Source organism: Ralstonia sp. 25mfcol4.1 (assembly GCF_900104095.1).
Taxonomy (GTDB): Bacteria; Pseudomonadota; Gammaproteobacteria; order Burkholderiales; family Burkholderiaceae; genus Cupriavidus.
On the sequence record NZ_FNJO01000001.1, the window covers coordinates 288,358 to 345,389 of the forward strand.

The following is a 57,032-nucleotide window of genomic DNA, read 5'->3' on the forward strand; positions in this document are numbered from 1 at the left end:
AAGACGGCACTGCTGCCCACGCCCTTCTTTGCACCCCCGCAGGCGCTGATCGAGGTCTACATCGACGACTGGCGCCGGCTGGGCGACAGCGCGCTGAACACGCTGAAGCTGCTGGGCTTCGGCGTGGCCTACGGCGGTGTGGCGGGCTTCCTGATCGGCGTGTCGATCGGATGGTCGCGCCGCATTGGCTACTGGGTGCATCCGGTGCTGCGCGTGCTGGGCCCGCTGCCCTCCACCGCGCTGCTGCCGCTGACGTTCTACTTCTTCCCGTCGAGCTATTCGGCGGCCGTCTTCCTGATCGCGCTGGCCACGGCCTTTCCGGTGGCGGTGCTGACCTGGTCCGGCGTGGCCAGCGTCAACAAGAGCTACTACGACGTGGCCCGCACGATGGGCGCGTCAGAGGCATTCCTGGTGCTGCGCGTGGCCATCCCGGCGGCGCTGCCCCAGGTCTTCGTGGGGCTGTTCATGGGGCTCGGCGCGTCGTTCTCGGTGCTGGTCACGGCCGAGATGATGGGCGTGAAGTCGGGGCTCGGCTGGTATCTGACCTGGGCGCAGGGCTGGGCCTCCTACGTGAACATGTACGCGGCGCTGATCGTCATGGCCCTGCTGTTCTCGGGCGTCATCACATTGCTGTTTGCGGTGCGCGACCGCGCGCTGTCGTGGCAGAAAGGAACCGTCAAATGGTAGTGGCCGCATCCGATCCCTCGCGTGGCGCCCGCATCGATATCCGCGCCGTCAGCCATGCCTTTGGCGATGGCGACCAGCAGCTGCCGGTGCTCGACAGCGTCAACCTGAAGGTGGCCCCGGGCGAGTTCGTCGCGCTGCTGGGCCCCAGCGGCTGCGGCAAGTCCACGCTGCTGCGGCTGGTGGCCGGGCTCGACAGCCCGTCGCAGGGGCAGATCCTGCAGGACGACACGCCGATCGACCGCCCCGACCCATCGCGCATCGTCGTCTTCCAGGACCCCACGCTCTACCCGTGGCGCCGCGTGCGCGACAACGTGGCGCTGGGCCTGCAGGCCCGCGGCCTGCTGCGCCGGGAAGGCCATCGCGTCGATGCGGCGCTCAGGCGCGTGGGGCTCGAAGCCTTCGCCCGCGCGTTTCCGCATCAGCTGTCGGGCGGCATGGCCCAGCGCGTGGCACTGGCGCGTGCGCTGGTCAACGATCCCCGGCTGCTCGTGCTCGACGAGCCGCTCGGCAAGCTCGATTCGCTGACGCGACTGGCCATGCAGAGTGACCTGGTCGAACTGTGGCAGCGCGCGGGCTTTTCCGCCCTGCTGGTCACGCACGATGTGGAAGAGGCGCTGTTCCTGGCGCAACGCGTGATCGTGTTCAGCCAGCGGCCGGCGCGCATCACGGCCGAGATCCACGTCGACCTGCCCTATCCCCGCCATCGCGGCGATCCGCGGCTGACCGAGCTTCGGCACGAAGCACTGCGCCACCTGGGTCTCGATGCCAGCTGGTAAGACCGTCGCCCGGGGCGCCGCATGAGCGCCCCGCCACCGCAGGCATGGCTCGCGGCGCTGCTGCGCCTGGTGCAGGAAGTCCAGCTTGCCCTGTGGCAGCTCTGGCACGTGCTGGGCTGGTCTGGCGATGTGCACGGCCAGCCTGCCTGGCCGTGGTCGCACCGCATTGCCGGAGAAACCCTGCTGATCGACCTGGGACTGGCGCGCCAGCTGGGCCTGTCGGTGCTGGCCGTCGTGCTGGCGCTGGCCTGCCTGGTCGTGGCGCTGTGCTGGCGCCGGCGGCGCATGGTGTGGCTGGGCATCGGCGCGCTGGCGCTGGTGGCGGCGCCCTGGCCTTCGCCGGCGCTGCTCGTCACGCCCGCGGCTCCGACGAGCTTTCACCAGAGCCCCACCCGTTTCGCCGTGGATGCCATCGCCACGGGCGCGCAGGTCTACGCGCAGCATTGCGTGGCGTGCCATGGCATAGACGGCCGGGGCGAAGGTCCGCAGGCGGCCACGCTGTCACGCTGGCCGCCGACCTTCCTGAGTCCGCTGCTGGGCCGGCGCGCCGAAGGCGAACTGTTCTGGCACATCGTGGCCGGCATGCGCGACCGCGACGGGCACACGACGATGCCGGCCTTCGGCGATCGGCTTGACGATGCCCGGGCATGGGCCGTGATCGATTACCTGAAGACGCTGGCCGCCGGCACCGGCGGCGCTACCCAAGGCAGTTGGCCGGTGCCGCTGCGACTGCCCGATGTGATGGTGCGCTGCGGCGCGGCGCCGCCACGCGCGCTGGACGACTGGCGCGGGCACCAGCGCGTGCGCGTCGTGGCATTCGATGGCGCGCCTGTGACATTGCCCGTCGACGATCCACGCTTCCTCACGCTGCTGGTCACGCCTGACGGCCGCCCGCCAGCCACGATTCCGGATTTCCGCGCCGGTTGCGCGGCCGCGTCCGCGCAGGCCTGGCCAGTGTTCGCGCGGATCGCGGGGGTCGATCCTGCCCGGTTGCCCGGCACCACGTGGCTGACCGATCGCGACGGCTGGCTGCGCGCGCAGGCAGCTACCGGAGACAAGGGCTGGAGCGACGCCAGCCTGGTTTGCACGGCGGGGCAGCCGGCTCCGGACGTGCCGAGCGGCCGGGGAGCCGGCCAGCGCCTGCCACCCGATGGCCTGACCGCACTGCTGTTGCGCATCGACGCGGAGCCCGTGCGCTTTGTGCAAGGGGGATTCATTCACTGAGGGCCATCGCCATGGGGGCATTTGCGTTGGGTCAATTCGCCGCCAGGACGAGAAAATTCCGCACCAACAATTAGAAATGTCCTAACGACGTCGAGCGGCACAGCAAGTAGCGTTGAGAGCTTCCCCCCAACGCCAAGCCTTGAAGACGATGTCGCTGGAACTGACACCTGCCAATGCCGAGACCGGCGCCGGAACCGGCGCTACCGCGCTGAAGACCTGGACGGGACGCTATGCCGTATCGGCCGGCCTGTTCGAGGTCAGGCCTCGCTATCTGCCACGTGACGCGCGTCCCATCCTCGACGATGACCTCGACTGCATCATCGGCTACTACCGCCGTTTTGGGCTGCGCAGCCATCTCTACGATCTCAACGGCGACATGTTCTCGGTGTCGGAAGACCTGTCGAACCTGCCGCCGCCCGAAAAGCGCGACCCGCTGATGGTGGTGGGCGGGCTCTGGCGCGCAAACGTGCGCGGTATAACCGCCGTGGGCCTGACCGGCACGGGCGCGACAATGGCGACAGCCACGGTGGCCCAGCTACGCACCCGTTTTGCCCGCCTGGCGCAGTCATCGCTGCTTTACCGGAGCGCGGCCCTGGCGCGCATGGACGATCCGCAGCGGTTCGTACCCGTGCATATCCTGCGGCTGGCGATGCGTCACGGCGAATCCGTGGCCCCGCCACCGGGACTCTCCCGGGCGTCGCGCTACCTGACTTCCATGCTGATCCGCCGCCAGCCGTTCATGCTGGACGTGGTGACCGCTAACGGCAATACGACGATCGTGGATTTCGAGTACTGGCGTTACGCGGATGCGCTGCCGGCCGCGTGAACCGGCACGCTCGCCGGCGCCGGGCTTGCATGGGTGACGTGATCGATGGCTCGCAGCACCTCGTCGACCGATGGCGGTGCGCCGTTATCGCCAACCGACACCGACTGTCCGGGCTTGTTCACGCCAAAATGCGGACTCGACGTCGCGGTGAACAGCATGACGGTCGGCTTGCCCAAAGCATCGGCCAGATGCACGAAGCCCGTGTCCATGCCGACGACCAGAGCGGCCGCATCGACGCGCTGCGCGCACTCGGTGATCGACATGCGCGGCAGCACCTCGGCACCGGGGATGGCTGCGGCCAGTGCCTGGGCTTCCTGCTGCTCCTTCTGCGAGCCCCATGGCAGTTGCACACGGTAGCCGCGCCGGGCCAGCTGGTGCCCGATTTCGACCCAATTGGCCTGCGGCCATTTCTTGATGTCGAGCGACGTCGCGTGGAACAGCAACGCGCGTGGCACGCCATCGGCGTTCAGCGGCGTGGCCGGTGGCGGCACCCGAAGTTCGGCCGTCTCGTGCGGCTCGATGTCGTAACCGAGCGCGTTGGCCACCACCATGCGCATCTTCTGGCGGCAGTTGGCGTCGCCGTGCGGACCAAAAATCTCGGTGTAGGCGAACACGGCCTTTGCTTCGCCGAGAAATTCGGCGGCATAGCCGAGTCGCCGCTTTGTCCGTGCCAGCCTGGCGGCGATGGCACTCTTGTAAACGCCGTGAACGTCGATGGCCACGTCGTAGCGTTCGCGGCGCAGCGACATCAGGGCGCCGATGATGCCGCGCAGGTCGCGCCATTTGCGGCCATTTTTCTTGAACTGGCGCAGGGGCGGCGCGATGACACGGTCGACACCGACCGCCCAACTGGGAATATCCGCGCACGACGCGTCGGCAATCCAGTCGATTTTGGCGTCCGGATAGGCACGGCGCAGGTCGTACAGCAGCGGCAGGGTATGCACCATGTCGCCAAGCGACGTGATCTTGATAAGCAGGATGCGCTTCATGCGGGGGGCGGCTTGATTATGCGAACGCGGCCGGATTTGCCGCGTTGGAAAGGCGCTAGTATGCCCCAGACCGGAAGCACCAGCGCGTGACGCATATGTAACGGATTGCACACATCACAATTCCTCAGCCGCCCCCGCACGCCGGCCGCGGTTGATCGACGTCAGTGCGACCACGCCGAAGCATCCGCCACCACCGTCGCAAACCTGTCGTTCAGCGCGGCCAGCGTCACCCGGTGCAGTTCGGCGGCGTTCAACGGGTCGCCGCCAAGCGGATCGGGCAGATCGCGCGTGGCGCAGCCCGCTGCGACGAGCGTGACGCGATAGCCATGGTCAAGCGCCGACCGCACGGTCGCGCTGATGCACATATGGGTCTGAAAGCCCGCCACGATCAATTCCTTGCGGCCGAGCGCGCCAAGCAACGCGGCCAGATCGGTGCCCGCGAAGCTGTTTGGCCGGTTTTTGATGACCGTCCGCTCACCTTCTGCGGGGGTGAGGCCCTCGATGATGGCCGCGAACGGGCCCGACGGGTCGAACGCACCGCCGGGCTTGCCGTGGTGAACCACGTGGATCACAGGCGTGCCATGCTTGCGGGCCAGCGAAAGCAGCGCGGCGCACTCGGCCACGGCCGCCGGCATGCCGGTCAACGGCAGCTTGCCATCGACGTATTCGCGCTGGTGATCCACCAGCACCAGCACGGCATCCGACCAGGCGGACGGCTGGCGGCTGGCACCGGCGGCATCGAGCAGGGTAAATGGCTTGGCGGCAGGCGATGCGGTCATCTCGGTCTCCGTACAGTGAAAAGTGGCTATGCAGGCATCGTAGAGGCCGGTAAGCTGTACGCCAATTAGCCACGAGATCACACATACTGTGCAAAAAAGCACAATCACCTGGGATGACCTGCTGACCTTGTCCACGCTGATGCGGGTCGGCAGCTATTCGGCCTGCGCCCGTGAACTCGATATCACGCACGCCACCGCCATCCGTCGCATCCGGCGGCTCGAAACCGCGCTGGGCAAACCCGTGGCCACGCGCACGGACGGAACGTTCGTGCTGACTGCCGCCGGACGCAATGCCCTGGCCGCCGCGCGGGAGATGGAACAATCCGCCGACCGGCTGCTGCGCGAGATCGAGGGCGCCAGCCCGGGCGTGTCGGGCGTGGTGCGGGTCGCCGCGACGGCCTCTCTGGGCAGCCATTTCCTGACTCCGCGGCTGCCCGCCTTCTACGCGAGCAATCCCGACGTGGAAGTGCGGCTCGAAGTGGATAACCGCGTCACCAGCCTGGCTCGGCGCCGCGCCCATATTGCGGTACGCCTGGCGCGGCCCCAGGAAGACTCGCTGGTGGCGCAGCGCGCCGGGACAATCCAGTTCGGACTCTATGCGCCCACCGTCATGTCGGCTGCCGTGGCAGAGTCGCGCGATACACCGCTGTGCGGGCTGCTCGACGAAGGCTTCTCGCTGCCCGAAGTCCAGTGGCCGCTTGAGCTGGGACGGCGCTTCTCGTTCCAGTCCAACAGTTTCGTGGCCGTGCGCGAAGGCGTGCGTGCAGCGCTCGGCGTGGCACTACTGCCCCACTACCTGGCGGCCGGCGAGCCCGGCCTGACGCTCGTACGCAATGTCCCCGAAGTGCTCCGCGAAATCTGGCTCGCCTACCCACCAGAGTTTCGGGGGGCATCGCGATTCCGACCCGTCATCGACTGGCTGGCCGAAGCCCTGTCGAATTGCCCGTGAGCCTTTATCGACCCACCGCGCTGTCGCGCCGTCGCCACGACGCGGCGCATACGCCACCCCATGTGGGAAGCCGCACGTGTTTCCCTCGCTACTCTCGCCGAAAAAAATAGCCGTTCTGCTACGCTTTGAACCGGCTGCCAACGTTGCATCCTCAAGGTGCTTTCAAGAAATGGGCAGGGTCGTTGCATTGAAGCCCAGGCAACCGGAAAACGGGTCAGTGCGCAGAACAAGAAGAGATTCATGCGGCACTCATTGAAGTATCGAATGGCAATCGCGGCCGCGACGGTTGTCACGCTGGTATTCGTGGTACGGGTCGGGTTTTCCCAGGTCTACGCATACGCGCGCCTGAAAGAAGTCGTTCAGGCCCAGCAGGACACCCTGGTCAAGCTGGTCGCCGATCAACTCGACGAGAAGCTCGAGTCGCGCGCTCTCGTACTGCGACGGCTCGCGCGCACGCTCGCGCCTGTCCTCGATCGTCCAGCCGGGCAACTGCGCCAGGTGGCCATCGACACGGTCGACATGCCCGAGAACTTCAATGCCACCTTCCTGGCCACGCCCGATGGCACGCTTGTCTTCAGCACCGCCGTGCCCGATGGCGTGAAGATGACCGTAGGCGATCGGGACTACTTCAAGGCCATCGTCAACGGCGCGGACTTTGCCGTTTCCGACCTTCTGCAAGGCAAGCACACGAGCGCACCCGGCGTGATCCTGGCCGTGCCTTTGCACGACAGCCATGGCCAGTTGCGGGGGGTGGTGGGCGGCGTGCTCAACCTGTCGGCGGAGAATTTTCTGCGGGAACTGGCGCAGCACCGTGTGGGTGTCACCGGCTTCTATTGCCTGGTGTCGGCCGGGCCGAATCCGCGCTATGCGATGCACCCCGACGCGGCAAAGGTCCTCACCCCTGCGCAGGCAATTGGCGAATCCTGCGGCGCCGAAGCCCCCGAATCGGATCTGGAGTCGATCTGGCCGGAGCAGCCCGTGGTGGCCCGCTTCCTGCTGGAGTCGAATGGCTGGGAAGTGATCTCGGTCCTGCCCGCCGCCGAAGCCTACGCACCGCTGGTCGAAGTGCGCCAGCGGGCCGTCATCCTGGGCATCGTGACCCTGCTCGCCGCCGCGATACTGATGTGGGCCGTGATCCGGCACCTGCTGGCGCCGCTGGAGCACCTGCATCGGACTGTGCGTCGCCTTTGCGAGCAGCCCGCCGCCATGGCAGAACTGCCCCTGCGCCGCGACGACGAAATCGGCGAACTGGCCGACGCGTTCTCGGAAGTCATGGCCCAGCTGATCGAGCGGGAAGCCGCGCTCAAGGCCGCCAACAGCAATGCAGCGGCCAGTGAGAAGCGCCTGGAGGCCATCGCCAACCATGTTCCGGACCTGGTGGCCTTCGTCGACGCCGGCGAGCGATTCGTGTTCGTCAACCAGGCCTACGCACGCCATTTCGGCCTGCCGGCCAACCAGATCACGGGTCTCACGCTGCGCGAGCTCTGGGGCACGCCCGAGTACGTCGCCAACAAGCCGTACCTGGAACAGGCATGCGCGGGAGAATCGGTCACCTACAGCCGCGAGAACGCCGAGGGCCGGTCCTGGGAAATGACCTTCCAGCCTGCCTGGAACGATACGAAGGACGCCGTTACCGGGCTGCACATGTTCGCGCGCGACATTACCGGCGAACGCCAGAAACTGCGCTCGCTGGAAGCCCAGACGCTGTCCGATCACCTGACTGGCCTGCTCAACCGCAAGGGCTTCGACCGCCGCCTGCAGGAAAACATGGCCCGCGCCGATGCAGGCGGCTACCGCACCGCGCTGCTGCTCGTGGACCTCGACGACTTCAAGGCGGTCAACGACACCTACGGGCACCCGATCGGCGACCAGTTGCTGATTGCCTTCGCGGAACGCCTGCGCGCCTGCGTGCGGGCCGGCGACGCCGTGGCGCGGATCGGCGGCGACGAATTCGCGATCGTGCTCGACAACGTGAGCAACCCGAATACGGTCCAGCGGATTGCCCACGCGGTGGTGCATGCGGCAATGCGGCCGTTCGATATCGACGGGCGCCGGCTGGTGTCCACGGCCAGCGTGGGCAGCGCGATGCATCGACCGGACCAGGGCACGTCGGTGAGCGAGCTGTTCATGCGCGCCGACATGGCGCTGTACGATGCCAAGCGGCATGGCAAGGCCCGCTATGCGTCGACGGGGACCAGGTGGCCGGAGGACGCGTCCTCGGAAGTCTGAGGCCCGGCCCCGCACGGGGAACCGATGAACGCGTCCAGGTCCTCGTCACTGTCCGGCCATCGTCCGCCCGGGATCTCGGGCACGATATCCAGCAGCCCCGCCCGCCGCATGGCACCTGCCAGCGTCGGATCGGCGAGCATATGGATGCCCAGCACCGAGCCCCACATCAGTTTCAGGGCGGTCAGCCGCTTCAGGGACTGTTCGATATCGCGCCGCTTCGGCGCCCGGTTCCAGTCGGGGTCCAGTTCCCGGACGACCGTCCCGTACAGCGCCATCGTCCGGCTGTCGAACCCGGCAATCGTGGACGGGGTGGCGGCCACCACGCGCAGCACCGCATCGTCGATCGGGTCCAGGGGATCCATTGCTTTCAGGAAAGGCTGGTGAACTTTGGCCAACCGGCGGTCAACGGCCCGTTCGAATGCGTGCCTGAGGCTCACTCCCTCGAACTGGCCGTAAAGCGCTACCCGCAACGCGGCATCCATCAGTACTTCGGGACGACTTTCGGCACGCTGGAACATCCGTTCGAGCAGCGCATCGTCGACCGAAGGCGGCAGTTCATACTTGCGCCGTACCCAATGCAGGAAGTCCTCGCCAAGTTCCGGAAACGCAAATTGCGACGCGCTGTACATCGTGTGCCGACCGCCCAGCATCATCAGCAGCTTCGTGCGGTCGGAGCCCGTGAATACGGTCCGTACGCCATACAGTCCCCGGTCGTTGTTGAGCAGGTCCCGGGTGGCTTTCAGCGTGTACAGCATGCTGTCCCCACGCTCGGTTGCCAGCATCTGCTGCGCTTCGTCGATGATCAGGATGATCGGACGACGCATCCTGGCCGACAACGCCTCCATTGAGCGGTAGACCCACAGCCCCCCGCGCTTCTCGTGCGCCCCGCCGTGATCGAAGGCCAGCGACAGGCTGCCGAATCCCACCCCTTTCAGACCCACCGCATGCGCGAATCTGGCGACGATGGTTTCATTGGCATCCAGTGCCTTCTGTACCGCACCGACCACCACGTCGGCAGGGTCCTTGTCCGTCTCGCCCCACAGGTCCGCCATCACCACCAGCGCGCCAAGCCTGCGGATGGCAGGCGCCACCTCCTGCCGCAGGAACGTGCTCTTGCCGATGCCACGCGATCCGATCAGCGCGATGACCTTGCTGGCCGGCCCATGCACCAGCTTCTGCGCGATGTCCGCAGCAAGCCTGGGGCGTCCGAAATGATCCGACAAATCCATATCGCTCCTCGTTCATGAAGACCCGCGAGCGATTCTAGGCAGCCCACCTCGGCAGTCCACCCCTCAACCCCGACTGCAACAGCAATGTTCCAATCCTTAACAGATCCACAAAAAAATGAAGCGGTGACGCAACACGCGCCACCGCTTCACACTGCAGGCCGAACACCCCGTTCAGGGAAGGATCAGCGGACTCGCCCTTCCTTCCACGCCTGCAGCAGCTTGTCGTAGGCGATGGTCTCGCCCTTCGGCTTTTCGTTATCGAGCTTCTTCCACGGCGCGTGCTCCGACGACAGCCACTTCGACGGATCGCTCTTCGGGTTCAGCTTCGGCGCGCACTGGGCCATGCCCGCGCGCTGCAGCCGGCCCATCACCTGGTCCATTTCCTCGGCCAGGTTGTCCATGGCGGCTTGCGGCGTCTTCTCGCCCGTCACCGCCGTGGCCACGTTCTTCCACCAGAGCTGCGCGAGCTTCGGATAGTCGGGCACGTTGTTGCCGGTCGGCGTCCATGCCACGCGGGCCGGGCTGCGGTAGAACTCGATCAGGCCACCGTACTTGGCGGCGTTCTTGGTCAGGTACTCGTGGTGGATGTCGCTGTCGCGGATGAAGGTCAGGCCCGTCAGCGACTTCTTCAGCGACACCGTCTTCGAGGTCACGAACTGGGCGTAGAGCCACGCCGCGGCCAGGCGGTTCGGGTCGGTGTTCTTGAAGAACGTCCACGAGCCCACGTCCTGGTAGCCGTTCTGCATGCCCTGCTTCCAGTACGGGCCGTACGGCGACGGCGCCATGCGCCACTTCGGCGACCCGTCGGCGTTGACCACCGGCAGGCCCTTCTTGGTCATGTCGGCCGTGAAGGCCGTGTACCAGAAGATCTGCTGGGCCACCTGGCCCTGGGCCGGCACGGGGCCGGCCTCGGAGAACGTCATGCCCATGGCCTGCGGCGGCGCGTACTTCTTCATCCAATCGATGTACTTGGTCAGCGCGTAGACGGCCGCCGGGCTGTTGGTGGCACCGCCCCGCGACACCGACGCGCCCACCGGCGTGCACTTGTCGTCGGCCACGCGGATGCCCCACTCGTCCACGGGCATGCCGTTGGGCAGGCCCTTGTCGGCCGAACCGGCCATCGACAGCCAGGCATCGGTAAAACGCCAGCCCAGCGAGGGGTCCTTCTTGCCGTAGTCCATGTGGCCGAAGACCTTCTTGCCGTCCAGCTCCTTCACGTCGTTGGTGAAGAAGTTGGCGATGTCCTCGTAGGCCGACCAGTTGGTCGGCACCCCCAGGTCATAGCCGTACTTGGCCTTGAACTTGTCCTGCAGGTCCTTGCGCGCGAACCAGTCGGCGCGGAACCAGTACAGGTTGGCAAACTGCTGGTCGGGCAGCTGGTAGAGCTTGCCGTCCGGCGCCGTGGTGAACTTGGTGCCGATGAAGTCCTTGACGTCGATGCCGGGGTTGGTGTACTCCTTGCCGGCGCCGTTCATGTAGTCGGACAGCGGCAGGATGGCGCCGTACCGGTAGTGCGTGCCGATCAGGTCGGAATCCGAAATCCAGCCGTCGTAGATCGACTTGCCGGACTGCATCGACGTCTGCAGTTTCTCGACGACGTCGCCTTCCTGGATCAGGTCATGATTGACCTTGATGCCGGTGATTTCCTCGAAGGCCTTGGCCAGCGTCTTCGATTCGTACTCGTGCGTGGTGATCGTTTCGGACACCACATTGATCTGCGTCACGCCCTTGGCCTTGAGCTTGGCGGCGGCGTCGATGAACCACTTCATCTCGGCCTGCTGCTTGTCCTTGGCCAGCGACGACGGCTGGAATTCGCTGTCGATCCACTTCTTCGCCGCGGCCTCGTCGGCCCACGCGGCATGCCCGCATGTCAGTGCGGCCGCAAAGGCCAGGGCCGACATCCCCAACTTCACGCGCTCTTTCATTCGTTGTCTCCTCAGGTACCCTTCCCCGGTTCTGTCACAGGGTTGCGGCCCCGGGGAAGGGACAAGATCTCGCAGCCCATGAACAGCAACACCAGCCGAACCCCTGCGGGGCCGTCTTCCAGGCGCCTCAGCCCCGGCGCATGACGATCAGCAGCACCACCGCCGAAATGGCCGCGCTGATCCACACCGACGGCGCTTCCGACAGCTGGAACCAGCCCTGCATCTTCTCGCCCAGGCCCACCCAGGCCAGGTTGATCCAGGCGGCGCACATCAGCCCGATAAACAGGCGGTCGCCCCGGGTGGTGGCGATCGGCAGGAAGCCTTTGCGCTCCACGGTGGGCGCGCGCACTTCCCAGATCGTCATGCCGATCAGCATCACCACCACCAGGGTAAAAAATACCGCCACCGGGGTAGTCCATACCATCCAGTTCAGCATCGCGACTCCTTACACGCGGCCCATCGCGAAACCCTTCGCGATGTAGTGCCGGACGAACCAGATCACGATGGCGCCCGGCACGATGGTCAGCACACCGGCCGCCGCCAGCACGCCCCAATCCATGCCCGACGCCGATACCGTGCGCGTCATCGTCGCCACGATCGGCTTGGCATTGACCGATGTCAGCGTGCGCGCCAGCAGCAGCTCCACCCAGCTGAACATGAAGCAGAAGAACGCGGCCACGCCCACGCCGGCCTTGATCAGCGGCAAGAAGATCGTCAGGAAGAAGCGCGGAAACGAATAGCCGTCCACGTAGGCGGTCTCGTCGATCTCGCGCGGCACGCCGGACATGAAGCCTTCCAGAATCCACACCGCCAGCGGCACGTTGAACACCAGATGGGCCAGTGCCACGCCCAGGTGGGTGTCCATCAGCCCGATCGTCGTATAAAGCTGAAAAAACGGCAGCAGGAACACCGCCGGGGGGGTCATGCGGTTGGTCAGCAGCCAGAAAAACACGTGCTTGTCGCCGATGAACTGGTAGCGCGAGAACGCATAGGCCGCCGGCAGCGCCACGGAGATCGAGATCACCGTGTTCAGCAAGACGTAGATCAGCGAATTGATATAGCCGGAATACCACGACGCATCGGTGAAGATCGTCACGTAGTGTTCCAGCGTGACCGCCGCCGGCCACAGCGACAGCGACGACACAATCTCCTCGTTGGTCTTGAACGACATGTTCACCATCCAGTAGATCGGGACGATGGCGAACATCAGGTAAAGCGTCAGGAAGACCGGACGCCACCAGCCCGGGCGCTGGCCGGGCAGTTTGCGATCAGCCATTGGGAACCTCCTCGGTGCCAGCCGTGCCGGCGCGCTGCATCCAGTTATAGAGCACGAAACAGGTCAGCAGGATGATCAGGAAGTAGACGATCGAGAACGCGGCCGCTGGCCCCAGGTCGAACTGCCCCACGGCCTTCTGCGTCAGGTACTGCGACAGGAACGTGGTGGCGTTGCCGGGCCCGCCGCCGGTCAGCACGAACGGTTCGGTGTAGATCATGAAGCTGTCCATGAAGCGCAGCAGCACCGCGATCATCAGCACGCCGCGCAGCTTGGGCAGCTGGATGAAGCGGAACACGGCGAAACGCGACGCCCCGTCGATCTGCGCCGCCTGGTAGTAGGCATCGGGAATCGCGCGCAGGCCCGCGTAGCACAGCAGCGCCACCAGCGGCGTCCAGTGCCAGACGTCCATCACCAGCACCGTCACCCAGGCGTCCACGGCACTGCCGGTGTAGTTATAGTCGAAGCCCATGCCTTCGAGCGCCGCCCCGAGCAGCCCGATGTCGGTCCGGCCGAAGATCTGCCAGATGGTGCCCACCACGTTCCACGGAATCAGCAGCGACAGCGCGATGATGACCAGCACGGCCGACGCCTGCCAGCCCTTGGCCGGCATGGCCAGCGCCAGCAGGATGCCTAGCGGAATCTCCACGCACAGCACCGCCAGCGAAAAGCCAAGCTGGCGCAGCAGCGCATCGTGCAGCTCCGCGTCGCGCAGCACCGTGGCGAACCACTCGGTGCCCACGAACACGCGGCGTTCGGGCGAGATGATGTCCTGCACCGAGTAATTGACGATGGTCATCAGCGGCAGGATGGCCGAAAACGCCACGCAGATCACCACGGGCAGGACCAGCAGCCAGGCTTTCTGGTTGACGGGCTTCATGGGACCAGTTCCTCGTTGATATAGAAACAGGTGTGGCGGTTGAACACCGACAGCCACGCGGTATCGCCGGGCCGCAGCGCGGCGGCCTCCGTGCCCAGGCGGGCCCGGATCGTGGCATCTTCGCCATGATTGACCGTCGATGTCATCAGCCAGTAGGTGCCGATGTCCTGCGCGCGCGCCACCCGCACCGGCATGGCCTGGGGGTCGCCCGCCGGCGCCAGCTGCAGGTATTCGGGCCGCACGCCGATCTTGAAGCTGCCGGCGGCCTGCAGTGCCGACAGCGTCTGCGGCGGCAACTCGGGCAGGTAGCGGCGCCCCGCCACTTCCACCGCGCCGTCGCGCCACTGCCCCGGCAGGAAGTTCATGCCCGGCGAGCCGATGAAGTGCCCCACGAAGGTGTGCGCGGGCCGCTCGAACAGCGCGTCGGCCGACCCTACCTGCACGGCCTTGCCACGCGACATCACCACCACCTGGTCGGCAAAGGTCAGCGCCTCGGTCTGGTCGTGCGTCACGTAGATCAGTGTCAGCCGGAATTCGTGATGGATTTCCTTGAGCTTGCGCCGCAGCTGCCATTTCAGATGCGGATCGATCACGGTCAGCGGCTCGTCGAACAAAATGGCCGACACGTCCTGGCGCACCAGCCCGCGCCCAAGCGAAATCTTCTGCTTGGCATCGGCGGCCAGCCCGCTGGCGCGGCGGTCGAGCGAGGCCGACAGGTCTAGCATTTCGGCCACTTTGCCGACCCGCTCCTTGACCTGCGCGGCGGGCACGCCCCGGTTGCGCAGCGGGAAAGCGAGGTTTTCGCCGACCGTCATCGTGTCGTAGACCACCGGGAACTGGAACACCTGCGCGATGTTCCGGGCCTGCGGCGACGCGTCGGTCACGTCGTTGCCGTCGAAGCGGATGGTGCCCTGCGACGGCCGCAGCAGCCCCGAGATGCAGTTCAGCAGCGTGGTCTTGCCGCAGCCGGACGGACCCAGCAGCGCATAGGCGCCGCCGTCCTCAAACGTGAAGTTCAGCGGCAGCAGCGCGTAGTCTTCGTCCTTCTGCGGGTCGGCCACGTACGAGTGGGCGAGTTCGAGATCGATGCGCGCCATGTCAGGCCCCCGACTCGGTGACGGGCGTGCTGACCACATCGGCCAGGGCGCCCGGGCGGCGCGGCGCGTGGATGCGGTCGCCGGCGGCGTTGAACAGATAGAGCTGGCCCGGCTCGACATGGAGCGACAGCGGCGCGCCAAGCTGCAGGTCGAGCACGCCGGCAAACTGCGCCACCAGGTTGCCGGCCGCCGTGTCGATGTGCACGAAGGTATCGGAGCCCGACAGCTCGGCCAGGGCTACCTTGCCGGGCACTTCCACCGCCCCCGGCACGGCCCTCAGGCGCAGCGCGGCGGCGCGTACGCCCACCGTCACCGGGCCGCCCGGCGCATTCACATCGGGAAGCGGAATGACGATCCCACCCGGCAGCGTCACACGGCCGGCCTCCAGCACGCCTTCCACCAGGTTCATCGGCGGGTCGCTGAACGCGCGCGCCACCCGCAGCGAGGCCGGATAGTGGAAGACTTCGGGCGTGGGGCCGTATTGCAGCAGTTCGCCGGCATCGAGCACGGCGGTGTGGCCACCCAGCAGCAACGCCTCGGCGGGCTCCGTGGTGGCATAGATCACCGTGGCATCGCCTTGCGCGAACAAATGGGTCAGCTCTTCGCGCAGTTCCTCGCGGAGCTTGTAGTCCAGGTTGACCAGCGGCTCGTCCAACAGCATCAGCGGCGCATTCTTGGCCAGGGCGCGCGCCAGGGCCACGCGCTGCTGCTGGCCGCCGGACAGTTCCGAGGGGTAGCGTTCCAGCAGATGGTCGATATGCAGCCGGCCTGCCAGGCTGCGCACGCGCGCGTCGATCGCGTCACGGCTGTCGCGCCGCAACCGCAGCGGCGACGCAATGTTGTCGAAGACGGTGAGCGACGGGTAGTTGATGAACTGCTGGTACACCATCGACACGTTGCGTTCGCGCACCGGCACGCCGGTCACGTCCACGCCGTCCACGCGCACACGGCCGGCCGTGGGCTTGTCGAGCCCGGCCATGACCCGCATCAGCGATGTCTTGCCGGCCTGGGTGGTCCCCAGCAGGATGGTGACGGCGCCCGGCACGGGGGCCAGCGTCATCGGGTAAAGATAGGCTTGCGACCCTACTTGCTGCGCAATGCCTTCCAGGCTCAGCTGCATCCAGTCTCCAATGTTCCTGTGCTTGCTCAGCCACTCCGAAAACCGCGGCCAAGGCGCACTTTTCAAGTCAACCCGCTCGTTTTAGCTCAAAAACGAACATAAAACAATACTGCAGTGCGTCATTTGTTTTCGTTTCTGTTTGAACTAGAATGCCGGACATGACGCTTAATCCCCGCCAGACCGCTCTTCTCGAGGAAGTCCGCACCCAGGGCTTTGCCTCCATCGACGAACTCGCGCGCAAGTTCGGCGTGACCCTGCAGACTGTCCGGCGCGACGTGAACCTGCTGGCCGAGAACGGCATGCTGGCCCGGTTTCATGGCGGGGTGCGCATGGAGGGGTCGACCACCGAGAACATTGCCTACCGGCAGCGCCAGGCGCTCAACGCCGACGGCAAGGTGCACATCGCGCGCGCCGTGGCCGCAGCGGTGCCCGAGGGCTGCTCGCTGATCCTGAACATCGGGACGACAGTGGAAGAAGTGGCACGCGCGCTGATCCATCACCGCGGCCTGCGCGTCATCACCAACAACCTGCACGTGGCCAATATCCTGGCCGACAATCCCGACTGCGAGGTCATCGTGGCGGGCGGCGTGCTGCGCTCGCGCGACCGCGGCATCATCGGCGAGGCCACGGTGGAATTCATCCGCCAGTTCAAGGTGGATATCGGCCTGATCGGCATCTCGGGCATCGAGACCGACGGCACGCTGCGCGACTACGATTTTCGCGAAGTCAAGGTGGCGCGCACGATCATGGAGCATTCCCGCGAGATCTGGCTGGCGGCGGATGCCAGCAAATTCAATCGCCGAGCCATGGTGGAGCTGGCGCCCCTGAGCAGCATCGACCGGCTGTTTACGGACGAGCCGCTACGCGCGCCGTTCGACACGATGCTGGCGGAAAGCGGAGTGAAATGTGTGGTCGCGGATGGGGAGTGATATCCGCCCGGGTTTCCGGCGCCCCTCTCCCGCATGCGGGAGGGGGGAGAAACCCTTGCTGCGCCGCAGATCGACGGCTTACTTGAAGACGACCGTCTTGTGGCCGTTCAGCAAAATACGATGCTCGGCGTGCCACTTGACCGCCCGGGCCAGTGCCACGCATTCGACGTCGCGGCCGACCGCGGTCAGCTGCTCGGGGTCCATGCTGTGATCCACGCGCTCGATTTCCTGCTCGATGATCGGGCCTTCGTCCAGGTCGGCCGTCACGTAGTGCGCGGTCGCGCCGATCAGCTTCACGCCGCGATCATGCGCCTGGTAGTAAGGCTTGGCACCCTTGAAGCTGGGCAGGAACGAGTGGTGGATGTTGATGGCCCGGCCTTGCAGCTTGCGGCACAGGTCGTCGGACAGCACCTGCATGTAGCGCGCCAGCACCACGAGGTCGATGTTCTGGTCGCGCACCACTTCAAAGACGCGCGCTTCCTGCGCAGCCTTCTGCTCGGCCGACGCGTTCATCAGCGGCAGGTGGAAGAACGGCACGTCGTACGACGCGGCCAGCTGATAGAAGTCGCGGTGGTTCGACACGATCGCGGCGATCTCGACCGGCAGGCCGCCAACCTTGGCCCGGAACAGCAGGTCGTTCAGGCAGTGGCCGATCTTCGACACCATGATCATCACGCGCGGCTTCACGGTGGCGTCGAACACTTCCCACTGCATGCCGAACTGGTCGCCCACGGGCGCGAAGGCGGCGCGCAGCTCGGCCAGCTCCGGGCCGCCGGCGGACGTGTTGAAATGCACGCGCATGAAGAAACGGCCGGTGAACGCATCGCCGTACTGGTCAGAATCGACAATATTGCAGCCGTGCTGGAACAGCAGGCCGGAAACGGCATGCACGATGCCCGGCTGGTCCGGGCAGGAAAGCGTCAGAATAAATCCGGTGGTGCTCATCTTGGGCAAATCGGGGTTAGGCAAGCCTGGCCCGCGATGCATGGTGTTCAGGGCTGGACGGCAGCCCAGCCGCGTCTGCGGAGGGCATCCAGCGTCACCAGCGTGGCATCGACGGTCATGGCACGGCCCGCCATGATAGCAAGCAATGCCTCCGGGTCGATATGGCGATGCTCGGCCACTTCGCCATCGCGGTTATGGGGCACGAAGTCCGGCGGCAGCACCAGGTCATATCCATACACGCGTTCCCATTGCACGCCTTCGGGGATTTCGCGCAGCACATCGATCACGCCATGGGCCTCGGCCTGGCCGGCCAGCGCGGGCGGAATGCCCGATTCCTCGTCGCATTCGCGCACCAGCGTTTCGAGCGGATCGCTGCCCGCCGGCATGCCGCCGGCCACCAGGTTGTCCCACATGCCGGGGTCGACCGCCTTGGACGGGCTGCGCCGCGAGATCCACAGCGCCCGCTGCCCGGCCACGATGCCGTTCATGTGCGACGCAAAGGTCAGCAGCCCCAGGAAGCGGGCGGCCGCCCGCTCGATCACCGCGAACGGGGCCGCATCGAGCGCCGGCGTGACGGCAAACAGCTCGTTGCGCCAGCCGCGCACGTGGCCTGCATCGGCCAGCCGGCGGGCCAGCGTGGCCAGCGCCGCATTGCGCGCCGCCACCGTGGCGCAGCCGGGCAGCAGCGTCACGGCGCCCTCTTCCTGCTCGGGCCCCAGCACATCGCCCATCGCGCGAAGGATGCCGGCATGGCGCCGGGGCAGCCAGCCCACCTGCACGCCATCCACCTGCAGCCGCAGGTGCGCGGCGGGATCGAAGGGGCTGCGCGCGGCAACGCCGGCAATGACAACGCTAACGATATCGGACATGGGCAGACACATTCACCATTACGGATGGACCGCATGACACCCACGCAATCCACGCAAGCGCCACAGTACGTTCTGGCCCTGGACCAGGGCACCAGCAGCTCGCGCGCCATCCTGTTCGATCACGCCGGCAATGTGGTTCGGATCGCCCAGCGCGAATTCCGGCAATATTATCCGCATCCCGGGCACGTCGAGCACGACCCCTACGAAATCTGGCAGTCGCAGTTGGCCGTGGCCCACGAGGTGCTGGGCGACGCCAATGTCAGCGGCTCGCAGCTGCGCGCCATCGGCATCACCAACCAGCGCGAAACCACGGTGCTGTGGGACCGCAAGACCGGCGAGCCCGTGGGCCGCGCGCTGGTCTGGCAGGACCGCCGGACCGCGCCGATGTGCGAGGACCTGCAGGCTGCCGGCCATGGCGGGACCTTCCAGCAGAAGACCGGCCTGATCATCGACGCCTACTTCTCGGGCACCAAGCTGCGCTGGATGCTGGACAACTACGACGGCGCGCGCGACCGGGCCGAGCGGGGCGAACTGGCGTTCGGCACGGTGGACAGCTGGCTGATCTGGCAACTGACCGACGGCAAGCGGCATGTGACCGATGTATCCAACGCGTCGCGCACGCTGCTGTTCAACATCCACGATTTCCGCTGGGACGACGAACTGCTGGGCATCCTCGATATTCCGCGCAGCCTGCTGCCCGAAGTGGCGCCGTCCAGCGGCGAGGTGGCGCGCACCGCGACGCGCCTGTTCGGCGTGGAGGTGCCCATCGCCGGGATCGCCGGCGACCAGCAGGCGGCCACGTTCGGCCAGGCCTGCCTGCGCCCCGGCATGGCCAAGAACACCTACGGCACCGGCTGCTTCATCCTGATGAATACCGGCGACAAGCCCGTGACGTCGCGCAACCGGCTGATTACCACCATCGGCTGGCAGATCGGCCAGGACACCCAGTACTGCCTGGAAGGCGGCGTGTTCATGGGCGGCGCCACGATCCAGTGGCTGCGCGACGGGCTCCGGCTGATCCACAGCGCCCCCGAGGTGGACCCGCTGGCGCGCCAGTGCGAAGACAGCGGCGGCGTGGTGCTGGTGCCGGCGTTCGCCGGGCTGGGCGCGCCGCACTGGGACCCCTTCGCGCGCGGCACGATGGTGGGCATCACGCGCGGCACCGGCGGACCGCATATCGCGCGCGCCGCGCTGGAGTCGATTGCCCTGCAGAGCGTGGACGTACTCGACGCCATGCAGAAGGACGCCGGCATCTCGCTGGCCGAACTGCGGGTCGACGGCGGCGCATCGCGCAGCGACCTGCTGATGCAGATGCAGGCCGACCTGCTCGGCACGCCGGTCGTGCGGCCCCGCGTGACGGAGACCACTGCGCTGGGCGCCGCCTACCTGGCCGGACTGGCCACCGGCTACTGGACCGATCCCGAGGAAATCACCCGCCAGTGGCAGGTGGAACAGCGTTTCGAGCCGAAGCTGTCGGCCGACGAGCGCGCCCACCGCATCGCCCGCTGGCACCGCGCCGTGGACCGCGCCCGCGACTGGGCCCGTGACGACACTGCCGCCGCACACTGAATCCGACTGCCGAAGAAGCCATGCCAATTTCCGTACCTGCGGTCCAGCCGCCCACCCGCCCCGAACTGCTCGATACGCTGTCGCGCACGGCCCGCTGGGACGTCATCGTCATCGGCGGGGGCGCCACGGGCCTGGGCACCGCGCTCGACGCCGCCGCGCGCGGCTACCGCACGCTGCTGCTCGAAGCGGCCGACTTTGCCAAGGGCACGTCGAGCAAGGCCACCAAGCTCGTGCACGGCGGCGTGCGCTATCTGGCCCAGGGCAATATCAGCCTGGTGCGCGAGGCACTGCACGAACGCGGCCTGCTGGCGCGCAACGCGCCGCACGTGGTGTGGCCGCTCGGATTCGTCGTGCCGGCCTACCAGATGTTCGACCAGCCGTTCTACGGCATCGGCCTGAAGGTCTACGACATGCTGGCCGGCGGGCTGAACCTGTCGGGCAGCCGCTGGCTGAACCACCGCGAAACGCTCGAAGCGGCCCCCACGCTGGCCGAACACGTGGGCGGCCGCCCGCTGCGCGGTGGCAACCTGTATTTCGACGGCCAGTTCGACGATGCACGCCTGGCCATGGCGCTGATGCGCACGCTGTTCGACGTGGGCGGCACGGCGGTGAACTACATGCGCGTGTCGGGCCTGACCCAGCGCAACGGCGTGATCACCGGCGTCACCGCCGAAGATGCGCTCGGCGCCGGCACGTTCCACCTGTGCGCCGACTGCGTGATCAACGCCACCGGTGTGTGGGTCGATGCGGTCCGGCAGATGGAAGACGACCAGGCCCGCACGATGGTGGCGCCCAGCCAGGGCGTGCACCTGACCATTCCGCGCAGCTTCCTGCCCGGCGACCGCGCCATCCTGATCCCCAAGACCGACGATGGCCGGGTGCTGTTCCTGGTGCCCTGGAACGGGCACGTGATCGTCGGCACCACCGACACCCCGCGCAAGGACCTGCCGCTGGAGCCGCGCGCCACCGGCGACGACATCGACTTCATCCTGGAAACCGCCGCCCGCTATCTGGCGCGCGATCCGTCGCGGGCCGATGTCACCAGCGTCTGGGCCGGGCTGCGGCCGCTGGTCAAGGCCACGGGTGAATCGTCCACGGCGTCGCTGTCGCGCGAACATACGATCGTGGTGTCCCGGGCGGGCCTGATCACGGTCACCGGCGGCAAGTGGACCACCTATCGAAAGATGGCCGAGGACGTGATCGAGACCGCAATCCAGCGCCAGATGCTGCGCGCCGCCCCCTGCCGCACCGCCGATTTGCCGCTGCATGGCGCGGTGGGCATGCCGTCCGACCTGCCGCCCGCCAACTCCGGATCGCCCGACCGCTACTATGGCGCGGACCTCCCGCTGGTGCGGGCGCTGCCGGGCGCGGACACCATGGTCGTGGCCGCATCGGGGCTGACCGAGGCCCACGTCCGCTTCGCGGCGCGCCACGAACTGGCCCGCCGGGTGGAAGACGTGCTGGGCCGGCGCAATCGCGCGCTGTTCCTGGATGCAGGGGCCGCGCTGGCCGGGGCGCCGCGCGTGGCGCAGATCCTGGCCGAGGAACTGGGTCACGATGCCGCCTGGCAGGCCAGGGAGCTGGAGGACTTCGGCGCGCTGGCCCGTGGCTACCTGCTCGGCTGAATCGCCCGGAATGCTCCTGGAAGGCAGCAAATGGGCTGCCGTGGTGCGAGACTTCGGCGATAATGCCGGCTATTGCATCAGGGAGAACACCATGGACGACATGGACGAGATGGACGAGATTGATGATCTGTCCGATCTGCCGATGCCCCGGTTCATCTGGGGCTTCGCCATTACCGCCAGCAAGGGCGGTGAAGTCACGCACGACGAATTCGAGTACCTGACCCACACCCACAATCCGCGCTTCTCGTGTCGCGTCGTGGAACTGGAGGACGTGCCCGCCCCGGACAACGAGGCGGACATCGACGGTCGCCTGGTTCACTACGACGAGCCGGACCGCCTGTTCTATATCACCGATCTTGGCATGGCGCTCGTCAACTTCCAGATGTTCGACAAGCTGCCCGACAAGAGCCGGCTCAAGAAAGTCTGCGACGAAGCCATCAAGAACTGGATGCTGCGGCGTGAATTCCTCGACGACGAGGAAGACGAAGGCTGAAGAAAAAAGCACCCTCGGGTGCTTTTTTGTTGCCTGGGCGGCCTGGCTGGCCCCTAGTTGTCCTTTACCTCGATCAGCCCCGACGCCACGCGCTCGATCTCGCAATACACGGGCAACGCCTCGAGCGGCCCCGTGCAACCCACGCCCGATGCCTGGCTGGCATGGGCGCCCGGTGGCAGGAACACGAATGCCATGCCGGGCTGGAAGCCAGGATGCCGGCGCAGACTGTCATTGAGAATGTCTAGATACTGCGATCGCGAAAAGACCTGCTTGGCCATGTCGAGTCTCCGGAAGATCGGCTGAGCCCGGAAATCCTAGCATGGCCTTGCCGGCGCCCGGCACCGCATCGTGAGATTGACGGCATCGGGCGCGGTAGCCAGTACGCGGCTAGCACTCGCCCTTCTTGGCGTGGCCCGGCGGGCAGTGGTAGCCGCGCGGGCCGCCGCGGGGGCGGTCACCGTCGTAGTCGCCACGATCGTGCCCATGATAGTGGTCGTAGTCGGGGCCGCGGTTCCAACGCTCGGGCTGCATCACCCAGCCGTTGCTGGCACGCACCCAGCGCGGTTGCTCATAGACATAGCCCGGACGTGCGGTCACCCAATGGCCCTGCTTCCATGCGTGCTTGCGATAGTGGTCGTCCCAGACCCAGTAGCCGGGCGCCCAGACATAACCCGCGCGTGGTGCCGGCACGGCCTCGTAGATCGGCGCCGGCGGCGGCGTGCCAATGCCGATATTGATGTTGACCTGGGCCAGCGCCGCGGGCGCGAAGGCCGTGGCGGACCAGAGCAGTGCGGCGCTGGCTGCGGCGCGCAGGAAAGCATGGCGATTCAAGGTGACCCCCTCTTCTTTTAGGAACAATGCCATAGACAAATGTGAACGAACGGACAGCAGTTTACCCACCGCGCACACGGTGTGATGTAAGAAAGCGTGTCTGGGCGTTACCGCCCCGGGGATCGGGGCGTCAGCGTATGGGTAAGCGGCAGGCGCGGCCGACGGACTTCAGTGGTCGGCGGCCATCGCCTTCAGTTCGGCCTCGCCGGCCACGCGGGCGGCGTCGGCAGTGGTGAAAGTGTCGTCCGACACCATGGTGCGCCGGATCTGCTGCGCGCCGAAGTCCACCAGCGCGATGACCCACACGTAGCGCCCGGCCTGGGGCGCGGTCTGCACAAAAGCCTTCAACTGCGGTCTGGATTCACTCGTCATGATGTATCTCCGTTGGAACACGACAGGACAAGACGCTGGCAGGCGCGCGTTGCCAAAAACTCTAGCATATCCATTCCGCCGGCCGGCCTAGGGCATCTGGCCCGGATGCGGACGCAGGCGTTTGTGGCTACAGTTTTTGCAGATCCTGCCGAAACCTCCATGGAGTCTCTCACCCGCCAGTTCCGCCGGTCCGACCGCACTTTCGCCCGCCGCCCAATTGCCGCGCTCCGCGTTACGCCCATCTCTCCGTTCCCGCGCCGTGCGCCGCCGTGTACGCCTGGCCCCGCCGGCGTTGCTGGCGCTGCTGGCGTTGCTGGTGGTTGTCCATCAGCCGATACCCGCCCGCGCGTCCGCGCCGCCGGCTCCCGCATCCGCCGCCATGCCGCCAATAGCGCCGTCCGGTCCGTCGGCGCCGGCCATGCCCGTATCGCGCCCCGACGCCGTCGCCCGCGTGGTCATGAGCCTGCTCAGCTACGCGCGCTGGCCCGGCGAGCGCGAAACCTTACGGCTTTGCGTCGATGGTTCGGCGCGCTTTGCGGGCAAGCTGATGGAAGGCGGCACGCTGTCCAGCGGGCGGCTCGTCGAGACCCGCCGGGTAGACGGGCTGCCCGAATCGCTGGCCTCCCAATGCGACGCCCTGTACCTGGGGGCCATGAACGATGCCCGCCGCCGGGCGCTGACCGCCTATTTCGTCGGCAAACCCGTGCTGGTGATGACCGAAGAGGATTTCGAGTGTGAGGGCGGCAGCATGTTCTGCCTGAGCATCCGCGAACACCAGGTGTCGTTCCGCATCAATCTCGACGCCATCGCGCGCAGCGGCATCCACGTGCATCCGGGCGTCCTGCAACTGGGACGCCGCAAGGCACCGGCATCATGAACCTGCCCGGCCGCCGCACCTCCGTTCGTCCTGCCCTTCGGCCCGGCCAGCCCGCCCGGCCAGCCCCGGGCGCCCACGCGCGGCCGACGCTCTATGGCGTGCTGCGCCGCATCCACATGGGCGTGGCGCTGATCGCCGTGTTCACGGCCGGCATTTCGCTGACCTTCCTGGGCCTGACCGCGCTGCGCGCCTATGCCGATCACAACCTCCGACTGGTGGCGCGATCGATTGCCTACACGGTCGAGGCCCCGGTGGTATTCCGCGACGAAGCGGCGGCCGCCGACACCTTGTCGGCCATCGCCGCCGCCGAGGACCTGGCCGCCGTTGCCGTCTTCGATCGCGACGACCAGCCGCTGGCGTCGTGGCAACGCCCTGGCCAGGACCGCTTCCCGGCGCTGCGCGCGATGGCGGGCGACCTGCTGACCTCGGGCCCGGTGAACCAGCCGGTCATCCACGAATCGCAGCAGGTGGGCAGCGTGCGCGTGACCGGCGATCCCATCGCCCTGCTGCATTTCCTGCTGCAGGGGGCGCTCGGACTGGTGGCCTGCCTGCTGCTGACGGCCGTGGGCGCGCACTATATGTCCAGCCGGATGCTGTCCAATATCGTCGATCCGCTACGCAATCTGATGCGCGTGGCCCATGCCGTGCGGTCCGAGCGCGCGTTCGGCCAGCGCATGCCGCCGGCCCGCATCGAGGAATTGAACGCACTGTCCGAGGACTTCAATGTTCTGCTCGACGAACTGGAGGCCTGGCAGAAGCAGCTGCAGCACGAGAACCGTTCGCTGGCGCACCGCGCGACACATGACAGCCTGACAGGATTGCTCAACCGCGCCGCGTTTACCGAGGCGCTTGACCTGGCCGTCCGCGCAGCGGCGGCCCGCAACCAGTACGCCGCCGTGCTCTATCTGGACAGTGACGACTTCAAGGGCATCAACGACCGCCATGGCCACGCCGCCGGCGATGCCGTGCTGGTCGGGATCGCCCACCGCATCCGCGCCTGCCTGCGCGACAGCGACTGCGTGGCCCGTCTGGGCGGCGACGAATTCGCGGTGCTGGTTGCCGGGCTGCGCCAGCCCGACGACGCCTTCAATATCGCCGAAGGCATCCTGGACGCCATGACGAGCCCGATGGGGCTGCCCGACGGCGGCTCGATCGTCGCGCCCCTCAGCATCGGCGTGGCCGTGTATCCGCTCCATGCCCGCAACGGCACCGCCCTGCTGCATGCGGCCGACGCCGCGATGTACGGCGCCAAGCGCCAGTCTGGCGCCACCTGGCGCAGTGCCGAGGCCGCCCCACCGGAATCCCACGTCTAGCCAACCCCGGTATGCCGGACTTCGACGCCGCCCGCCGCCTGCACCTGCGCCACGCCGCAGCCGCGGCGCTGGCGGTGGCGGCGTACCTGGTGCTGCCGGGCTGCGCCACCCTGCCCCCGCCGGGCAAGCTCACCCCCGCGCAGGTGGCTGTCCTGAAAAGCCAGGGATTCGCGCTGACCGACAGCGGCTGGGAACTAGGGCTGCCCCACAAGGTGCTGTTCGGCTTCGACGAGGACGTGATCGCGCCCGAGCGCCAGGCGGCCCTGCAGCGCATGGGCCGCATGCTGCACGAGGCTGGTATCGAATCGCTGCGCATCGATGGCCATACCGACGACGCCGGCACCGTCGAATACAACCTGTTGCTGTCCCGGCGCCGCGCCGAGGCCGTCGCCCGCGTGCTGGCGGCTTGTGGCTTTCCGCGCGAACGCCTGGAGATCCGTGGCATGGGCAAGGGACGTCCGATCGCCGACAACCGCACTGCCGCCGGGCGCGCCGAGAACCGGCGGGTGGCCATCATCGTGTCGGTGGACTGACGCAGCGGCGGATTCCGAAGGAATCCTCTAATTCGGGTTTAAGCGACCCACCGCCGGGCCGGCAGCCCCCCGAACGATGGCGACACCGCTGCAATATCTACAAAAAGCCGGGCAAACCCTGCCCTTCGGCAGTAGGGATTCGGCCTTACACTCCCGGGGAGCGCGCGGCTGGACGGCAATCGAGGGAGCTTGCCGGTAGCGCGCCACGAATTCCCCAAGATAACGAGAAATAGACAGCATGCGTACCCAGGCGCTGGAACAGGCGATCGATGCCGTGGTCGCGGTCAACGCGCGCAACCAGGTCACCCTGTTCAATGCCGCGGCCGAGGCGTTGTGGGGTATCCGGCGATCGGCCGTGCTCGGACGATGCGCCAGCACCCTGGCGCTCGGCACGCTGACTGTGCCGGGCACTGGAAAGCCCGAGTCCGCGCGCCAGGTCGCCATCGCCCGGCCCGACGGCACGGTGCGTGATGTATGGATCCATACAACGGACTTCGCGCCGCTGGATGGCGATGCCGGCTCGGACGTGCGGTTCGCCGCCTTTCTGTGCGATCACCAGGACGAACGTGGCGAAACGCTGAGCCCGGCCGGCCTGCGCATGTTGTCGCTGTGCCTCGATCACGCTGAAAACCCGGTCATGATCACGGACGGACGCGGCATCATCTGCCACGTCAATGGTGGCTTCGCGCGGCTGCTGGGGTACGCCCGGCACCAGGCGGTAGGCCGGCCCTGGCATGAACTGCTGAAGCCGCTCAACGCGCGCGCCGACGCGATCGGCGCCCTGCTGGCCCCGCTGGCGCAGGGCAAGCCGCTCCAGCACGAGTCGCTGGTGGCCGACAAGGCCGGCCAGCCGCGCTGGCTGTCGGTGGCCGTGAGTCCGATCATGGCCCCGCCGCCGTCCGCTGCCATGACGAACACGGTCAGCGTGCTGACCGACATCACCGCCACCAAGGTGCGAGAGTCGATCCAGCACCGCACGCTCGAGGCATTGGCGCGGGACCTGCCCACCGCCGACATCATGGCCGACCTGTGCCGCCGGGTGGAGCGCATGGCGCCGGGCGCCGTCGCCGCGGTGATGCGCGTGACCGACGGACGCCTGAAGTGCGTGGCCATGCCGTCCGCCAACGCCGATGCCGTGGCCGCCTTCGACAACATGCCGATCGGCCTGCAATCGGGCTCTTGCGGCGCGGCGGCCTTCCTGGGCAAGCCCGTGGCCGTCGGCGACATCCCGCGCGATCCGCGCTGGGAAACGCTGCGCGACGTGGCACAGGCAGCCGGCCTGGCCGCGAGCTGGTCCACCCCGGTACGCGCCGCCGATGGCCGGGTGCTGGGCACGTTCGGCCTGTGCTTTACGGAGCCGCGGCTGCCCGATGCCTTCCACGAGAACCTGGTGGCGGTGGCCGCCGACCTCTGTGCGCTGGCGCTGTCGCACGACCTGGCGCAGGAACGCATCCACCGGCTGGCCTACTACGACGCCCTGACCGGCCTGCCCAACCGCCAGCTGCTGCTGGCGCGCACCGACGACGCCGTGGCCCGCGCCAACGCCGACGGCACGCCGCTGGCGCTGCTGTTCATCGATCTCAACGACTTCAAGCGCGTCAACGACATCCAGGGCCATGTGGCGGGAGACCGCTTCCTGGTCGAGGTGGCCACGCGGCTGCAGCATGTGGCACACGATCAACATGCCGAGGCGATGGTGGGCCGCCTGTCCGGCGACGAATTCGCCGTGCTGCTGCCCGGTCACGCGCGCGATGCCGCGCTGGCCGCCGCCCAGCACCTGCTGCAGGCGCTAGGCGCGCCGGTCGGTATCGGCCACGGGCTCAGCCTGTCGCCATCGGCCAGCATCGGCATCAGCCTGCTGACCGAACAGGCACGCGACCGCGAAACGCTGCTGCATCACGCCGACCTGGCCGTGTACCAGGCCAAGCGCCAGCGACTGCGGGACCCCGGCAACCAGGTTTGCCTCTACGACGCGGCACTGGCCCGCCGCCTGGGCGACCGGCGCACGCTGGAAGGCGAACTGCGCGAAGCCATCGCCGATGGCCGGCTGCGCATGCACTACCAGCCGCAGATTCACCTGGGCACAGGCCACCTCTGGGCCGTGGAGGCGCTGGCCCGCTGGCCGCACCCGCGCCGCGGCGATGTATCGCCGTCGGTCTTCGTGCCGCTGGCCGAGGAATCAGGACTGATCGTGGCGCTCGGCTACTGGGCCGTGCGCGAAGCGTGCGCCCAGCTGGCACTATGGCGTGACGCCGGTGCAGCCGTGCCGGCGGTATCGGTCAACCTGTCGCCGATCTGCATTCGCGACCCCGGCCTGCCCGATGTGGTGGCCCAGGCGCTGGAGGCAAACGGCCTGCCGCCTGGCGCCCTGACCATCGAAATCACGGAAGGTGTCTTTCTGGAACAGACGCCCGAGGCGGAAACCACCATCGACGCGCTGCGCAAGCTGGGCGTGCGGCTGTCGATCGACGATTTCGGAACGGGGTTTTCGAGCCTGAGCCAGCTCACGCGCCTGCCGGTGGAGGAAATCAAGCTGGATCGCAGCTTCCTGCTGGACCTGGAAACCAGCGAGGCCACGCGTACGCTGGTGGAGGCCGTGATCCGCATCGGCCGGGCGCGCCAGCTCAATGTCGTGGCCGAAGGGGTGACCAGCGCGTATCAGCGCCAGTTCCTGCAGGACCAGGGCTGCCACGTCGGGCAGGGATTCCTGTTTGCCCAGCCACTTCCGGCGAAAGCCATCGAAGTGTGGCAGCCCCAGCCGGTTGCGACGGGGCTGCCTTCCTGAAAGGGCTCGCGGCGGCACCCCGCCGTCTGAATTCAGTCGCCGAACGGGTTCGGCACCGAACTGGCGGGATTGTCGACGAGATCGAACTCGTCGCGCACTTCGTCAACCACCGCGCGGATCGACGCCTCGTAGCCGCGGGCATTGCCAAAGCGGGCCATGTCCCAGTTGCGCCCACGGGCATCGCGCTCGTGCGGCTCGGGGTCCGGCACCCGAACCCTTGCGCCGTCGTCCGCGATCTCGTCGATGTTCTGAATCCGCCGGCTCACCTCTTCCTTGATGACACGCCGGCTGCGTTCGAGCTTGGCCATGAGCAGCCTCCTATCGGGGGTCTCCCGCAGCGGCCATCCTAGCACGCACCCACGGAGCCGGCGCGGATGTGCTTACAGCGCCGCCTTGGCAGCCTGATACGCCGCATACAGCCGCTGGAACACCAGGCCCGGCTTGCCGGCGCCAATGGTCTTGCCGTCGATCGACACCACGGGCAGCAACTCCTTGCTGGCCGACGAGATCATCACTTCATCGGCGCCAAATACCTCGTCACGCGTGATCCGGCGGGCTTCGAACGAGATGTCCATGGCGGCGCACAACTCTTCCATCAGGCCATAGCGGATGCCTTCGAGGATCAGGTTGTCCTTGGGCGGCGCGGCCACGCGGCCCTGCTTCACCACCCAGACGTTGGAAGCCGATGCCTCGGTCAGCATGCCGTCGCGGAACTGGATGGCCTCGGTCACGCCCGCCTCGGCAGCCACCTGAGCGGCCAGCACGTTGCCCAGCAGCGACGTGGACTTGATCTGGCAGTTGAGCCAGCGGCGGTCTTCCATCGTCACGCAGGCGACGCCCTGCTCCACCGACGCCGCCGGGGGCAGCGCCATCGGGTTGGTCATGATCAGCACCGTCGGGGTGACTTCCTTCGGGAAGGCATGCGCCCGCCTGGCCACGCCGCGCGTGACCTGCATGTAGATCATCTGGTCGGACATGCCATTGGCCTGGACCACGCGGTCGATCTGTGCCAGCCATTCCGATTCGGTATGGGGGTTCGGAATGCCGATGGCGGCCAGGCTGCGCGCCAGGCGCGCCAGGTGCTGCGCGCCCCGGAACGGCTTGCCGTTGTACATCGGAATCACTTCATAGATGCCATCGCCGAAGATGAACCCACGGTCGAGTACGGGAATGCGGGCTTCGGACAGCGGGAGCAGATCCCCGTTGAGCAGGACGACGGCTTCGGACATGGCGATTCTCTTTCAGGAAAAGTAGGAATGACGGCATTTTTTCACACGCGCGGGACGGCCCTTATGCAATTTCGGCATGTCCCACAGGCGCCGCGGACGCCGCGAAGCAGAAGCAACTGAAAGTTTTTGGATGCTGTCGGCCGTATGAATTGAATCTTTCTTAATTCACTCGCCCGTTCCTGCAAACGGTTGCTGCCAGCCGAAAGTGGCGTGCTATATTCGCCACGCAGTATTCCCACAAAGCAGTGATTTGCTGCGCGACATTCACAGGGCGCCCCGATATGACGGAACTCGTGTCAGGCCTGCTTCGTGGCTGCATGCGAAGGGCCGTGATGCCAATGGTCTTCCTGGCGGCCTTTCTTCCGGCCGTGCTTCCCAACGAAGCTGCCGCCCAGGCTTCAGCTTCGGCCGCAACGGCCACGCCGGCGGCACCGGCACCAGATGCCGCGGCGGCGCCGCCCGGGAAGACGCAAACCCTGACCTTCGCCCAGATGGGCGCCAATTACACGATCCCACTGCGCGGCGTCGATCCCGACCGCACCGTCAACGTCGGCGTCAGGCTCGACGAGGTGGTGACGGCGGCCAGGCTGAAGCTCGTCTTCACGTACTCGCCGTCGCTGGTCTATCCGCTGTCGCACCTGAAGATCCGGCTCAATGACGAAGTGGTGGCCACGCTGCTGCTCGACCAGCAGCATGCGGGCCAGCAGATATCGCGCGAAATCGATCTCGATCCGCGCTTCTTCACCGACTTCAACCGCATCAACGTGCAGATGATCGCGCACTACACGCTCGATCATTGCGAAGATCCGTACCACTCCAGCCTGTGGACCGACATCAGCCCCACCAGCACGCTGACGCTGACCAAGTCCACGGTCACGCTTCCCGACAATCTCGCGCTGCTGCCGGCGCCCTTCTTCGACCGCCGCGACAACCGCCGCGTGACCGTGCCCTTCGTGCTGCCGGCCAGTGCCGATCCGGTGACGCTGCGCGCCGCAGGGGTGGTGGCATCGTGGCTGGGCGCGCTGGCGAGCTATCGCGAGTTGCGCTTTCCGGTGGCGCGCACCGCGCCGGCCGATGCCCACGCCATCGCACTGGTACTGCCCAACGCGCAGCCTGACGGCATCCGCATCGACAAGATCGAAGGCCCCACCGTCAGCGTGCTGCCCAACCCCGCCAACCCGGCCCGCAAGCTGCTTGTGCTGGCCGGCCGCACGCCGCAGGAGCTGGAAGTGGCGGCCAATGCGGTGGTGCTGGGCAAGGCCGGCATGGCCGGCGCCAGTGCCATGGTGAAGACCGTGGACCTGGGCAAGCCGCGCCGCCCCTACGACGCGCCGGCGTGGGCGCCTGTGGATCGTCCGGTCATGTTCAGGGAACTGGTGTCCGACCCGCAGCAGCTGCAGGTGGCGGGCGCCAGCCCCGATGCGATCCGCGTGAACCTGAAGGTGCCCGCCGACCTGTTCGGCTGGAACGACCGCGCGGTGCCGATGAACATGAAGTACCGCTACACGGCGCCTTCCACCTACAACGACTCGGTGCTCAGTATCGACGTGAACGACCAGCTGGTGCGGTCGTACCGGCTCAAGCCGCTCACCGTGCAGACCGACGAGAACCTGGTCAGCGTACCGCTGCTGTCGGGCGGCAGCGCCAGCGTCAGCAACGAGGTCCTGATCCCGGCGTTCCGGGTGGGCAGCAACAACCAGATGCAGTTCCGCTTCCACATCGACTCGCAGAAGACGGGGCTGTGCTCGTCCAGCGCCGCGAACGTGGCGCGCGCCGCGGTGGACCCCGATTCGTCGATCGACTTCAGCGGATTCCTGCACTACGCGCAGTTGCCGAACCTGGCGTTCTTCGCGAACAGCGGCTACCCGTTCACGCGCATGGCCGACCTGGCCGATACCGCCGTGGTGATCCCCGACGCGCCGAGCGCCATCGACCAGGAAGCCCTGCTGACCGTGCTTGGCCACATGGGCAAGTGGACCGGCCTGCCGTCGCTGCGCGTGACCGTGACGCCGGCCAAGGCCATCGATTCGGTCAAGCATCGCGACCTGGTCATCATCGGCACCGGCAGCGCCGCGCAGGTGCTGCAGCAATGGGGCAAGTCGCTGCCCCTGCTGATCGAACGCGGCAAGACCGAGATTGCGCTGCGCGACCAGCGCGCGCACGCCTGGTCGAACTGGCTGAGCGGCGTGGACAACGAGAACATCTCGCCGGCCGGGCGGGCGATCCTGACCGCCGACGGGCCGCTGGCCGCGCTGATCGGCTTTGAGTCGCCCTATGCGGAACGCCGTAGCGTGGTGGCGCTGACCGCGTCCACCGACGACCGCGTGCGCGATGTGCTGGACGTGCTGGAAGACCCGGGCAAGGTGGCGCAGATCCGCGGCGACCTGACCGTGATCCGCCAGCGCGACCTGGAAGGCCTGCGGCTGGGCGATACCTACTATGTCGGCAACCTGCCCTGGTACGCGCGCCTGTGGATGCAGATGTCGGCGCACCCCGCCCTGCTGGCGATTGCCGGCATCCTCGCCGGTTTGCTGGTGGCGCTGACCTTGTTCTGGGCGCTGAGCCGTCTGGCGGCACGCCGCAACGGGGGCTGACATGCGGCGGGCACGGGCCTGGCTGCGGCGCGCATCCTTACGCTGCGCCTTCGCGTTGGCGATGGGTGGCGCGGCCATATCCGCCGTGGCGGTCCAGTGCCCGTGGGCGGACTGGGACGCCTTTCGCCGGGACACCGTCAGCCAGGATGGCCGCGTGATCGATGCCAGCACCAGCCAGCAGGCCACGGTGTCCGAAGGGCAATCCTACGCGCTGTTCTTCGCGCTGGTGGCCAACGACCGCGCCACTTTCGACAAGCTGCTGACCTGGACCGAGAACAACCTTGCCCAGGGCGACCTGACGGCGCACCTGCCAGCATGGCTCTGGGGTAAACGCACCCAGGGCGAACAGGCCGGCACATGGGGCGTGATCGATCCGAATCCCGCATCGGATGCCGACCTGTGGATTGCCTACGCGCTGCTGGAAGCCGGCCGGCTCTGGAACGAACGGCGCTATACGGCGCTTGGCACACTGGTAGCCCGGCGCGTGCTCCGTGAGGAATCGGCCGTCCTGCCGGGCCTGGGCCGCACGCTGCTGCCCGGCCCGGCTGGCTTCCATCCCGCGCCCGATACCTGGCGGCTGAACCCGAGCTATGTGCCGCTGCCCGTGATGCGCCGGCTGGCGGCCGTGCTGGGCGCCGAAGACGGCGCCTGGAAGACGATGGCCGACACCTCCGCGCGGCTGATCGTCGATACCGCGCCAAAGGGCTTTTCTCCGGACTGGGTCGTCTACAGGAAGGGCCACGGCTTCCAGCCCGATGCCGAGACCAGGGCCGACGGCTCTTACAACGCGATCCGTGTCTATCTGTGGGCCGGGATGACAGCTGCGCGCGATCCGTCACGAATGTCGGTCCTGCACGCTTTCCGCCCGATGGCCGACTACGTGGTAGCCCACGGCCATCCGCCCGAACACGTCGACACGCAGGCCGGCACCTTCGGCCCCAATGCTGGCAACGCGGGCTTCTCCGCCGCCGTGGCGCCCTACCTGGCCGCGCTGGGGATGGGCGATGCCGCCCGCGCCCAGGCCAGCCGCGCCCGCACGCTCGCCGCGCAGCCCTCGTTCGGCTACTACAGCCAGGTGCTGGCGCTGTTCGGCCTGGGCCATCTGGACGGACACTTCCGCTTCGAAGCGGACGGCACGCTGGTGCCGGCCTGGAAGACCACATGCCCCGCAACGCGCTAGCCTCCACGCTGGCGCTGTTGCTGGCCAGTTCCGCCATGCCTGCCCTTGCTGCAGACCCCGTCCCCGCCACGCGCGCAGCGCCTTCGCCCCAGATGGCGCAACTGCTGGCGTCCGCGAGGATGTGGGAGGCGAGGAATCGGGCGGACATGGCGCGCGGCATCCTCGACAAGGCGCTGCTGATCGACCCGAACCAGCCCGAGGCATTGAAGCTGCTGGGCCTGATCGAGATCCGCTCAAACCGGCCGGCGCAGGCGGAGAAGCTGCTCAGGAAGCTGCGCACCGTGGCGCCCGACAGCCCGGAGACGCAGGAACTTGACGACGCCTACCGCATCGCCACGCGCGACAAGCGCGAAATGGCGAGTGTCCGGCTGCTGTCGCGCAGCGGCCAGGACGAAGAGGCGGTGCAGCGGCTGCACAAGCTGTTCCCGCGCGGCGCCCCGGCGGGCAGCCTGACGCGCGACTACTATCGCATTCTGGCCGGCACGCCGGCCGGACGCACGCGGGCCATTGCCGAGCTTCGCCAACGCTCGCGCGCCAACCCGAACGACATGCAGCCGAAGCTTGCGCTGGGCGACCTGCTGACCGATCGCGAGGCCACGCGCCAGGAAGGTCTCGCGCTGCTTTACGAAGTGACGCAGCGGCCCGAAGGCGACCGTGCCACGGCGCTCGATATCTGGCGGCGCACGCTGTACCGCGTCAACGAAGATCCCGCCTACTACGTCTGGTTCGAGCGATACCTGAAGGAGGCGCCCGACGACAAGGCCGCGCAGGACACGCTGGCCGCGCTGGGCAAGAAGGTGGCGGCGCAAAAGCAGCTCGAGGCCGACCCGGCCTACCGGGCACGGCAGCGCGGACTGGCGCAACTGGAGCGTGGCCAGCTCAAGGATGCCGACATCGCGCTGCAGCAGGCCTACCAGAAGCGCCGCAACGATGCCGAAGTGGTGGGCGGCCTGGGACTGGTGCGCCTGCGCGAGGGCCGCCACGACGAGGCCCGCGAATTGTTCACGCGCGCCAACCAGATCGATCCCAGCAGCAAATGGCGCAGCCTGATCGCCACGGCCACGTTCTGGGGCACGGTGGCCAAGGCCCGCGAGGCGAACCGGCAAGGCAAGCCCGCCGAGGCCGAGCAACTGGCGCGCCAGGCACTGGCCCAGCAGCCGAACAACGAGGACGCGCAGAACATCCTGGCCGAAGCCCTGGTCGCCCAGAACAGGAACCGCGAGGCGGAAACGTTGCTGCGCCGGATGCTGGCGCGGCCCAAACCGGACGTCGGCGCGCTTCGCACGCTGGTGGGCATCCTGCAGAAGGAAGGGCGCGACGCCGAAGTGGAGGCGCTGATCGCCAGCCAGGCCGCGCGCATGAAGGGGTCGGAAGCCGAATTGCGCGCCATGCGGGCAGACCTGCTGTCGGTGCGCGCGGATCAGGCGCTGGCCCGGCAGCAGCGCAGCCCCGCCATCCGCGACCTGGAGGCGGCCATCCGCCTGCGGCCCGACGACCCATGGATGCGCTTCACGCTGGCGCGCGTCTATCGCGACCTGGGCCTTCCCGCGCTGGGCCGCAGTGTCATGGACGACGGCATGCGCGCCGCTCCCGGCAACGAGATGCGCTATGCCAGCGCGCTCTATCTGAACAGTGTCGACGACATCGACGCGGCGGCCTCGACGCTGGCCGCCGTGCCCGCGGCCAGCCGCTCGGAAGGCATGCGCAACCTGGCCCACAACCTGGCCGCCCAGCAGATGCTGCGGGATGCGCGCCAGCGCGTGGCCGAAGGGCGTGACGATGAGGCGCGCCGCCTGCTCGACCAGGCTGCCGTGGAAGCCAGGGACGATCCGCATATGCTGGCCTCGATCGGCCGTGAATGGATTGCGCTGGGCGATGCCGACAAGGGTCTGCGTCTGGTCAGCGACTGGCTGGCTGCGCATCCGGAAGCGCCCAATCTCGATATCCGCCTGCGCTACGGCGAACTGCTGGCCGCTGCCGGCCGCGACGACGCCCTGCGCCAATGGATCGCCGACTCGACCGCCCTGCCCGGCATCACGGCCCAACAACGTGCGGACTTTGCCGACCAGTCGTTGCGGCTGGCGTTGCGCGAGACAGATCGCCAGATCGAAGCCGGCGACCTGCGGCGCGCGCAGCAGGTGCTGTACGCAGTGCCGGCCGAACAGCAGGCGGATCGCCGCTGGCTGCTGGAACTGGCAGACCTGCGCCAGGCCGGTGGCGACTACCAGGGCGCGGCCGACGCCGCACGCCAGGTGCTGGCCACGCAGCCGCACGACGCGGGCGCCCGGCTTACGCTGGCTCGGCAGTACGAAGCGATGGGCCAGACGGGCCAGGCGCTCGATATCGTGCGTACGGTGCTGGCCGAAACCCCGGAAGACGACATCGACACGCGGCTGTCGATTGCGCGCCGCTTCACCGCGATGCGCCGCGAGGACGAAGCGGCGCAAGTGGTGGACGATCTGGACGCGCGCTACCCGGACCGCGCCGACATCACCGTGCAGCGCGGCCGCATCGCCCAGTCGCGCGGCGACTTCGACGATGCGGCCGGCATCTATCGCGCGGCGCTGCCGCTGGAGCAGCGCGAAAATGTGCTGCCCGGCGCGGAAGGCACGCCGGCCCAGCGCGCGCTGGCCGGGCTGGAGGCGCGTCGCCAGGGCGAGGTGGCGACAGCCGTCATGCAATCGAACAAATCGGGCGACGACGGTATCTCGCGGCTGCATGCCACCGAGATTCCGCTCTACGTGCGCATTCCGCACGGCTACACCGGCCACGCGTTCTTTCATGCGGACACCGTGCTGCTCGATGCTGGCACGCTGCGCGGCGGCGCGCCGGCCAGCAGTCTGGAGTTCGGCAAGATTCCCGCGCTCGGCAATGCCGGGCTGGGCAATATCGGACAGACCGACAAGGGCGTGGCGCTGGCGGCGGGCTACGAATACGACGGCGCCTACAACAGCTGGCGCGCCGATATCGGCACCACGCCGCTCGGTTTCCTGGAGAGCACGGTGGTGGGCGGTTTCCGGTACCGGGCGGACCTGGGCGTGCAGTCGGTGAGCGTCGATGTCTCGCGCCGCGCGCAGACCAGCTCGCTGATCTCGTACGCGGGCGCCCGCGATCCGGTCACTGGCGAGCACTGGGGCGGCATCGTGCGCAATGGCGTCCACCTGCGCTACGCGCGCGACGTGGGCCGCCTGGGGCTGTTTGCCGACGTCGGCGCCGGGCTCTACACTGGTGACAACGTCAAGACCAACCGCGAAGTGACGCTGCGGACCGGCTTCGATGTGCCGGTCTACGCAAAGCGGGACCAGCGCGTGACCAGCGGCCTGGTCTTCAACTGGTGGCACTACTCGGACAACCAGCGGTTCTACACGTTTGGCCACGGTGGCTACTACAGCCCCCAGCGTTATGTTTCGGTCGGCGTGCCGCTGGACTGGACAGGCCGCTACGCCAGGTGGTCGTGGCGCCTGCTGGGGTCCGCCGGCTGGTCATGGACCTATGAGGATGCGGCCCCGTTCTTCCCGACGCGGCCCGACCTGCAGGCGCTGAGCGGCAATGCCACCTATGGCGGCGGATCGGGCGGCGGGTTCAGCTACACGCTGGGCGCGACGATCGAATACACGGTTGCGCCGCACTGGGTGGTGGGCGCCGGATTCTCGATCGACCGCTCGCGCGACTATGCGCCGAATCGCGCCATGGCCTGGCTGCGCTACCTGTTCGACAAGCGACAGCTGCCGGTGCCATTCCCGCCAACGCCGGTGCGGCCATATTCGGCCTATTGAGCGGCACCATGAGCCAGGGACCCGCGATGAACGACGCCGTACGCACCTCCGCCCCACCCCGCACCGCGCCGCCGCGCACGCCGCTGACCGCGCGGCTGCACGCCCGGGCGACGCTGGCCATCGAGGGCCTGGCCCCTGCGCTGGCCACGCTGACGCCGGGCCGCGCGCACGTGGTCTATGCGCGGCCGTCCCCGGCACGCGATGCGTTGTTCTGGCAGACCGCCGCCTCGGCGCTGCGCGGCCCCGCCTGCGTGCTGTCCACCCGCGACGCCGACAACATTTCCGGTGCGCTGCGCGAGCATGGCCTGGATATCGAGGTGAACCGCGCGCTCCACGCGCGGGCCAACCTTTGCGCACTGCGCCCATCCGCCGGCCGTACCGGCATCGACGCGCTGATTGAAGCGCTGGACGCCCTCGTCGAGCAGTGCGGCGCGCGCGGCACGACCTTCCTGCTGGAAGGCGCGGAAGCGTTCTTCAACTGGCACGACGCCACCGCACTGGCCCTTGAAGGCGTACGGCTTTGCGAATGGTGCGCCGACGAACGCTGCGCGCTGCTGCTGGTGATGGCGCCGCCGGCCGCGGCAGAAGGCCAGCCTGGGCCCGATCTGCACGGCTTTCATGGCCGCTTTGCCGGCGCGGTACAGCTGTCGCAGCAGCAGGGCCAGTACACCTGGGAAGTCGCCTTCTGGCGCGACAACCAGGCGGTGGTGGCCGGCGAGGTGCTGCGCCTGCGCTTCGCACCCAATGAACATCGCCTGATGGTGGCATCGGACACCTATAGCGACGCCATCGAGGAAGCCGGCATGCTGGCGCCCGACGAGCAACGGGTGATCGTCAGCCGCGAGGCGGTGCTGCGCGAGCGTTATATCCCCGAGGACTGGCGCGTGGTCGACAGCAACGAGGCGGCCGTGGCCACCGCCAGCAAATCGGTGGCGGCCACGGTGGTCCTGCACTACGCCGGCATGCGCGACCTGGAGGTCCTTGCCGGCCAGGTACACCGGCTGCGCCGCAGCGCCGGACGCGCCCTCAAGATCGTGGTCCGCGAGGACCGCGAAGCCATGCGCCAGCACTATGAGCTGCTGATGCTGAACCTGGGCGCCAACGCCGTGGTGGCGCAGCGCACGCCGTTCGCCCGCATGCAGGCCATGATCGACGGGCTGCAAGGCCAGGTGTTCTCGCGGCCGATCCTGGCGGACTATCGCGCCGCCCTGTCTGCCGTGCTGACCACCACGGCCAGCGGCTATGTCACGGCATCGACCTTCATTGCGCTGGTGCGCGACGCCGTCGAGCGCAGCCGCATGATCCGGCTGCCGCACGTGCTGCTGCAGTTGCCGCTGCTGCCCGAAGTGGCCCATATCGATGCCCTGCGCGCGTGCCAGATGAGCCGCGCGGGCGACCTGTGCACGGCCGGCAGCGACAGCCTCTATGCCTTCTTCTTTGCCTGCCGCATGGACGATGTGGACGCGGTCTGCCAGCGCGTGTTCAAGCGCCCGATGGCCGATCTGTTCCAGGGCGACCTGCGCAGCGGCGACAACGAATCGATCGCCGCCGAGCTGGCCCGGTTCGAGGCCGAGATCGCGGAACTGCCTGCGCCCGACTACAGCACCTGGCTGCCGGTGCAGCCGATGCCGCCGTTCCGCCCGGAAGACGCCTCGCCCGACGCATTCGGGCAGCCGGCGCCGGCGGACCCTGCAGCGGCAGGCGCCACTGCCCTCGCAATCGCGCCCGGGGCGCAAGCGGCTCCGGTCACGCTGCCCTTGATGGCGCCACGGCGCGCCAGCCCAAGCGCCGCACCCCGTGCGCTGCCGGAACCTCATCCGGTGCCCCTCAAACGTCAGGACTGACCATGGCAACCTTTCTTGGCTATTTCATCTGGGGACTGATCCTGGCCGCGCCCCTCGCCTGGCTGACCTGGCGTTTCGACCTGCTGCGGTGGCTGCCGCGCTGGAGCGCGCCACGTCCGCGCCGGGCCGTACGGCTGCCGCCGCAACTCGACGCGCTGGTGATCCGCGGCAAGCGCCAATCGGGCGGGGAACGCAGATGAGCACGCCGACCCGGACGGAAGCCGCCACCATCGCCATCGTCTCCACCACGGGCGGCGCTGGCCGCAGCACGCTGACCGCCGAACTGGCGTCGCTGCTGACCTGGCGCAGGCATGCGGTGCTGGCCGTGGAGTGCGACCCGCGCAACGTGCTGGGTTTCCATTTCGGCATGCGCGATAACCCGTCCGACGGCATCGGCGCTCACCTGCACGATGCCTCGCCCTCGGCGTGGGCGGCCAGCGGCCAACGCAGCGACGACGGCGTGCTGTTCGTGCCGTGGGGCGACAGCGCCGAACTGGGCGCGATCGAACGGCTGACCGCCAACTGGCTGGCGCGCCGGATCGAACAGGTGGACCTGCCGCCGCGCAGCGCCGTGCTGATCGATACGGCTCCCTGGCCGTCGGCCTACGCCAACCAGGCCATCGATGCCGCCGACCTGGTGCTGGTGCTGCTGCCAGCCCAGCCGGAAACCTGCCTGACGCTGCGCCGCCTGACGGACAGCCTGGAGGCGCGCGCCAAGACCGTGCGCTACGTGGCCACGCGGCTGCAGCCGGCGCGGCAGTTGCATGTCGATATCGTGGCCATGCTGCAGGCAACGCTGGGGCAGGCCATGCTGCCCTACCACGTGCATGAAGACAGCAGCGTGCCCGAAGCCCTGGCGCGCAGCGAGTGCTTCAGCCGCAGCACACCGCATTCGCAGGCTGCGCACGACCTGAATGGGCTGGCATCGTGGCTGTCGGCGTGGATCGAATCGACTGCGTTGGCCGGGAGCACCGCATGAACACGCGCCTGCCGCGGCTCCGACAGTGGATGGCGTCGGCCCGCCAGCGGCTGGCGCGCGAGCTTGGCGTAGGCACCAGCACCGTCCCGCATGCCGGCGACTGGCTGCTGCGCCTGTTCTTCCGCCCGCCGCGTCCCGGCAAGCCGGACATCCCCGCTGAATGGGCGGCTCAGATCTACCGACGTTCGGTGGCGCGCCTGGGCATCGGCAAGCGTCCTTCGGCCGGCACCTGGGTCTGGCGCCTGTTCGTTCGTCCGCCCAAGCCGCGCGTGCGCCTTGCCGCCGACCCGCGAAAGCAGCGCGCCGCCGTGGAGCCCGACCGCACCGGCTGGCTGCGCCGATGGATGGATCGCGTGCTGGAACCGCTGTGGCATGCCGCGTCGCGGCTGCGGCACAAGGTGCTGACGCACCTGCCGCGCCCCGACTGGAATCGCGTGGCCTATGTCACGGAGGCCGTGTCGGCGCGCGTGGGCCGCATTCCGTTCGTGCTGCCGGTGTCCCTCGTGCTGGCCGCCATCGCCGCACTCGCCGTCAGCACCACGCCGCTGCGCTTCGAGGACCAGGTCCTGCTGTTCGCCGTGGTCTGGCTCGTGCTGAGCGTGGTTCGGCGCGTACCGGGGCATCTGGCCACCATCACCATGATCGCCATCTCCACGCTGATGGCGGGCCGCTACATCTGGTGGCGATCCACCCAGACGCTGCAGTTTGCCAGCGCCATCGAGGCTGCAGTGGGCTACGTGCTGTACGCAGCCGAAATCTATACGTGGATCGTGCTGGCGCTCGGCTACCTGCAGACGGCCTGGCCGCTGCAGCGCAAACCGAAGGCGCTGCCGGCAGATCCCGGGGAATGGCCGACCGTGGACGTCTTCATCCCGACGTACAACGAGTCGCTGAGCGTGATCCAGCCCACCGTCTACGCCGCGCGCAGCATGGACTGGCCGGCGGACAAGCTGCGCGTCTTCCTTCTCGACGATGGCCGCCGGCCGCATATCCGCGCGTTTGCCGAGGCCGCCGGCGTCGGTTACCTGACGCGCACCGACAACCGCCACGCCAAGGCCGGCAATATCAACGCGGCGCTGCCCAAGACCGACGGCGACTACATCGCCATCTTCGACTGCGATCACATCCCCACCCGCTCGTTCCTGCAGATGACCATGGGCGAGTTCCTGTCCGATCCGAACTGCGCGCTGGTGCAGACGCCCCATCACTTCTTCTCGCCCGATCCGTTCGAGCGCAACTTCGACACGTTCCGGCGCGTGCCCAACGAAGGCAGCCTGTTCTATGGCCTGATCCAGGACGGCAACGATTTCTGGAACGCCACGTTCTTTTGCGGTTCGTGCGCGGTGATCAAGCGCGGCCCGCTGCTGGAGATCGGCGGCATTGCCGTGGAGACCGTGACGGAGGACGCGCACACGGCGCTGAAGCTGCACCGGCACGGCTACAACAGCGCCTACCTGCGCACCGTGCAGGCGGCGGGGCTGGCCACCGAAAGCCTGTCCGGTCATATCGGCCAGCGCATCCGCTGGGCGCGCGGCATGGCGCAGATCTTCCGGCTGGACAACCCGATGCTGGGCCGCGGCCTGAAGTTCTTCCAGCGGCTGTGCTACAGCAACGCGATGCTGCACTTCTTCTACGGCATTCCCCGGCTGATCTTCCTGACCATGCCGATCGCATACCTGTACTTCGGGCTGCACGTGATCAATACATCGGCGCTGCTGATCACGGCCTACGTGCTGCCGTACCTGCTGATCGCCAACATCACCAACTCCCGCCTGCAGGGGCGCTTCCGGCATTCGTTCTGGGCCGAGGTCTACGAGTCTGTGCTGGCGTGGTACATCGTGCTGCCCACCACGGTGGCCTTCATCAACCCGCGCGCCGGCAAGTTCAACGTGACGGCCAAGGGCGGCCAGATTACCGACGACTACCTGGACTGGACGATCTCCAAGCCCTATCTGTTCCTGCTGGCGCTGAACGTGATCGGCCTGGGCGCGGGCATTGCCCGGCTGCTGTTCTGGGGCACCGAGGAGCCAGCCACGGTGCTCATGAACATGGCGTGGGCCCTGTTCAACCTGATGATGCTGGGCGCGGCTATTGGCGTGGCGCGCGAGGCGCGCCAGGTGCGCGTGTCGCACCGCATTCCGATGCGCGTGCCCGCCACGCTGCTGCTGCCCGATGGCCGCACGCTGGCCTGCAAGACCGAGAACTATTCGATTGGCGGGCTGGGCGTGGTGCTGCCCATCGACGTGCCGCTGCAGGAAGGCGCGCGGGTCGGCGTGTGTCTGTCGCGCGGCGCCCGCACCTACCATTTTCCGGCCGTCGTCACGCGCAACGTGAACCGGCATCTGGGCGTGCGGATGGAAGACCCGACGATGGCGCGCGAGACGCAACTGATCCAGTGCACGTTCGGCCGGGCCGATGCGTGGGTCGACTGGCTGGACGACGAGCGCGTGGACGCGCCGCTGCGCAGTCTCAAGGAAGTCATGGAAATGGGCTACCAGGGTCTGCTGCGGCTCTACGACGCCCTGGTCGATGCCGTGGACCTGGTCGTGGCGCGACGCCGTTCGCGCCAGCCTTGATCGAGACAACATGGGACTCTGGAACCTCTACTTCCTCGCGAAGCTCTACCTGTTCCACACCGGGCAGATGAAGCCGATATGGCTGCTGAACATCCTGTTCGCGCTGCTGCTGGTCATGCCGATGGAGTCGCGCCCGCTGCGGGTGATCCGGCAGGTGCTGGCCATCGCGGTGGGGGCGGCGCTGGCATGGCGCGAGTCGACGCTGCCGCCGTTCGAGCGGGTGATCTCGCAGTTCGCGAACATCCGCGCCTTCACGCCCGCCTATCTGATGGAACTGCTGCAGCGGCTGGTGACGATCCAGATGGTGGTGGCCGTGCTGCTGGTGCTGGTGATCTACCTGCTGCTCAACCGCTGGCTGCGCACCACCACCTTCGTGCTGATTGCCCTCTTCGCGATGCCGTTCTGGTACGGCCTGGGCGTGACGCTGCCGGGCCGGGGGGCGGCCGTGGCGCAGGCGGCCAACAGCCCGCGCGCGGACATCAACGCCACCAACAACTACGACGCGATCCTGACTGCGTTCCGCGAGCAGGAGGCGCAGCGCACGGCCACGGTGTCGCCGCTGACCGCCAGCCCCGACGCGCAGTTCGACGTCATCGTGCTGCATATCTGTTCGCTGTCGTGGGACGACCTGGATGCGGCCAAGAGCCTGAACCACCCGCTGCTGTCGCGCTTCGACTACCTGTTCAAGAACTTCAGTTCGGCCGCCAGCTACAGCGGCCCGGCCGCCATCCGCGTGCTGCGCGGCGCGTGCGGCCAGGAGCCGCACAAGAACCTGTACGATCCCGCGCCGGCCGAGTGCCACGTCTTTGCCGATCTGGCGCAGGCCGGCTTCACGCCCCACGTGCTGATGAACCACGATGGCCGATTCGACAATTTCCGCGCCTTTGTCGACAAGGAAATCGGCGTGCAAGGCGTGCAGCCGGAAGCCACCGACGGCGTGCCCGTGGCCATGCGCGCGTTCGACGATTCGCCGGTACTGGGCGACTTCGACACATTCGACCACTGGTACAGACAGCGCCTGACGCGGGACAGGAAACCGGTGGCGCTGTACTACAACTCCGTGACGCTGCACGACGGCAACCGGCTGCCGGGCAAGCGGCTGACCAGCCTGGAGTCGTATCCGCTGCGGCTCAAGGCGCTGCTGGACGACGTGGACCGGATCATCGACACCATCGCCAAATCCGGCCGCAAGGCCGTGGTGGTGTTCGTGCCCGAGCACGGGGCCGCGCTGCGCGGCGACAAGAACCAGATTTCGGGCCTGCGCGAGATTCCCACGCCGAACATCATCCATGTGCCGGTTGGCGTCAAGCTGGTGGGCCTGCCCGGCACCGAGACGCCCCAGCCGGTGACGATCGACGCGCCGATGAGCTTCCTGGGGCTGTCGCAACTGGTGTTCAATCTCGTGGCGGACAGCCCGTTCCGCCAGGGCGCGCCGGCGCTGTCGCACTATTCCGAGGACCTGCCGCAAACCCAGATGGTGGGCGAGAACGAGGGAACGATCACGATGAAGCGCACCGACGGCTACGTGGTGCATACGCCCGACGGCGTCTGGGTGGAGCAGAAATGAGCGCGCGTCCCATTACCAAACCCATCACGTCGCGCAAGGCGGCCATCGCCTACAACGACATCGATGCGCTGGCCCAGAAGGTGGACGGCTTTGACGGCCGCCACTACTTCGACCAGCAAGGCGAGGTGGAAACGGCCGAAGCCGCGCAACGCTGGCCGCTGCTGGCGCAGGTGTTGGGGCTGCCATTGCCGCCCCGCCGCGCCCCATCCCCCTCGCCTTCGGCGCCGCACAGCGACGACACGTGATGCGGCATTGCCGCGCCGCTTGAACCGCTAATGCCGCCACCCCTCGCGAGTAGGGCGTTAAGCCTTGATTTGAAAGGATTTTCGTCACGGATCCGACACAAAGACCGCCTAGACTCTGGGCCGTTTTCCCATTCCCCGCTCGCACCGTCATGTCCGGCTTTCTGGTGGATTCACCCGCTGCGCGACCGCGCTTCCGGCAGCCATGCGCCGAGGATCTGGCCGTGTCCACGCCCTCGGTCACCACTGACCATACGAACCAGGACGTGCTGGAAGTCTTTGCGCTGCACCGGGAACTGGCCTGCCTGCCCGTCACCGAGCAGGGCCGGCCCATCGGCCTGATCAACCGGTCGATCTTCCTGTCGCAGATGAGCAAGCCGTACCACCGCGAGCTCTACAACCGCAAGAGCTGCATCGCGTTCATGGACAAGGAACCTCTCGTCGTCGACGCCGAGATGAGCATCGACGCCCTGACCTTCCGCACGGTGGAATACGGCGAGAAGGCGCTGGCCGATGGCTTCATCGTGGCGCGCGCCGGCCAGTACCTCGGCCTGGGCCACGGCCTGCAGCTGATGCGCGTGGTGGCCGACATGCAGGCCGAACGTAACCGCCAGATCATGCACAGCATCGACTACGCCAGCACGATCCAGCGGGCCATGCTGCGCACCTCGCGCGAGAGCCTGGCCGCCACGCTGGCCGATGCCGCGCTGGTCTGGGAGCCGCGCGACGTGGTGGGCGGCGATTTCTACCATTTTTCCGCCTTCACGGACGGCTGGTTCGCCGCCCTGGCCGACTGCACGGGCCACGGCGTGCCGGGCGCCTTCATGACGCTGATCGCGTCGTCGCTCCTGAGCCAGGCCCTGGAGCAGCTCGGGCCGCGCGACCCCGGCGCGCTGCTGATGGCCGTGAACCGCGGCATCAAGCAGATGCTGGCCCAGACCGGGCGCGAACCTCGGCAGACCCCGGACGCATCCGAATCGGACGATGGCCTGGACGCCGCATTCTTCTGGTTCGACAACGCCACGCGGGAACTGACATTCGCCGGCGCGAAGTCGGCGCTGTTCGTGCTGCAGCCCGGCGACGCCGAGGGTGCCATGATCAACGGCGCCCGCATGGGCGTGGGCTACGTGGACACGGCCATGGACTACGTCTGGCACAACAGCGCCGTCCAGACGCAGGCGGGCACGCTGGTCTTCGTGACCACCGACGGGCTGATCGACCAGATCGGCGGCCCCAGGGAAATCGCGTTCGGCAAACGCCGCATGCGCGAGGCGATCTGCGCGCAGCGCGACGCATCGGCCACGCGGATCAGCGAAGCCGTACTGGACGTGCATCGCGCGTGGCAAGGCGAACAACGCCGCCGCGACGACCTGACATTCTTCTGCTTCCGTGCGCAATGACACCCGTCCCGCGCATCCAACCGCTTGCCCATGACCGCCGCACAATCGATTGACAAGGAATATGAGCCGTTCTTCCAGATGGCTCGGGAACGCAAGGTGATTTTCTACTACGTCGGCTATTTTTCGCAGAACATCATCGCCGCCATGTCCGATGCGGTGCGGCTGCAGCTTACCGTGAGTGGCGTGGACGGCACCACGCGGCGCAAGCTGTTCTCGTCGTTCGTGGAGATGGCGCAGAACATCGTTCACTATTCGTCCGACTCGCTGACGTCGCCGTCGCAGCCGGACGGGCAGCTGCGCCACGGCTCCGTCTGCATCAGCATGGTGGACGAGCACTACCGGCTGATGTGTTCGAATCCCGTATCCTCGGCCCGCGTGGAGCAACTGCGCGGCACGCTGGAGAAGGTGCGGACCATGACCCTGGAAGAAATCAAGCGGGCCTACAAGGAAACGCTGCGCGCCGATGCCCCCGAAGGCAGCAAGGGTGCGGGGCTTGGCATCCTGACGATGGCGCGCGACGCGAGCGCCCCCCTGGAGTACAACTTTCAGCCGATCGACTCGGACCCGGTCTCGACGATGTTCCAGCTCGTCGCCACCATCTGACACTGACCGATCGCACCGAACCGCCATGGAAAACCTGTTCATCGCCGCCACGCCAAGCTCGCCCGAAGTGAGCTTCGACTTCGCGCGGCACACGCTCTCGCTCAAGGGCGAGTCCTACCCCGAGAATGCCGCCGTGTTCTACGGCGAGGCCATCAGCCGCCTGCGCAAGTACCTGGCCGACTGCGACGACACGGACGTGACCGTGAATGTGTCCCTGACGTACTTCAACAGTTCGAGTACCAAGATGCTGTTCAGCATGTTCGACGCCCTCAAGGAGGCGGCGGAGCGCGGCAACCACGTGACGCTGCACTGGTTTCACGACGAAGACGACGACACCATCCTGGAGTTTGGCCAGGAACTGCACGACGACTTCCCCGCCATCGACTTCATCGACGAAGTGACCACCAGCAGTTGAACGCGCCGCGCGACATGCCCCCTGCCGCAGCCATGTCGGAACCCGACCTGTTCGAATCGGAGAACAGCGCCCTGGCCCATGCCAAGGCCGTGTTCTGCGACGTGGACGCCGGTGAGGAAGCCTATCGCCATACGCTGGGCCAGCTGATCAGCTATTACGAACGGCTGATGCGCGAGACGCGCCGCCTGATCCGCCGCAGCGACCGCGAGGAGCTGGAAATGAACCGGCTGAACCACCGGCTGCAGGAACTGGCCCAGGAACTGGAGTATCGCGCCACGCACGATACGCTGACCGGCGCCCTGAACCGGGGCGCCGTGATCGACCGCGCCACCGCCGCGCTGGCGCGGGGCAGCCTGGCGCTGATCGTGCTGGACATCGACCACTTCAAGCGGCTCAACGACGATTTCGGGCATCCGGCCGGCGACACGGTGATCTGCGGCGTCACGGCCTGCCTGAAGGATACGGTCCGGGCCGAAGGCGCAATCGGCCGCGTGGGCGGCGAGGAATTCGCCGCGCTGCTGCCCGATTTCTCGATGGACGATGCGCTGGACCTGGCCGAACGGATGCGCTGCGCCATCGCCGGCCACGGATTTCCGCCACCCGTGAACCGCCAGGTGACGGCCAGCTTTGGCGTGAGCTGGTCAGCCCAGGGCCGTACATTCGAGTACGCCTATGGCCGCGCCGACGAGGCCCTGTACGAAGCCAAACGCAGCGGGCGCAATCGCGTGACCTGCGCCATCACGGCCTGAACCGATTCGCCGGCCCGGCGCCTGCCGCCGCCCGCCCGCAGCCCGCCGCCTCCTGCCTGATTTCTCACCCGATTTCTATTGCCTGATCCGCTGCGGGTGCGTGGCGTAGTACGCCAGCACCAGCGATGCGGTGAACGCCATGCCAGCCACGGCAAAGGCAATCAACGTCGGCATGGCAAAACCCCGGCTTTCCTTCGACATGCGAACCTCCTTGAATGGACGTTCTTGCATGGTAGGCGTCCTCGCTCCACTTTGCGAACTGTCTTATAGCGATTCCCCGCGCGATGGCCGACAGTCGAAGTTGAACATTTTTCAACCGGAGGCCTCAGGCATGACGCCCAGACAGCAAAGACACCGCTCACGATCCAAAAGACACCGCAACGTCCGCGACGGTGGGATCCTGCGCGGCGAATTTGATGCGAACGTTCGACGGCTCGACGAACGCATGAATCGCATGTTCGCCAAAAGCGACGAACGGTACAGAAGGGAATGCGAAGCACGAGACGAGCGGCTCAGGAAGGAACGCGAAGAACAAGAGCAGCAGCGCAGGAAGGAACGGGAGGAACATGACGAGCGGCTCAGGCAGGAACGCGAGGAACAGGACGAGCGGCTCAGGAAAGAACGCGAAAAGCGGAAAGAAGAATATGAAAAGCAGTGCAAAGAACAAAGCGAACGGGACAGACGGGAAGCCGAGCGGCGCATTGAAGAATCCAACCGGCGGACCGACGCGCTGTTGAAGGGCATGGATGAACGCTTCGCCGCGCAGTCCCGAAGCCTGGAGCAGCGGCTCGCCATCGAGCAGAATAACTTCCGCGAAATGATGGCCGTCCATTTGCGCAGCATGGACAAGCGCATCGACGACATGAAGGAGCAGTTCACGGCCCAGACGATGGCGATACGCGAGGACGTCGTGGAAATCCGCAGAGAATCGAAACTGCTGCGATGGAATATCTGGATCGCCGCCTGCACGACAGTCCTGGGCGTGGCGGGCGCGATGTCTGCAATGAACTCGGTCATCATCAGCGCGTTCGAGTCGGGGCGCGGTGCGTCGGCGGCGGTTGCCCGGCAAGCGACGCCGCCCACAACGCCGCCCAGACCCACGAACATGACAAATTTGTCATCCGGTAACACCCAGAAACCAGCGTCGGACGTTAGCACTCACACGCCCCTCCACCGTAGGGAAGACGCCGGAGATACATTAAAAGACAATCGGTCTCAGTCTTGATTGACCCCATGACATTTCACCCGGCCCGCTCGCCCCCGCGCAGCGGGCATTTTTTTGGGCGGGTGCTGGATGAATCGGCGGCCGGAAGCGGAAACGAAAATGCCCGCGGGCGCGGGCATCAGGATTCTGGCGGAGGGAGGGGGATTCGCCTACATAGGCGCAGACCGCGGATTCGCTTGCAAGCGAATCCCTTCGAATCCCTCGCGCAAGCCAAACTATTGGCTTGCTTCTGCCGGAAACGACGATGCCCGCTGGCGCGGGCATCAGAATCTTGGCGGAGAGAGGGGGATTCGAACCCCCGATAGGCTATTAACCTATACACGCTTTCCAGGCGTGCGACTTAAACCACTCATCCATCTCTCCGGGAAGTCCGCGATTATAGCAGAGCAGGCGCGGGTGTCCAGCAACGATACGCCGAACGATGGCAAAACCCGTCGGACGCCTCCAGACGTTACATGGCCCTACCCCTTCCTCAGATAATTCACCAGCCGGTCGATCACCGGGGCGTTCCTTGGCGTGATCAGGCTCACCAGTATGGCGGCCGCGAAGCCGGCGGGGACGCCGAACGCTCCGGACGCGATCGGGTCCACGCCGAACCATCGGTTGCCGAAAATGCCGGTCATGCGGGTGAAGAACGGATAATTCACGAAGATGTAGTACACCGCCACGGCAAGGCCGGTAGCCATGCCGGCGACGGCACCGGCTGCTGTTGTCCTGCGCCAGAAGATGGCCAGCACCAGTACCGGGAAGAAGCTCGATGCCGCCAGCGAGAACGCTGCGCCGACCAGGAACAGGATGTTGCCGGGCCGCAGCGATGTGACGTATGACGCGAACAGCGCCACGCCCAGCAGCACCACCTTGGCCGTGGTTACGCGGCGCTGGTGGGTCGCCTGGCGGTCGATCATGTGGTAGTAGACGTCGTGCGACAGCGCGTTGGCGATGGTCAGCAGCAGTCCGTCCGCCGTCGACAGCGCCGCGGCCAGTGCGCCGGCGGCGACCAGCCCGGAAATCACATAGGGCAGGCCGGCAATTTCCGGCGCGGCCAGCACGATCATGTCGGGCTGGATCAGTATCTCGGCCCATTGCACGATGCCGTCGCCATTCATGTCGCGGATGCCGAATACCGGCGGATCGACCTTGCGCCATTGCACTACCCACTGCGGCAGTTCCGCGTACGGCGTACCCACCAGGTGCTGGAAAAACTCGACCTTGACCAGCGCCGCCAGCGTGGGCGCCGACACATAGAGCAGCGCGATGCAGAACACGGCCCACGCCACGGAATTGCGGCTTTCCTTGACCGATGGCGTCGTGTAGAGCCGCGTCAGGATGTGCGGCAGGCTGGCCGTGCCTACCATCAGGCAAAACACCAGCAGCACGAAATTGAGCCGGCGCGTCTTGCGTTCCTGCTCCGACGCAGCGGGATACGGTTCGGTCGATGGCGTGGAAGGCTGGCTGCGCGCCAGGGCTTCCTCGCGCTGCTGGGTCCACTGCTGCAGGGCGGCCGCGGCATCGGCGGGAAACGCCTGCCGTTCGCGCTCTACCGTCTTGATCTCGCGCAGCGGCGCATTGCGGGCGCGCAGTTCCAGCAGGCGCGCATCAAGCAGTTGCCGCTCCTCGTTGAACGACATCGGCAGCCGGGCAATACGGTCCTGAAGGTCGATGGCCTGCTGGCGGAAGATCTCGCGCACCTGTTGTTCCGCGGGATCGCGATCGAGCTGCTTCTCCGCAGCGTCGATCTGTTGCAGCAGCCCGCCATAGCTCACCTGCGGCAGCACCTGATGGTGATGCTTCCATGCAATCAGCGACACCGCCAGCAGGAAGGCCACGATCAGCATGATGTACTGGGCCACCTGCGTCCACGTCACGGCGCGCATGCCGCCCAGGAACGAACAAACCAGGATGCCGGCCAGCCCGAAGAACACGCCCACCGCGAATTCCACGCCAATAAATCGCGTGACGATCAGCCCCACGCCCTGGATCTGGGCCACCAGATAGACAAACGAGCATAGCGATGCAGCCAGTACGGCAATCGCCCGCACGGGGATATTGCCGCCCGGCTTGCCGTTGCCATAGCGCGCCGCGAGGAAATCGGGAATCGTATATCCGCCATATTTGCGGAGGTACGGTGCCAGCAGGAACGCTACCAGGCAGTAGCCGCCGGTCCAGCCCATCACATAGGCCAGGCCCTCGTAGCCCGACGCGAAGATGATGCCGGCCAGGCCGATGAACGAGGCGGCGCTCATCCAGTCTGCCGCGATGGCCATGCCGTTGAACATGGCCGGCACGCGCCGGCCGGCCACATAGTATTCGTTGAGATCCGACGTGCGGCAGATCAGTCCGATGCACGCGTAAATCGCGATCGTGACGAACAGGAAGACGTAGCCCAGCCAGAGCGCATCGGCGTTCGAATGCTCGAGCAGGCCCATCATGCCGACGAAGCCCAACAGTCCGAGCGTGAACAGGCCGTAGTACAGCATCAGCCGACGGCGGAAGCGCGACTGGGTGTCTGGCATCAGCGCAACGATGAGTGGAAATCAGTATGGAAAAAAAGCATTGTGCCCGCCCCGGGCAGCGCCGGGGCGGGCACAACGTGGGTCACGCCGCCGGATAGCGCGCATGAACCCGTGGCGTTACTGCGCCTGCTTCAGTTGATCCAGGATGGCCGGGTTTTCCAGCGTCGAGGTGTCCTGCGTGATTTCCTCGCCCTTGGCGAGCGACCGCAGCAGGCGTCGCATGATCTTGCCGGAGCGCGTCTTGGGCAGGTTGTCGCCAAAGCGGATGTCCTTCGGCTTGGCGATCGGGCCGATCTCCTTGCCCACCCAGTTGCGCAGTTCGGCGGCGATCTTCGTGGCTTCATCGCCGGTCGGACGCGACCGCTTGAGCACCACGAACGCGCAGATGGCCTCGCCGGTGGTGTCGTCCGGACGTCCCACCACGGCAGCCTCGGCCACGATCGGGTTCGACACCAGCGCCGATTCGATCTCCATCGTGCCCATGCGGTGCCCCGACACGTTCAGCACGTCGTCGATGCGGCCCATGATCGTGAAGTAGCCGGTGTCCTTGTCGCGGATCGAGCCGTCGCCGGCCAGATACAGCGTGCCGCCCAGTTCCTCGGGGAAGTAACTCTTCTTGAAGCGTTCCGGATCGCCCCAGATCGTGCGGATCATCGACGGCCACGGACGCTTGATCACCAGGATGCCACCACTGCCGTTCGGCACGTCCTGGCCCGTTTCATCGACGATGGCCGCCATGATGCCCGGCAGCGGCAGCGTGCACGAACCCGGCACCAGCGGCGTGGCCCCCGGCAGCGGCGTGATCACGTGGCCGCCGGTTTCGGTCTGCCAGAACGTGTCGACGATCGGGCAGCGTTCCTGGCCGATGTTCTTGTAGTACCACATCCACGCCTCGGGGTTGATCGGCTCGCCGACGGTACCCAGCAGGCGCAGGCTCGACAGGTCGTACTGCTTCGGGTGGATCTTCTCGTCGGCCTCGGCCGCCTTGATCAGCGAACGGATTGCGGTGGGCGCCGTGTAGAAGATGCTGACCTTGTGGCGCTGGATCATCTCCCAGAAACGCCCCGCGTTCGGGAACGTCGGCACGCCTTCGAACACGACCTGCGTGGCGCCGGCGGCCAGCGGGCCGTAGGCAATATAGGTATGGCCGGTGACCCAGCCGATATCGGCGGTACACCAGAACATGTCTTCGGGCTTGACGTCGAACGTCCAGCGCATCGTCATCAGCGCCCACAGCAGGTAGCCGCCGGTGCTGTGCTGCACGCCCTTCGGCTTGCCGGTGGAGCCCGACGTATAGAGCACGAACAGCGGATGTTCAGCGCTCACCGGCTCGGCTTCGCAGTGATCGGGCTGGCCGGCCGACACGTCTTCCATATAGCGGTCGCGGCCTTCGGTCCAGGCCACCTTGCCGCCGGTGCGGCGATAGACCACCACGTGCTTGACCGCTTCGCAGCCGCCCAGCGCCAGCGCCTCGTCGGCAATGGCCTTGAGCGGCAGTGCCTTGCCGCCGCGCATCTGTTCGTCCGCCGTGATCAGCGCCACCGCACCCACGTCAACCAGGCGCTCCTGCAGCGACTTGGCCGAGAAACCGCCGAACACCACCGAGTGGGTGGCACCGATGCGCGCGCAGGCCTGCATGGCTACCACGCCTTCGACCGACATCGGCATGTAGATGACCACGCGGTCACCCTTCCTGATGCCCAGCGCCTTCAGCCCGTTGGCGAAGCGGCTGACCTTCGCCAGCAGTTCCTTGTAGCTGACGTGCGAGACGGCGCCATCGTCGGCTTCGAAGACGATGGCCGTCTTGTCGCCATTGCCTTTCTCGATATTGCGCTCGAGGCAGTTGTACGACGCGTTGAGCTGGCCGTCCTCGAACCACTTGTAGAACGGCGCATGGCTTTCGTCCAGCACCTTGGTGAAGGGCTTGTGCCAGTGCAGCAGTTCGCGGGCGTGGCGCGCCCAGAAGCCTTCGTAGTCGCGCTCGGCCTCGGCGCACAGGGCGTTGTACGCCTCCATGCTCGGAATCGCGGCGTTCTTCGCGAACGACTCCGGGGGATTGAAAACGCGATGCTCCTGCATTACCGACTCGATGGCGGACATGGGTTGTCTCCTGGTTTGGCTTTGACTGCTTTGGGTGCAAGGTACGCCCGGCGCCTTACTTAAACCTGACGGTCCGCTTTGGGCGATGCTGCGATGCAGCAGGTCTGGCATGGCACGGCACGGGAGACTTGGGGGCACAAGTGCAGTCGGCTCTACTAAGTTAGCACAGCTATAATGCGCCGGACCCAAATACCTGAACGCGGCACACGCCCTTTCCATCGGATGGCATGCCCCCTGCCATCGCAGCCGGCCCATGGCGTGCGAAGGGTTAGCCCGCTCTGTCAAACGTGATGGTCTCCATCGGACGAACTTGCCCATCCACGCCCTCCTCCTGATCGCCGCGATGGCCCTTGTCGGCAGCAATGTCGGGCTCGGCAAATCGATCATTGCCCATGTGCCCGTGCTGCTGTTCGCGCTGATGCGATTCCTGATCGCCATCGCGTGCCTGGCGCCGTGGTACCGGCCGGCGCGCATGCGCACGGTGTCGCGCGGCGAATGGCTGAACCTGTTCCTGATGGCGTTCTTCGGCACCTTCATGTTCACGCTGCTGATGCTTGGCGGCGTGCGGCTGACCAGCGCGATGGCTGCCGGCGTGATCACCAGCACCATCCCGGCCACGGTGGCTATCCTGTCGTGGCTGTTGCTGCGTGAGCGACTGTCGCGGCGAACGGTGTTTTCGGTGCTGCTGGCCGTGGCCGGCATCGCCGTGCTCAATGTCGCGCGCGGCGGCGGCCATGACGATCCAGGCGGCCTGGGGGGCGGCGACGCGCTGGCCGGCAACCTGATGATCCTGGGCGCGGTGGTCTGCGAATCGATCTACGTCATCCTGTCGCGGCGATTGTCGCAAACGCTGGCCGCCATCGAGATCTGCGCCTACACCCACCTGATCGGCGGAGCGCTGATGCTGCCGCTGGGCATCGTGCCGTTGCTAACTTTCGACTTCGGCGGCGTGGACGGCGCCACCTGGGCCATGCTGGTCTGGTACGCGCTGTCGGCCAGCGTGTTTTCGTTCTGGCTGTGGATGAAGGGCATTCGCCATGTGCCCGCACAGCTGGCCGGGGTCTTTACCTCGGTGCTGCCGGTGGCGGCCGCGGTCTACGGCATCGTGGTGCTTGGCGAGCGGCCCGGCTGGGCCCATGGCGTGGCGCTGGCCTGCGTGCTGGCCGGCATCGCGTTGGCCAGCTGGCCGGGGCCGATCGCGCGGCGGGCGCTGGACAGCGGACCACGCTGATCCGGCCCAACGACACTAACGAATCGTTACCCGGCCGCGCTGTCGGGTGTCATGCGCTGCACGGTACAATCGACCCCCTATTCGATTGTCTGCTGACATTTACATTTTCTTCCGGCATCGCCCATGGCCCAACACACCCCGCTTCGTCCCCTGCGTCCCATTCCCCGCATCATCTTTGCCTCGCGCTGGCTGCAACTGCCGCTGTACCTCGGCCTGATCGTCGCGCAGGGCGTCTACGTCTACCACTTCCTGGCCGAGGTCTGGCATCTGCTGGCACACGTCACCACCTATGACGAAACCAAGATCATGCTGGTGGTGCTGGGCCTGATCGACGTGGTGATGATCTCTAACCTGCTGATCATGGTGATCGTGGGCGGCTACGAGACCTTCGTGTCGCGCCTGGGCATCGATAATCATCCGGACGAGCCCGAGTGGCTGGACCACGTCAACGCTGGCGTATTGAAGGTCAAGCTGTCGATGGCGCTGATCGGCATCTCGTCGATCCACCTGCTGAAGACTTTCATCGATGCCGAGCAGCGCAGCACGCACACGATCATGTGGCAGGTGATCATCCACGTGGCATTCCTGGCATCCGCACTGGCCATGGCCTGGGTGGACCGCATGGTGTCGCATCCCCACCACGCCCCGGGACATGGCGCGGCCAGCAGCGATGGTGCGGCGCAACAGGCACACTAGGCATCCCGTCCCTCCGAGGTGACTCATCCGCCTCACAGGAATACCCGACCAAAGGTGTCGACGGCTGTATGCATGCCGTACAGCCGTCGCCGCCACGGTGTATCATCCCGGGCTGTGTTTCACCGCTGCCCTCCCCCACAAAATGACAGTCATCAAGCAAGAAGACCTCATCCAGAGCGTCGCCGACTCGCTGCAGTACATCAGCTATTACCACCCGATGGACTACATCACCAGCCTGGGCCGCGCCTATGAGCTGGAACAGAGTCCGGCCGCCAAGGACGCGATTGCCCAGATCCTGACCAACAGCCGCATGTGCGCCGAAGGCAAGCGCCCGCTGTGCCAGGACACCGGCATCGTGACGATCTTCGTCAAGGTGGGGATGGACGTGCGCTGGGATGGCGCCACCATGGGCCTGACCGAGATGATCAACGAAGGCGTGCGTCGCGGTTACACGCACCCGGACAACGTGCTGCGCGCGTCGATCGTCAGCCCGCCCGAAGGCGCCCGCAAGAACACCAAGGACAACACCCCGGCCGTGATCCACTATGAAGTGGTGCCGGGCAAGACCGTCGACATCCAGGTGGCCGCCAAGGGCGGTGGCTCGGAAAACAAGTCGAAGTTCGTGATGCTGAACCCGTCCGACTCGATCGTGGACTGGGTGCTGAAGACCGTGCCGACGATGGGCGCCGGCTGGTGCCCGCCGGGCATGCTGGGCATCGGCATTGGCGGCACCGCCGAGAAGGCGATGGTGATGGCCAAGGAATCGCTGATGGAATCCATCGACATCCAGGACATCATCGCCCGCGGTCCGAAGGACTGGATCGAGGAAATGCGCGTCGAACTGTACGAAAAGGTCAACGCGCTGGGCATCGGCGCGCAGGGCCTGGGCGGCCTGGCGACCGTGCTGGACGTCAAGATCATGGCATCGCCGACGCATGCTGCATCGAAGCCCGTGGCGATGATCCCGAACTGCGCGGCCACCCGCCACG

General features: G+C 66.9%; 50 protein-coding genes and 1 tRNA gene (2 of these 51 only partly in view). 31 read left to right on the forward strand and 20 right to left on the reverse strand.

The genetic code is table 11. The features are described from left to right. The 4 genes from BLQ58_RS01255 to BLQ58_RS01270 form a co-directional block, all read left to right on the forward strand. A protein-coding gene (locus tag BLQ58_RS01255) for an ABC transporter permease (protein ID WP_092594197.1) crosses the window boundary here: on the forward strand, window positions 1-687 show its 3' portion. It extends 378 nt beyond the left edge of the window; the window shows 687 of its 1,065 coding nt (coding positions 379-1,065); its start codon lies beyond the left edge, outside the window; it ends in the stop codon at window positions 685-687. Next, window positions 681-1,463, forward strand: coding sequence for an ABC transporter ATP-binding protein (locus tag BLQ58_RS01260; RefSeq protein ID WP_092594198.1), 783 nt, complete (start codon window positions 681-683; stop codon window positions 1,461-1,463). Before BLQ58_RS01255 ends, BLQ58_RS01260 begins: the two co-directional genes overlap by 7 nt. Before the next feature lie 21 nt (window positions 1,464-1,484). Next, window positions 1,485-2,687, forward strand: a complete 1,203-nt coding sequence (locus BLQ58_RS01265) for a c-type cytochrome (protein WP_092594199.1) — start codon at window positions 1,485-1,487, stop codon at window positions 2,685-2,687. 148 nt (window positions 2,688-2,835) lie between these two features. Beyond that, window positions 2,836-3,513 carry a hypothetical protein gene (locus BLQ58_RS01270; protein ID WP_092594540.1) on the forward strand — a complete coding sequence of 226 codons (678 nt, stop codon included), beginning with the start codon at window positions 2,836-2,838 and terminating at the stop codon, window positions 3,511-3,513. Here the strand turns inward: BLQ58_RS01270 and waaC are convergent. After that, a complete protein-coding gene (gene waaC, locus BLQ58_RS01275; RefSeq protein ID WP_092594200.1) occupies window positions 3,486-4,502 on the reverse strand; it encodes a lipopolysaccharide heptosyltransferase I in 1,017 nt (338 codons plus the stop codon). The two genes, BLQ58_RS01270 and waaC, sit on opposite strands and share 28 nt — an antisense overlap. Before the next feature lie 161 nt (window positions 4,503-4,663). Beyond that, the gene (locus tag BLQ58_RS01280) at window positions 4,664-5,281 is read right to left on the reverse strand and encodes a cysteine hydrolase family protein (RefSeq protein ID WP_092594201.1); all 618 of its coding nucleotides are present in this window, start codon (window positions 5,279-5,281) and stop codon (window positions 4,664-4,666) included. An 88-nt stretch (window positions 5,282-5,369) separates the two neighbouring features. Between BLQ58_RS01280 and BLQ58_RS01285 the strand changes: the two genes are divergently transcribed. Then, window positions 5,370-6,230 (forward strand): LysR family transcriptional regulator, encoded by an 861-nt coding sequence (locus BLQ58_RS01285; protein WP_092594202.1) that lies wholly within the window; start codon window positions 5,370-5,372, stop codon window positions 6,228-6,230. 264 nt (window positions 6,231-6,494) lie between these two features. Further along, entirely contained in the window at window positions 6,495-8,459 is a 1,965-nt protein-coding gene (locus BLQ58_RS01290; protein WP_092594203.1) for a sensor domain-containing diguanylate cyclase, read from the forward strand. Here the strand turns inward: BLQ58_RS01290 and BLQ58_RS01295 are convergent. The 7 genes from BLQ58_RS01295 to BLQ58_RS01325 form a co-directional block, all read right to left on the reverse strand. Further along, window positions 8,408-9,688, reverse strand: coding sequence for an AAA family ATPase (locus BLQ58_RS01295; protein WP_092594204.1), 1,281 nt, complete (start codon window positions 9,686-9,688; stop codon window positions 8,408-8,410). The two genes, BLQ58_RS01290 and BLQ58_RS01295, sit on opposite strands and share 52 nt — an antisense overlap. 182 nt (window positions 9,689-9,870) lie before the next feature. Beyond that, window positions 9,871-11,601 carry an ABC transporter substrate-binding protein gene (locus BLQ58_RS01300; protein WP_092594542.1) on the reverse strand — a complete coding sequence of 577 codons (1,731 nt, stop codon included), beginning with the start codon at window positions 11,599-11,601 and terminating at the stop codon, window positions 9,871-9,873. A 139-nt stretch (window positions 11,602-11,740) separates the two neighbouring features. Next, window positions 11,741-12,049, reverse strand: a complete 309-nt coding sequence (locus tag BLQ58_RS01305; protein WP_092594205.1) for a DUF2160 domain-containing protein — start codon at window positions 12,047-12,049, stop codon at window positions 11,741-11,743. 9 nt (window positions 12,050-12,058) lie between these two features. Then, window positions 12,059-12,889, reverse strand: coding sequence for a carbohydrate ABC transporter permease (locus tag BLQ58_RS01310; protein WP_092594206.1), 831 nt, complete (start codon window positions 12,887-12,889; stop codon window positions 12,059-12,061). Further along, window positions 12,882-13,766, reverse strand: coding sequence for a carbohydrate ABC transporter permease (locus tag BLQ58_RS01315; protein ID WP_092594207.1), 885 nt, complete (start codon window positions 13,764-13,766; stop codon window positions 12,882-12,884). The genes BLQ58_RS01310 and BLQ58_RS01315 overlap by 8 nt, the downstream gene beginning before the upstream one ends. Then, window positions 13,763-14,863 carry an ABC transporter ATP-binding protein gene (locus BLQ58_RS01320; protein WP_092594208.1) on the reverse strand — a complete coding sequence of 367 codons (1,101 nt, stop codon included), beginning with the start codon at window positions 14,861-14,863 and terminating at the stop codon, window positions 13,763-13,765. The genes BLQ58_RS01315 and BLQ58_RS01320 overlap by 4 nt, the downstream gene beginning before the upstream one ends. A gap of 1 nt (window position 14,864) precedes the next feature. Next, entirely contained in the window at window positions 14,865-15,983 is a 1,119-nt protein-coding gene (locus BLQ58_RS01325) for an ABC transporter ATP-binding protein (RefSeq protein WP_092594209.1), read from the reverse strand. A gap of 158 nt (window positions 15,984-16,141) precedes the next feature. On the opposite strand from BLQ58_RS01325, the gene BLQ58_RS01330 reads away from it, so the two are divergent. Further along, the gene (locus BLQ58_RS01330; protein ID WP_175459813.1) at window positions 16,142-16,912 is read left to right on the forward strand and encodes a DeoR/GlpR family DNA-binding transcription regulator; all 771 of its coding nucleotides are present in this window, start codon (window positions 16,142-16,144) and stop codon (window positions 16,910-16,912) included. 78 nt (window positions 16,913-16,990) lie between these two features. Here the strand turns inward: BLQ58_RS01330 and purU are convergent, their stop codons facing one another. After that, window positions 16,991-17,857 (reverse strand): formyltetrahydrofolate deformylase, encoded by an 867-nt coding sequence (gene purU / locus BLQ58_RS01335; protein ID WP_092594211.1) that lies wholly within the window; start codon window positions 17,855-17,857, stop codon window positions 16,991-16,993. Window positions 17,858-17,904: 47 nt separating this feature from the next. Further along, entirely contained in the window at window positions 17,905-18,726 is an 822-nt protein-coding gene (locus BLQ58_RS01340; protein ID WP_092594544.1) for an NUDIX hydrolase, read from the reverse strand. A 24-nt stretch (window positions 18,727-18,750) separates the two neighbouring features. Here BLQ58_RS01340 and glpK point away from each other — a divergent pair, with 24 nt between their 5' ends. The 3 genes from glpK (at window position 18,751) to BLQ58_RS01355 (ending at window position 22,413) form a co-directional block, all read left to right on the forward strand. Further along, window positions 18,751-20,295 (forward strand): glycerol kinase GlpK, encoded by a 1,545-nt coding sequence (gene glpK, locus BLQ58_RS01345; protein WP_092594212.1) that lies wholly within the window; start codon window positions 18,751-18,753, stop codon window positions 20,293-20,295. A gap of 20 nt (window positions 20,296-20,315) precedes the next feature. Further along, a complete protein-coding gene (locus BLQ58_RS01350) occupies window positions 20,316-21,920 on the forward strand; it encodes a glycerol-3-phosphate dehydrogenase/oxidase (protein WP_092594213.1) in 1,605 nt (534 codons plus the stop codon). A 109-nt stretch (window positions 21,921-22,029) separates the two neighbouring features. Then, window positions 22,030-22,413 carry a hypothetical protein gene (locus BLQ58_RS01355; protein ID WP_092594546.1) on the forward strand — a complete coding sequence of 128 codons (384 nt, stop codon included), beginning with the start codon at window positions 22,030-22,032 and terminating at the stop codon, window positions 22,411-22,413. Window positions 22,414-22,466: 53 nt separating this feature from the next. On the opposite strand, the gene BLQ58_RS01360 is transcribed toward BLQ58_RS01355, so the two are convergent. The 3 genes from BLQ58_RS01360 to BLQ58_RS01370 all read right to left on the reverse strand — a co-directional run bounded on the left by BLQ58_RS01360 (window position 22,467) and on the right by BLQ58_RS01370 (window position 23,616). After that, on the reverse strand, window positions 22,467-22,691 hold the full coding sequence (locus BLQ58_RS01360) for a hypothetical protein (protein ID WP_092594214.1): 225 nt from the start codon (window positions 22,689-22,691) through the stop codon (window positions 22,467-22,469). 109 nt (window positions 22,692-22,800) lie between these two features. Next, complete coding sequence (locus BLQ58_RS01365) at window positions 22,801-23,244, reverse strand: hypothetical protein (RefSeq protein ID WP_254775777.1); 444 nt, start codon at window positions 23,242-23,244, stop codon at window positions 22,801-22,803. A gap of 168 nt (window positions 23,245-23,412) precedes the next feature. Further along, window positions 23,413-23,616 carry a hypothetical protein gene (locus tag BLQ58_RS01370; RefSeq protein ID WP_092594216.1) on the reverse strand — a complete coding sequence of 68 codons (204 nt, stop codon included), beginning with the start codon at window positions 23,614-23,616 and terminating at the stop codon, window positions 23,413-23,415. Between the two features lie 313 nt (window positions 23,617-23,929). On the opposite strand from BLQ58_RS01370, the gene BLQ58_RS01375 reads away from it, so the two are divergent. From BLQ58_RS01375 to BLQ58_RS01390, 4 genes are all read left to right on the forward strand, one after another. Continuing rightward, window positions 23,930-24,493 carry a regulatory sequestration protein YfiR gene (locus tag BLQ58_RS01375; RefSeq protein ID WP_368086167.1) on the forward strand — a complete coding sequence of 188 codons (564 nt, stop codon included), beginning with the start codon at window positions 23,930-23,932 and terminating at the stop codon, window positions 24,491-24,493. A 116-nt stretch (window positions 24,494-24,609) separates the two neighbouring features. Then, a complete protein-coding gene (locus tag BLQ58_RS01380) occupies window positions 24,610-25,806 on the forward strand; it encodes a diguanylate cyclase DgcN/YfiN (protein ID WP_254775791.1) in 1,197 nt (398 codons plus the stop codon). 11 nt (window positions 25,807-25,817) lie between these two features. Next, window positions 25,818-26,339, forward strand: a complete 522-nt coding sequence (locus tag BLQ58_RS01385; RefSeq protein WP_092594218.1) for an outer membrane lipoprotein YfiB — start codon at window positions 25,818-25,820, stop codon at window positions 26,337-26,339. Between the two features lie 238 nt (window positions 26,340-26,577). Beyond that, window positions 26,578-29,124, forward strand: coding sequence for an EAL domain-containing protein (locus BLQ58_RS01390; protein WP_092594219.1), 2,547 nt, complete (start codon window positions 26,578-26,580; stop codon window positions 29,122-29,124). Window positions 29,125-29,156: 32 nt separating this feature from the next. Here the strand turns inward: BLQ58_RS01390 and BLQ58_RS01395 are convergent, their stop codons facing one another. After that, the gene (locus BLQ58_RS01395) at window positions 29,157-29,432 is read right to left on the reverse strand and encodes a hypothetical protein (RefSeq protein WP_092594220.1); all 276 of its coding nucleotides are present in this window, start codon (window positions 29,430-29,432) and stop codon (window positions 29,157-29,159) included. A 72-nt stretch (window positions 29,433-29,504) separates the two neighbouring features. Then, window positions 29,505-30,353, reverse strand: coding sequence for a D-amino acid aminotransferase (locus BLQ58_RS01400; RefSeq protein ID WP_092594221.1), 849 nt, complete (start codon window positions 30,351-30,353; stop codon window positions 29,505-29,507). A gap of 332 nt (window positions 30,354-30,685) precedes the next feature. On the opposite strand from BLQ58_RS01400, the gene bcsB reads away from it, so the two are divergent. The 13 genes from bcsB (at window position 30,686) to BLQ58_RS01465 (ending at window position 48,278) form a co-directional block, all read left to right on the forward strand. Then, window positions 30,686-32,947 (forward strand): cellulose biosynthesis cyclic di-GMP-binding regulatory protein BcsB, encoded by a 2,262-nt coding sequence (gene bcsB / locus BLQ58_RS01405; protein WP_254775778.1) that lies wholly within the window; start codon window positions 30,686-30,688, stop codon window positions 32,945-32,947. 61 nt (window positions 32,948-33,008) lie between these two features. Continuing rightward, window positions 33,009-34,127, forward strand: coding sequence for a cellulose synthase complex periplasmic endoglucanase BcsZ (gene bcsZ, locus BLQ58_RS01410; RefSeq protein ID WP_254775792.1), 1,119 nt, complete (start codon window positions 33,009-33,011; stop codon window positions 34,125-34,127). Next, complete coding sequence (locus BLQ58_RS01415; RefSeq protein WP_092594223.1) at window positions 34,109-37,903, forward strand: cellulose synthase subunit BcsC-related outer membrane protein; 3,795 nt, start codon at window positions 34,109-34,111, stop codon at window positions 37,901-37,903. The genes bcsZ and BLQ58_RS01415 overlap by 19 nt, the downstream gene beginning before the upstream one ends. Before the next feature lie 8 nt (window positions 37,904-37,911). Further along, entirely contained in the window at window positions 37,912-39,747 is a 1,836-nt protein-coding gene (gene bcsE, locus BLQ58_RS01420) for a cellulose biosynthesis protein BcsE (protein WP_254775779.1), read from the forward strand. Between the two features lie 2 nt (window positions 39,748-39,749). After that, window positions 39,750-39,947: a hypothetical protein gene (locus BLQ58_RS01425; protein WP_092594225.1), complete on the forward strand. Its 198-nt coding sequence runs from the start codon at window positions 39,750-39,752 to the stop codon at window positions 39,945-39,947. After that, complete coding sequence (bcsQ, locus tag BLQ58_RS01430; RefSeq protein WP_092594226.1) at window positions 39,944-40,726, forward strand: cellulose biosynthesis protein BcsQ; 783 nt, start codon at window positions 39,944-39,946, stop codon at window positions 40,724-40,726. The genes BLQ58_RS01425 and bcsQ overlap by 4 nt, the downstream gene beginning before the upstream one ends. Then, the gene (gene bcsA, locus BLQ58_RS01435; protein ID WP_092594227.1) at window positions 40,723-43,302 is read left to right on the forward strand and encodes a UDP-forming cellulose synthase catalytic subunit; all 2,580 of its coding nucleotides are present in this window, start codon (window positions 40,723-40,725) and stop codon (window positions 43,300-43,302) included. The genes bcsQ and bcsA overlap by 4 nt, the downstream gene beginning before the upstream one ends. A gap of 10 nt (window positions 43,303-43,312) precedes the next feature. Next, window positions 43,313-44,869: a cellulose biosynthesis protein BcsG gene (gene bcsG / locus BLQ58_RS01440; protein WP_092594228.1), complete on the forward strand. Its 1,557-nt coding sequence runs from the start codon at window positions 43,313-43,315 to the stop codon at window positions 44,867-44,869. Then, complete coding sequence (gene bcsR / locus BLQ58_RS01445; RefSeq protein WP_092594229.1) at window positions 44,866-45,114, forward strand: BcsR/BcsP family cellulose biosynthesis protein; 249 nt, start codon at window positions 44,866-44,868, stop codon at window positions 45,112-45,114. The genes bcsG and bcsR overlap by 4 nt, the downstream gene beginning before the upstream one ends. Before the next feature lie 149 nt (window positions 45,115-45,263). After that, on the forward strand, window positions 45,264-46,511 hold the full coding sequence (locus tag BLQ58_RS01450) for a SpoIIE family protein phosphatase (RefSeq protein ID WP_092594230.1): 1,248 nt from the start codon (window positions 45,264-45,266) through the stop codon (window positions 46,509-46,511). A gap of 30 nt (window positions 46,512-46,541) precedes the next feature. Next, window positions 46,542-47,114, forward strand: a complete 573-nt coding sequence (locus tag BLQ58_RS01455) for a SiaB family protein kinase (protein WP_092594231.1) — start codon at window positions 46,542-46,544, stop codon at window positions 47,112-47,114. Between the two features lie 25 nt (window positions 47,115-47,139). Further along, the gene (locus BLQ58_RS01460) at window positions 47,140-47,529 is read left to right on the forward strand and encodes a DUF1987 domain-containing protein (protein WP_092594232.1); all 390 of its coding nucleotides are present in this window, start codon (window positions 47,140-47,142) and stop codon (window positions 47,527-47,529) included. Between the two features lie 32 nt (window positions 47,530-47,561). Next, the gene (locus tag BLQ58_RS01465; protein ID WP_092594233.1) at window positions 47,562-48,278 is read left to right on the forward strand and encodes a GGDEF domain-containing protein; all 717 of its coding nucleotides are present in this window, start codon (window positions 47,562-47,564) and stop codon (window positions 48,276-48,278) included. 75 nt (window positions 48,279-48,353) lie between these two features. On the opposite strand, the gene BLQ58_RS29030 is transcribed toward BLQ58_RS01465, so the two are convergent. After that, window positions 48,354-48,509 (reverse strand): hypothetical protein, encoded by a 156-nt coding sequence (locus BLQ58_RS29030; RefSeq protein WP_175459814.1) that lies wholly within the window; start codon window positions 48,507-48,509, stop codon window positions 48,354-48,356. Window positions 48,510-48,609: 100 nt separating this feature from the next. Between BLQ58_RS29030 and BLQ58_RS28655 the strand changes: the two genes are divergently transcribed. Next, window positions 48,610-49,503, forward strand: a complete 894-nt coding sequence (locus BLQ58_RS28655; protein WP_139186052.1) for a hypothetical protein — start codon at window positions 48,610-48,612, stop codon at window positions 49,501-49,503. 272 nt (window positions 49,504-49,775) lie between these two features. On the opposite strand, the gene BLQ58_RS01480 is transcribed toward BLQ58_RS28655, so the two are convergent. The 3 genes from BLQ58_RS01480 to acs form a co-directional block, all read right to left on the reverse strand. Beyond that, window positions 49,776-49,866, reverse strand: a tRNA-Ser gene (locus tag BLQ58_RS01480). Window positions 49,867-49,964: 98 nt separating this feature from the next. Then, complete coding sequence (locus tag BLQ58_RS01485; protein WP_092594236.1) at window positions 49,965-52,016, reverse strand: sodium:solute symporter family protein; 2,052 nt, start codon at window positions 52,014-52,016, stop codon at window positions 49,965-49,967. Between the two features lie 117 nt (window positions 52,017-52,133). Continuing rightward, complete coding sequence (acs, locus tag BLQ58_RS01490) at window positions 52,134-54,116, reverse strand: acetate--CoA ligase (protein ID WP_029051671.1); 1,983 nt, start codon at window positions 54,114-54,116, stop codon at window positions 52,134-52,136. Between the two features lie 310 nt (window positions 54,117-54,426). Between acs and BLQ58_RS01495 the strand changes: the two genes are divergently transcribed. From BLQ58_RS01495 to BLQ58_RS01505, 3 genes are all read left to right on the forward strand, one after another. After that, a complete protein-coding gene (locus tag BLQ58_RS01495; protein ID WP_175459815.1) occupies window positions 54,427-55,347 on the forward strand; it encodes a DMT family transporter in 921 nt (306 codons plus the stop codon). A 123-nt stretch (window positions 55,348-55,470) separates the two neighbouring features. Further along, window positions 55,471-56,043 (forward strand): TIGR00645 family protein, encoded by a 573-nt coding sequence (locus BLQ58_RS01500; RefSeq protein ID WP_092594238.1) that lies wholly within the window; start codon window positions 55,471-55,473, stop codon window positions 56,041-56,043. A gap of 142 nt (window positions 56,044-56,185) precedes the next feature. Beyond that, window positions 56,186-57,032, forward strand: the 5' portion of a protein-coding gene (locus BLQ58_RS01505; protein WP_092594239.1) for a fumarate hydratase. 677 nt of this gene lie beyond the right edge of the window; 847 of the gene's 1,524 nt are visible here — the first part of the coding sequence; its start codon is at window positions 56,186-56,188; the stop codon falls past the right edge of the window.

Excerpts from the sequence above, each read along its gene's own strand:
- bcsR (WP_092594229.1), top strand. The coding sequence starts at position 44,866 with ATGAGCGCGCGTCCCATTACCAAACCCATCACGTCGCGCAAGGCGGCC.
- BLQ58_RS01360 (WP_092594214.1), bottom strand. The coding sequence starts at position 22,691 with ATGGCCAAGCAGGTCTTTTCGCGATCGCAGTATCTAGACATTCTCAAT.
- BLQ58_RS01465 (WP_092594233.1), top strand. The coding sequence starts at position 47,562 with ATGTCGGAACCCGACCTGTTCGAATCGGAGAACAGCGCCCTGGCCCAT.
- BLQ58_RS01295 (WP_092594204.1), bottom strand. The coding sequence starts at position 9,688 with ATGGATTTGTCGGATCATTTCGGACGCCCCAGGCTTGCTGCGGACATC.
- BLQ58_RS01415 (WP_092594223.1), top strand. The coding sequence starts at position 34,109 with ATGCCCCGCAACGCGCTAGCCTCCACGCTGGCGCTGTTGCTGGCCAGT.
- bcsG (WP_092594228.1), top strand. The coding sequence starts at position 43,313 with ATGGGACTCTGGAACCTCTACTTCCTCGCGAAGCTCTACCTGTTCCAC.
- BLQ58_RS01485 (WP_092594236.1), bottom strand. The coding sequence starts at position 52,016 with ATGCCAGACACCCAGTCGCGCTTCCGCCGTCGGCTGATGCTGTACTAC.
- BLQ58_RS01330 (WP_175459813.1), top strand. The coding sequence starts at position 16,142 with ATGACGCTTAATCCCCGCCAGACCGCTCTTCTCGAGGAAGTCCGCACC.
- BLQ58_RS01390 (WP_092594219.1), top strand. The coding sequence starts at position 26,578 with ATGCGTACCCAGGCGCTGGAACAGGCGATCGATGCCGTGGTCGCGGTC.
- BLQ58_RS01460 (WP_092594232.1), top strand. The coding sequence starts at position 47,140 with ATGGAAAACCTGTTCATCGCCGCCACGCCAAGCTCGCCCGAAGTGAGC.
- BLQ58_RS01340 (WP_092594544.1), bottom strand. The coding sequence starts at position 18,726 with ATGTCCGATATCGTTAGCGTTGTCATTGCCGGCGTTGCCGCGCGCAGC.
- BLQ58_RS01320 (WP_092594208.1), bottom strand. The coding sequence starts at position 14,863 with ATGGCGCGCATCGATCTCGAACTCGCCCACTCGTACGTGGCCGACCCG.
- BLQ58_RS01385 (WP_092594218.1), top strand. The coding sequence starts at position 25,818 with ATGCCGGACTTCGACGCCGCCCGCCGCCTGCACCTGCGCCACGCCGCA.
- BLQ58_RS01280 (WP_092594201.1), bottom strand. The coding sequence starts at position 5,281 with ATGACCGCATCGCCTGCCGCCAAGCCATTTACCCTGCTCGATGCCGCC.
- bcsQ (WP_092594226.1), top strand. The coding sequence starts at position 39,944 with ATGAGCACGCCGACCCGGACGGAAGCCGCCACCATCGCCATCGTCTCC.
- BLQ58_RS01355 (WP_092594546.1), top strand. The coding sequence starts at position 22,030 with ATGGACGAGATTGATGATCTGTCCGATCTGCCGATGCCCCGGTTCATC.
- bcsE (WP_254775779.1), top strand. The coding sequence starts at position 37,912 with ATGAGCCAGGGACCCGCGATGAACGACGCCGTACGCACCTCCGCCCCA.
- BLQ58_RS01315 (WP_092594207.1), bottom strand. The coding sequence starts at position 13,766 with ATGAAGCCCGTCAACCAGAAAGCCTGGCTGCTGGTCCTGCCCGTGGTG.
- BLQ58_RS01380 (WP_254775791.1), top strand. The coding sequence starts at position 24,610 with ATGGGCGTGGCGCTGATCGCCGTGTTCACGGCCGGCATTTCGCTGACC.
- BLQ58_RS01400 (WP_092594221.1), bottom strand. The coding sequence starts at position 30,353 with ATGTCCGAAGCCGTCGTCCTGCTCAACGGGGATCTGCTCCCGCTGTCC.
- BLQ58_RS01325 (WP_092594209.1), bottom strand. The coding sequence starts at position 15,983 with ATGCAGCTGAGCCTGGAAGGCATTGCGCAGCAAGTAGGGTCGCAAGCC.
- bcsA (WP_092594227.1), top strand. The coding sequence starts at position 40,723 with ATGAACACGCGCCTGCCGCGGCTCCGACAGTGGATGGCGTCGGCCCGC.
- bcsZ (WP_254775792.1), top strand. The coding sequence starts at position 33,009 with ATGGGTGGCGCGGCCATATCCGCCGTGGCGGTCCAGTGCCCGTGGGCG.
- BLQ58_RS01450 (WP_092594230.1), top strand. The coding sequence starts at position 45,264 with ATGTCCGGCTTTCTGGTGGATTCACCCGCTGCGCGACCGCGCTTCCGG.
- acs (WP_029051671.1), bottom strand. The coding sequence starts at position 54,116 with ATGTCCGCCATCGAGTCGGTAATGCAGGAGCATCGCGTTTTCAATCCC.
- BLQ58_RS01395 (WP_092594220.1), bottom strand. The coding sequence starts at position 29,432 with ATGGCCAAGCTCGAACGCAGCCGGCGTGTCATCAAGGAAGAGGTGAGC.
- BLQ58_RS01370 (WP_092594216.1), bottom strand. The coding sequence starts at position 23,616 with ATGACGAGTGAATCCAGACCGCAGTTGAAGGCTTTTGTGCAGACCGCG.
- bcsB (WP_254775778.1), top strand. The coding sequence starts at position 30,686 with ATGCCAATGGTCTTCCTGGCGGCCTTTCTTCCGGCCGTGCTTCCCAAC.
- BLQ58_RS01425 (WP_092594225.1), top strand. The coding sequence starts at position 39,750 with ATGGCAACCTTTCTTGGCTATTTCATCTGGGGACTGATCCTGGCCGCG.
- waaC (WP_092594200.1), bottom strand. The coding sequence starts at position 4,502 with ATGAAGCGCATCCTGCTTATCAAGATCACGTCGCTTGGCGACATGGTG.
- BLQ58_RS01310 (WP_092594206.1), bottom strand. The coding sequence starts at position 12,889 with ATGGCTGATCGCAAACTGCCCGGCCAGCGCCCGGGCTGGTGGCGTCCG.
- BLQ58_RS01260 (WP_092594198.1), top strand. The coding sequence starts at position 681 with ATGGTAGTGGCCGCATCCGATCCCTCGCGTGGCGCCCGCATCGATATC.
- BLQ58_RS01500 (WP_092594238.1), top strand. The coding sequence starts at position 55,471 with ATGGCCCAACACACCCCGCTTCGTCCCCTGCGTCCCATTCCCCGCATC.
- glpK (WP_092594212.1), top strand. The coding sequence starts at position 18,751 with ATGGACCGCATGACACCCACGCAATCCACGCAAGCGCCACAGTACGTT.
- BLQ58_RS01455 (WP_092594231.1), top strand. The coding sequence starts at position 46,542 with ATGACCGCCGCACAATCGATTGACAAGGAATATGAGCCGTTCTTCCAG.
- BLQ58_RS29030 (WP_175459814.1), bottom strand. The coding sequence starts at position 48,509 with ATGCAAGAACGTCCATTCAAGGAGGTTCGCATGTCGAAGGAAAGCCGG.
- BLQ58_RS01305 (WP_092594205.1), bottom strand. The coding sequence starts at position 12,049 with ATGCTGAACTGGATGGTATGGACTACCCCGGTGGCGGTATTTTTTACC.
- purU (WP_092594211.1), bottom strand. The coding sequence starts at position 17,857 with ATGAGCACCACCGGATTTATTCTGACGCTTTCCTGCCCGGACCAGCCG.
- BLQ58_RS01350 (WP_092594213.1), top strand. The coding sequence starts at position 20,316 with ATGCCAATTTCCGTACCTGCGGTCCAGCCGCCCACCCGCCCCGAACTG.
- BLQ58_RS01270 (WP_092594540.1), top strand. The coding sequence starts at position 2,836 with ATGTCGCTGGAACTGACACCTGCCAATGCCGAGACCGGCGCCGGAACC.
- BLQ58_RS01265 (WP_092594199.1), top strand. The coding sequence starts at position 1,485 with ATGAGCGCCCCGCCACCGCAGGCATGGCTCGCGGCGCTGCTGCGCCTG.
- BLQ58_RS01290 (WP_092594203.1), top strand. The coding sequence starts at position 6,495 with ATGGCAATCGCGGCCGCGACGGTTGTCACGCTGGTATTCGTGGTACGG.
- BLQ58_RS28655 (WP_139186052.1), top strand. The coding sequence starts at position 48,610 with ATGACGCCCAGACAGCAAAGACACCGCTCACGATCCAAAAGACACCGC.